Here is a 57365-nt window from a genome sequence, read left to right as displayed (position 1 = left end):
GACCTTGCAACGTAAGCCGCGGCCCTTGTTCGGTCCCGTCCTGGTCGGTAAAGAACGGACTGTGACTACCCCAATCTACGCGAATGCGCTGCCGCGCCGGAATACGAAAAGTTCTTGTCCCCCCCGTGCCCGGGCAGGAAATAGTATTTCCTGGCGCCTGATACCGGCATGTCGTTGATAAACCGACGGAGTGTGAAGGGCCCAGTACAACCTGGGAAGGCAACGAGCGGCCTTCTTCAAATCCGTACTCGTTTAATTCGTATTCAAACGTGGTGTATCCCATTGTCGGGTACACCATTCTCGTTAGGGCCCATTTCCGGCAGGCTGCCAGGTTTGGGGCACGGTCCCCCGGCATTAGCGTAAATGCGGGCGTTCCGATCACGGGAACATACCGCTCTGGCAGCAGTGAGGTGTTATTAGCCCCGTTGCAAAAGCCCCAATAGTCGATGGCATAAGGATTGAGATCTGCCGAAAACACCTCATTTTGGGGAGTAACTTCATATTGTGAAGTAAAAGAATCGTAATAGAACCGATACGGCGGCTTGCCTGGCTGGCCACCCACCGCCAATTCTTGCACTTGCGTCAATAAGAGCTGGTGAAATGAGTTAGAATTCTGCGCGTAGGCAAAGCGAAAGCGCTTGATGAGATGGCCCTGAAAGTCCTGCACGCGAACGGAATCCAGCTTCGTTCCATTAGCCAACCGCTCCGATGCGAAAAAGAGTGCCTGCCCTCCCGCCCACGTAATGCTCTGGACGGTCTTAGGCGCAATGCTGACGCTTGAGTTACTCGTTCCGTGGCTTACACTTATGGGCAAGATACCGGCGCACATTGTGCTTATTTCGGACAGCTCTTCTGTGCTCGAATTTTGGTTAATGCTAGGTCCGCTGCTATAGGTAAGCCTCACGCTTGCGCCATGTAATGGCACAATGCGCGTCAAGTGCCAACTGGAAACGTAGCTATCTGATTCGCCCGGAGTGGTTACTTCCGCTTCCTCGAAAAGATATTGGGTGCCGTCCTCGGTCGTCACTTTAAAAGGGGTGAGGGCCCCCCATGAAGTTACCTGACCTCCTTCGATGCGAAGCGCGCGATAAGGCATTAGCACTTTACGGCCTACGGTGTCGATGACAAAAGAACCGGAGTAGCCAGCAAAGTTGTAGGAGAACACGTCGGGCTCTAAGTCATAGGTACCAGCAGCACACTGTTCGAACAGCAGGTGCTTGCCCGGCCCCGGCTGGCAAGGTAAGGCCCCAATGCCTCTCGCTTGCCTTGCTATGTTCCAATAGCCTGTATGATCTTCGTCGGGGCGTCCATGCACCGTTCGGCTAATCGTGCCCCCAACGGCGAGGCTCCAGCCAATACCTGCCCACCCACCCGGGTCATGTCCGCGCAATCCCGAAGCGTGGTAACTGAGGGCAATCGGTAGACTTATGGAGCCAGACTGTATTTTATACAGCGGAACTGACACATCGGGCAACCCCGTGTAGTAGCTCACAGGCACACTGCCGGCTCGTTCCAGCGCGGCCACCGTCGGACTAGGGGGAGTGACGGATAGTTTTCCGGCCACGGGTGGGCTACCGCTCTGCTGAGCCAGGGCGGTCAATTGCCCACTAAGCAGTATCAGAATGAAAAAGAGCCCCCTTGCAACAAGGCTTTTTACATGGTGCTTCAGGTACAAGTTAGAATTCATAGCAGGCGAATTATATGTTTTCAGGAAGCAAAGGCAATGCAGCTGTCGATGGCTCAACTTGAGCTACTTACCTGATGCAGACGTGCAGCGCCCGCATTGCCTTCTGCGAATACTGCATTACGATGTGCCTTTAAGAGAAGAAGAGACAGGACTACTGCCTTGAAAGCGCAACAGAAATTAGGCTGGGCCAGAAACTGGCGCACCGCCATGCAAAAGCAGGTGTAATTCCAGCACCTTCCACCCGAGAAGTATCGGGAACCACCCGTCGCCTCAAGGCGGCAGGGAAACGCCACGGAAACAGCAAATAGCAACCCGATCAATAGCATGACTAGTCACGTATCTGAGCGGAGAAATACTGCCCCGAGCGGAAACCTGGATTAGTAATCGCAAGATAAGAGACAGTTAATATTGTATCAAAATAATTTAAATAATTAAAGCCAAAGTTTTATAAAGACAGACTTTATTAGACTGGGAATGAATGTTATAATTTCAGATAAAATTTATCTTACGCCTTTAGCCCGCACTCAACCAGCAAGATGTTTTTCATTACGACTCTTTTTCGCTTCAATTGCTTCGATGGTTCTCTCGCCACCACTCAGCAGGTACTGGAGAACTCATCCACCCACTCTGCCAAGTAGGCCGCGCATCAAGCTGAGGGCGAAGCCGGTGGCTTGCCCGTAGCAGTACCTGAATCAGGTAAGCAGGATGCTTCGCTCATTATGGTATTTCAATGGCAAACAAGAGGAGAAGGCTGAGATAGTTGGGAAACACTGATAGCCCCGGAGCGGAATTTACGCTTAAATTATCCCCAGAGCGTATTTTCTCGATGTTCTTGTGCCACAATTACAGAGGTATAAAACCAACAAACCGGCGGATAAACTGCTATAAGTCATTACCAAAATAATTTGAGGCGTCTGGCCCCGATCCGCGTAAAGGCTGAGGACGAATTAAGCGCCGACTGCACGAGGAAATACCCCGTAAATTGCTATCGCAGACTTGCTCGTTTGCTTTACCTTCGATTCCAGGCCGCTGTTACCTACCGTGCAACCCATTTCTTCGCCCCCTGACCAGGTTTCGCTTACTCCGCTGCCCCGCCGTTCGGGCACGCGCACGCGCCGGGTGCGGGGCATTATCTTTCTAAAAGATGTGGCGCTGCTGGCTCTCACGGCATTTGGTGGGCCACAAGCGCATCTGGCGCTGATGTTCCGGCTCCTGGTCGACAAGCGCCGCTACATTAGCACCGCCGAGCTGCTGGAGCTGCAAGCGCTGTGCGCCCTGCTGCCGGGGCCTACCTCTACCCAAACCATTACGGTTATTGGCTTTCGGTTGGGCGGGCCCAACCTGGCCTACCTCACCCTGCTGGTTTGGATAACACCGGCCGTAACGCTAATGACCCTGGCTGGCCTCACCCTTAGCCACCTCGACCCCGTCCGGGTAAGCGGGCTGGTGCAGTTTGTGCAACCCGTGGCGGTGGGGTTCGTGGCGTTTTCGGCCTACCGCATCGCTCAAAAAGTTATCCACACTAAAACCTCCGTGGCCCTGATGGTGGCCGCCGCCATGCTGGCGTATTTTTTTCAGCTGCCCTGGATGCTGCCGCTGCTACTGCTGGCCGGGGGCGCCGTTACGACGGTGCGCTACCGCCGGCACGCCATCATTCAGGAGAAAAAGCCGCTGCGCATCGAGTGGTCCAACTTCTTGCTGTGGCTGGGCATCCTGGTAGGAGCGGCCGCGCTAGGGCACTATACGCAGCTGTTGCCGGTGCGGCTGTTCGAGAATTTCTACCGGAACGGCTCGCTCGTATTCGGGGGTGGGCAGGTACTGGCCCCCCTACTCTACGCCGAGTTCGTGGAGTTCAAGCACTACGTCACCGGGCCGGAGTTCCTATCCGGGCTAGGGCTGGTGCAAGCCATGCCGGGGCCAAATTTTTCCGTTGCAGCCTACATTGGCGCGCTGGCCATGCGGCCGGCGGGCGGCACCAGCCTGCAGGTGGTGGGTGCCCTGGTCGGGGCGGCGGGCATCTTTCTACCGGGCACCTTCCTGATATTCTTCGCGATTCGGTTCTGGGACCGGCTGCGGCAGTATCGGGTGGTACAAGCTTCTTTGGAGGGCATCAACGCGGTGAGCGCCGGGCTGGTGTGCGCCGCCACCTTCCTGCTCTACCATCCACTGCCTTACCGCCTGCTCGATTTGCCCTTTCACCTGGGGCCTATCAATACCCTGCCCCTGAACCCGCTGCTGGTGGGCTCTACGTTTTTGTTGCTGCTCTGGGAAAAAGTGCCCTCGGTAGTCATCATCAGCATTGCGCTGGCGGCGGGAGCCTTGCTGGGGTGAGGCGGAGCGCAGTCGAGGCAGCGATTGTGAGGGCGGAAATAGGCCGTTCCCTCCCGGAGCCGAGGAGGTGGCTGGCTACTTGTAATAACTACCTCCGGGTCCGTTTTTTAGCAGCTGTTGGCATTAGCTGCTTCGACGGTTGCTGCGTTAGCACGGAGAAAGATAGAACTCAGAACCTAGAGCTCAGAACACGCTTTTTTAACTCCAAGCCGGCTCCGTGCTTCGGTCTAAGTTCTCCGCTCTAGGTTCTAAGTTCTAAAAGCGAACGAAAACGGCTGCCTAGCCTTGCGCGCTGTCGGCTTGCCGGGCCAGATAGGCCGTGCGGGCCTCGGATAGCTGCGCCACCAGGGCCGCCCGTTGCCGCAACAGCTCCTGGCCCAGGGCCGGATCCCGCCGAAACAGGCGCAGGGCGCGCAGCCGTTCGAGACGGGCGGCCAGGGTGTTCCAGTAGCTCAGGGCGTAAAACCCGGCAAAGGGCAGGCTGAGCACGTAGAGGGCGGTCAGGCGCCAGTCGTGGGTGAGCCAGTGTTGCACCACCGCGGCCTGTAGCGTGTAGGCCAGCGGGAAGGTTAGTATGCCCACTACCAGCATAATGGGCGCCACAAACTCTACGTCCTTGGTGGCCCGCTGGGCTACCAGCGAGGGCAGAATGTAGGGCAGATAGTTGTTGAGCACGCCGTAGACCCACAGGGGTACGCCCAGCACCAGGTTGAGCAGGCCCGCGATGCTGCCACGCCGCTGCCCGTCCAGGGCTTGGTCGGTGAGGTTATAGCGGCGCAACGCTTCCAGATAGGCTTGAAACTGCAGGCGCATGGCCACCAGCTGAGCGGGTAAATGTTGCTCGAACCACGCCAGGGCCTGAAGCAGCGTTTGGCTTAGCTGGAAGTTATCGTAAAGGGTTTCCGGGTCGTCGTCGGGGTTGAGGTGGTCGCCAAAGGTTCGCTCAACCTGCTGCACGAAGGCGTCTTCGGCCGCGTCGCGCGTGATGACGAGGCGGTGCTCCAGGGCTTCCCGAATGGCGTTGGTGAGCTGGTCAGCCGCGTCGTTGGGGTCGGCGGCGTAGCGCTCGGCGTAGTCGGCTACCACGATGGGTGGGGCCACGATCAGCAGCACATCCGAGCGAAAGCGTGAGGGGTCGAAGTAATTCGTGGCGACGGGCACCACTTTCAGCCCTAGCCGGAACTGGTGCCGGGCTTCGGCCCCCAGGGCAATGCGGGCCGCACCGGTCTTGAGGGGCCGCAGCCGGCGCTCGCTCACGCTGGTACCCTCCGGAAAAATCATGATGCTGCCGCCCCGGCCCAGGTAGTCGTAGCAACGGCCGAAAGAAGCTTCGTTTTGGGCCGCGAGTTGAGCCGGGTCGGCCGGGGCCGCGCCAATTTCAGCGTCCTGCCGCCGGTAGATGGGAATTGAATTGCCCGATTCCATAATGGCCCGGACCAGGGGGTTGGTAAAAAACGTGCTCTTGGCCAGAAACGCTACCGGCTGGTGGCGGTTGCTGGCCACCAGCAACGGGTCCATCAGCGTGTTGGGGTGGTTGCCGGCGAACAGCAGCGGGCCGGGCAACGACAAGCGCTCGCGGTGCCGAATTTCGATGCGCCGAAAAAACACCCGCAGAGCGACTTGCACCAAAGGCTTAACAACGATGTAAAAGAGCATGGGCCGAGAGGTATTAGGTCCGCTAAGGTAGGGACGCAGCCAGTGCGGCCGTATCAGCGGCCCGCCCTAAAAGTAATTGCCGCTAAACCCGGAGGTGGAGCGGCAATTAGCCGGGGCAACGGCGCTACTTATTTCGCCGGGCTTTCCGCTCGGCACCTGGGGGCTTAGCCCGTCTCGGTTGCCTGCCCCCGCAATTGAAGTAGCTGCTCGACGGGAAGGGCAAATTCCTGGGCAATCAGTAGGCAATCAGTAGGCAATCAGCGTAGGAGGGATGAAGCGACCGGTTTCGATGGTATTGATTGTCTTGCGGGATACGTCAATACGGTAAGCCAGGTCGGCCTGGGAAAGGTTGCGTTTGGCTCTTTCCACGTTGATACGTACCCCAGGCAGCCCTCTGCTGGTAGTGGTGATTCGGGTCGGCGATATGCGGCCTACCCGATTATTTCTTGCGCTTGGCTCTGGCTTTGGCCTTCTCCTCTTCGCGCTTGGCTTTAGCTTTGGCTTTTCGCTCAGCCTCTTCCGCCATCTTCTTGCGCTTGCCTGGGTATTTTAAGTCGAAGGTCTTGATTTTTAGCAGGCTGTCGGCTTCCGCGATGGCCGTGCGGGTGGTAACGCGGCCGGTAAGCGACGCCACGTCGCCTTCGTTCATTTGAGTAGTGGTACCATCGGGGGCCGTCACCAGCCCCGTTGGGGTGATGGTGGTACCATTAATCAGCTTTTTGTCGGCAGTGAGGGGGTTGGTGATGCCCATCTCGGTTAGCATGACCCGGCCTTTTTCCATGATCAAGCCGTCCTTGAGCCCTGTACCAGTGGCCGCTTGACGAGGCTTCGGAGCCACGCTGCCGGCCCGGCGCGCCGGAACCCGCGTCTGCGCTTGCGCCGTGACAGCGCCCAGCAGGGTCACGGTCAGAATACCGTTAAGAAGAATGCGGATTTTCATGGAATAGTCAAAAGTTAAATAGTTAAAATTAGCCCGAAAAGCTATCCCGGCATAAATTGCCAGCTCCGCGACATTGTTTAGTACCACAATGCCGGTGTGGTGGCAAATTCAGGGCCGAAAATACAAAAGCTCGGGAGACTAACTTTCCAATCGGGCTTGCGTTCAATAAAACACGCCAGTCTCCAGTGGCAGAACCCGGCTTTGGGGTGGCCCGTTCCGCGCGACCTACCTTTCAGGTTCCAGCCATCTCCAACGGCTTGGTCACCAATCAGCCGCTGGGGGAGCGGCATACCCAGCCGGGAGAGTTACGAACTCCGTTATCGTTACTCACCGGCCTATCCGCTGGCGAGCGTACTTGCTTTCTAGAACTTAAACTCAACATCTGCAAAGTGGACTACAAAGACTATTATAAGGCGTTGGGCGTAGATAAGACGGCTACCGCCGAGCAAATCAAAAAAGCGTACCGGAAGCTGGCCCGTCAGCACCACCCCGATGTTAACCCGAACGATAAGAGCGCGGAGCAGAAATTCAAGGAGATAAACGAAGCTCACGAGGTACTCAGCGACCCCGAGAAGCGTAAGAAGTACGACCAGTTCGGGGCCGACTGGCAGCGCTACCAGCAACAGCCCGGTGCCGCGGGCCGCGGCGGCCAGCCCGGCGGGGGCTTCGACTGGGACCAGTACCGGCCGAGCGGGGGCGGCTTTGCCGAAGGCAGTCCGTTCGGCCAGGGCGAGGACTTCTCCGATTTCTTCAGCTCGCTGTTTGGCAACATGGGCGGGGGGCGGCCGGGCAGCAGCCGGCCCGGGGCGGGGGCCGACTACCAGGCCGAGCTGGAGCTGAGTCTGGAAGAGGCCTACCACGGGGGCCCGCGCACGATCACCGTGAATGGCAAAAACCTGCGCCTGACCATTCAGCCCGGGGTGGCCGACGGGCAAACCATCCGCTTGCGCGACCAGGGCGGGCCGGGGCGCAACGGTGGGCCGAACGGCTCGCTGCTCATCACCTTCCGGATCCGGCCCGATGCCCGCTACGCCCGCACCGGCGACGACCTGACTCAGGACGTGCCCGTGAGCATCTACAAGGCGTTGCTGGGGGGCGAGCACACCGTGGAAACCCTTAGCGGACCCGTCAAAATCAAGCTCAAGCCCGAAACCCAGAACGGCACCCGGGTGCGGCTGCGGGGCAAAGGCTTTCCCGTGTACAAGCAGCCCGGCCAGTTCGGCGACCTGTACTTGCGCCTGAACCTAACGCTGCCCCAGCATCTTACCGAACAGGAAAAAGAATTAATTCGGCAGTTGGCCGCCCTCCGCCCGGGGCTTGAGTAGCCGCCCGCCGTCAGCCCGCAGCTATTCCGCAACCCGGGCGCAATAGTCGGGAAACTGACCACGCTTGTCAGAACCACGTTTTAATACCTTGACTACCATGGAAACGCACGTTCTTACTCTTACTTTCCAGGAATGTTCCGCTCGCTACGGCCTCGCCCCCACCGCCGTGCACGAGTTCCTGCAGGCCGGCTTGCTGCGCCCGGCCCCCGCGCCCGAAACCGTCATCGTGGACGAGCCCGACGACCTGCCCCGCCTGGCTCGCCTTCACCAGGAGCTGGACCTTCCCGCCGAAGCGCTCGAGGTCATTCTGACCATGCGCCGACGGCTGGTGCAGCTGCAAGCCACGCTGGCCTACGAAACGGCCCGCGCCCGCCAGTTGGAGGATTTTCTGCATGGTGGCGGCCCCTTGTTGGAATTTACCTCGTGAGGCTGGCTCAGCCAACTACAGCTTACGCTACCATCAAGGCCAGTAGCAGGCCCGCCAGGGTGGCGCCAAGCTTGGGCCAGTTTAGGCGGTGCTCAGGGCTGGTTTCGAACAGGATGGTGGTGGACACATGCAGGAAATTGCCGGCTACCAACCCCAGCAGGGCCGCGTAGAACCCGTCGCGCAGCAGCTCTGCCAGCACCACGTAGTTGCTAACGACAATACCCACCGGCGAAGCCAGCGCGAACACCAGCAGCCAGGGCCACACCCGGCTAAAGCGGCCGAGCCGTAGGCGGAGCAGCGTTGCCAGCGCAAAAGCGGCCGGCACGTGGTGCAGGGCTACTCCCACCACGATGGCGTAAAAATTCTGGCTCATCTGCCCCACGGCCGGGGTCCGGACCAGAATGCTGCCTTCCAGCAGGGAATGAACCACTAGCGCCGCCAGCAGCAGAAAGGGTACGCGGCCCACCGGAGCGTTGGGGCCGTGGGCGGCCTCGTGGTGCACGTGCCCGTGCTCCACACCCTGCGAAAGCACTTCGAGCAGGAGCTGCCCAAAAAAACCGGCCAACACCCAATACCCCACCCGCTCGGGGTGGTTGGGCAGCAGCTGCAGGGCTTCGGGCAGAATGTGCGTGATAGTGAGCGTAAACAGATACGCCCCGCTGAAAGCCAGCAGAGGCTTCAGCAACTGGCTGCCCCGGGCCACCGACACCCGGGCGGCCGCGGCCCCCGCCCCCAGTACCGTGAGCAGCAGTAGAAAAATAGCAAAACCCATGAGAAAAAATGAAGAACGAAGCAGGCGAAACGAAGCACCAAGCAATCAGCCGCCCGGCCAACTTCTTGGTGCTTCGTTTCGCCTGCTTCCTTCAATAAGCTGCCGCTTAAACCAGCCCGCGGCAGTACCACCGGCTTAGCGCTGAATCTGGTGGCCGTTCGCGGCCGTATCGGCCTGGGTTGATTTGCCGGCGTCGTTCAGTTGGCCACGCTTGCGCATGCCTTCCTCGGCGTTGGCCGTAATGGCCGACTCCGCCGAAGGGGCGGGCCGCTCGTCCAGGTCGGCCGCCGAGCTAACCGGCTTGGTGATGGCTCCGCCTTTGGCCTGGTTGGGGGCGTAAGCCGTGTTCTGGTCGAAATTGTCGCTGGGGCGGGTGCCGGGCGCAACCATGTCGAGCGACACTTTATCGTCGGGGCGCCAGTCGGAAGGCTCGCTGCTGCAGGAAGTTAGCGCCAGCGCGGCCGCGGCAACGGCCAGGAGCAAAGGGTGGGTCAATTTCATCAGAATGTGAGTTAGCGGGAAAATAAAATTCAACGAGCGGCGGCCTCAACGGCGCCCAGCCGGCGGGGCAATCTAACCCAACGACCGACTGCTTAATACCGACTACCGGGCTAAACCGTTGTCGCCCCGGCCTCGGCCGGCAACAGGCTTTTGCGGCGGAGCAGGGCCTCAAACAGCTTCAAGTCGTTGGGCGAATTGAAGATGCGCACGGGCAAATGTAAAAACACCGGCACGTCGAACGTGCGGGCCATCCACTGGCGCCACGAGGCCATGCCCTCGGGCGGCGTGCCGGGTTTTAGGTACAGCAAATAGGCGTCGGCATCGCGGCGGGCGCGGGCAATCATATCCCAGGTCAGCTGCATGGCCTTTTCGGGCCCCACGCGCAAGAGCAGCTGCTTATTGTCCATCTCAAAGCTCATACGCTCGAACAGGGGCTTGCTCTGCTCCATTTGCGTCACGCCCGTTACCTGGGCCGAGCGAAACAGGACGAACAGCACCGTGAGCACCACGGCCAGCACCAGCCACCACCACGAATGCACGAAGACGGCCGGCAGCAGCCCCAGGGCAAACGGAATCAGGGCGTACTTCCAATCCTTCTTCCACACTTCGGCCATGGCCAGCCGGGTGTAGGTATTGGTGTCGAACTGGGTTTTCTTGGTGCGAATGGCCAGCGGCGACGCCTGCTGTGCCTGGCGGAATCCGCCGCCGCCGCCACGTTGGTTGGGTTGGTTCACGGTAATAGTGTGAAAATGTGATGATGTGTTGAAATGTGAAAATGAGCCGGCTGGCTACCTGGATGTATAAAGCAGGCGCTTACGAAACACCACATCTTCACATCCCAGTACATTATCCACATTTTCACATTCTTTTCAATAGGCCTTTAAGCTCAAATCCAAGCTCTTTACTGAATGAGTGAGAGCACCCACGGAGATGTAGTCGACGCCGGTACGGGCTACCTCGCCAATGGTTTGCTCGGTAATTCCGCCACTGGCCTCGGTCGGGTAGCGCCCACCGATGAGGGCGACGGCCTCGCGGAGCTGGTCGGGGCTCATGTTGTCGAGCATGATGCGGTCGATTCCGCCCGCGTCGAGGGCCTGCTGCACCTCGGCCAATGAGCGGGTTTCGATTTCGATGGGCAGCTGCCGGCCGGTTTTCGCCAAGTAAGCGTGCGTCGCGGCAATGGCCTGGGCCACCCCCCCGGCGTAGTCGACGTGGTTGTCTTTCAGAATAATCATGTCGAACAGCCCGTAGCGATGGTTCACGCCGCCGCCGATGAGCACCGCCCACTTCTCGCAGATGCGGAAGTTGGGCGTGGTTTTGCGGGTGTCCAGCAGCTGAGCCTTGGTGCCGGCCAGGAGCGTGTTCAGGTGGGCGGTATAAGTAGCAATGCCGCTCATGCGCTGCATACAGTTGATTACCAGGCGCTCGGCCGTAAGAATGCTACGCGCGGGGCCCTCGACGGTGAAGGCTATGTCGCCGGGTTTCACGGCTGCGCCATCATGAAGCAGGGGGGTAAATTGCAGGGTTGGGTCGACTTCCTCGAAAACCAGCGGGGCCAGGGCCATGCCAGCCAGGATGCCCTCACCCTTTACCAGGAGGTGGGCCCGGTTGCGGGCCTCGGCCGGAATCGAAGAGAGTGCCGAATGGTCGCCGTCGCCCACATCCTCGGCCAGGGCCAGGCGGATGAAGGTAGTGAGGGCTTCGGGCGTGAGATAGGAAGCAGTAGGGAGTTGCACGGAGCAAAGGTACGGCCCTTGCCTTTGCCAATAAAGCCCGCCAGGGGCCTTGCCTATCATAAGCTGGCTAGCCCCTGGGTGAAAGAGCCCCTGGCCGCCTCTCAACCGCACAAAAAAGCCCCGCCGAAACTGGCGGGGCTTTGGGGTTGCGCTGGTAGAGCGAGAATTATTCTTTGGTGAAATCCAGGGTATCAATCAGCGGAGCCTCGCGCGAGGGTTTCAGCTTTACGAAAACCCGGTACGTGCCATTCGCGCTGGTGTAACGGCCAATGGCGTATTGGATGCCTTCCTTGCTTTCGCCCTGGTGAATAAAATCAAAGCTGCTCGGCGGGTTCTTGGCAAAGAAATTCTTGATGACGAGCTCCGCCTGGGTCGCGTTGTAGCTCTGCTTATCGCCATCGAAGCCTACTTCAACCGTTGGGGAAAAGTATTGCGATAATTCACGGGAAGAACCGTTTCGCATAGCCGAGCGAACCGCCCCCAGGTTATCGGATTGGGCGTGAGCCACGACCGTTCCGACCAAGACCAGCCAACTCAAGAATAAGGTTCTTAAAAAATAGCGTTTCATTTAGTAGAAAATAGTAAGTGCGTCATCCGCGGTAGAGGTAAAAGCTAAAATGGTGCCAGGAACTAGGGCGAGCTCGGCGTTAGCTGGCTAAATTTAGTAATAGTCCGCCTAAATTAGCGGAGCACTTAGGCTAGATAGTGCCAACCCATGAACCGGGCGGACGTATCTTTGCGCCATGAGTAAACAGGTTTTGTTGGTGATTCTGGATGGCTGGGGAATCCCTCAGAATACGGCGGTTTCGGCAGTGGATGCGGCTAAGACGCCGTTTTACCACGAGCTGCTACAGCGATACCCGCACAGCAGGCTGCAAGCTTCGGGCGAAGCCGTGGGGCTGCCCGAAGGTCAGATGGGCAACTCGGAAGTAGGCCACATGAACATTGGGGCCGGCCGCGTAGTCGACCAGGAGCTGGTGCGCATTGGCAAGGCCATCCGGGAGCGTAAGCTGGGGCAGATGCCAGCCTTGGCGAAGGCGTTCGACTATGCCATTACCAACGACAAGCCCCTGCACCTGATTGGCTTGCTGTCGGATGGCGGCGTGCACTCGCACATCGACCACGTGAAAGCCCTGTGCACCATTGCCCACGAAGCCGGCGTGCGACGCGTGTTCGTGCACGCCTTCACCGACGGCCGCGATACCGACCCCAAAAGCGGCGTGCGCTACGTGAATGAGCTGGAGCAGTACGTGGAGCGCAGCGGCGCCAAAATCGCCTCGGTAGTGGGCCGCTACTACGCCATGGACCGCGACCGCCGCTGGGAGCGGGTGAAGGTGGCGTACGACTTGCTCGTGCACGGCGTCGGCACATTCTCGCACAACCTCATCCAGACTATCCAGGAGCAGTACAAGGAAGGCGTCACGGACGAGTTTTTGAAGCCCATCGTGAAAGCCGGGGCCGACGGCCAGCCGCTGGCCACCATTCAGGAAGGCGACGTGGTGCTGTGCTTTAACTTCCGCACCGACCGCGGCCGTGAAATTACCGAAGTGCTAACCCAGCAGGACCTGCACGCCTTCCAGATGCAGCGCCTGAACCTGCACTACCTCACCCTCACCAATTACGACGATACCTTCGTGGGCGTGCAGCCCATCTTTGATAAGGATAACCTGAACAATACCCTGGGAGAGGTACTGGCGGCCAATCATAAAACCCAGATTCGCATCGCCGAAACGGAGAAGTACCCCCACGTGACGTTCTTCTTCTCGGGTGGCCGCGAAAATACGTTCGAAGGCGAAACGCGCATCCTGCGGGCGTCGCCCAAAGTCGCCACCTACGACCTGCAGCCCGAGATGAGCGCCGCCGAGTTGGTCGAAGCCATCGTGCCGGAGCTGCAAGCCAGATCGGCCGACTTCGTGGTGCTGAACTTCGCCAACCCCGACATGGTGGGCCACACCGGGGTGTTCGAGGCCGTGGTGAAGGCCGTGGAAACAACGGATGCCTGCGCCCGCGCCGTGGTGGAAACGGCCCGGGCGGCCGGCTACGCCAGCATCATCATTGCCGACCACGGCAACGCCGAGTTCATGCGCAATGCCGACGGCTCGCCCAACACTGCCCACACTACCAACCTGGTACCCTGCATTCTGGTTGATAACGACTACCGCGGTACGCTGGCCGACGGCAAGCTCGGCGACCTAGCGCCTACCATCCTCGAGCTGATGGGCTTGCCCAAGCCGGTGGAGATGACCGGCATCAGCCTACTACGCCCTTAACTTCGGCCCGCCGGCGCAACATGAAACAGCATCTGGGCGCGGTGGCGCTGCTGGTCCGCGACTACGACGAGGCCATTGCCTTCTACACGCAGCGGCTGCGGTTCCGGGTCGTGGCCGATACTGTGCTGAGCCCGACCAAGCGCTGGGTAGTACTCTGCCCGCCGGGCGCGACGGAAACCCACCTGCTGCTAGCGCAGGCCGATGGCCCGGAGCAAGCGCTGAGCATCGGCCGGCAAGCCGGGGGCCGGGTGTTTCTGTTTTTACACACCGATGACTTTTGGCGGGACTTCCACGCGATGCAAGCGCAAGGGGTGGTATTTGACGAGGAACCCCGCCAGGAGCCCTACGGGACGGTGGCGGTGTTCCAGGATTTGTACGGCAACAAGTGGGACCTTCTAGAGCCTGTACGCATTGAGTAATTGTTTGACTGATTACCGAAAGCAGCCCCGACTGATTAGCGGCGGCTCCAGACCCGGCTCCTTGGGCGCCGGCCGCCTTGCGTTGGGCCTGTTAGGCCTGTTGCTGGCCGGCTGCGGCGATACTAACCCCGGCGCCCGGCCCGCCCGGCGCCCCCTTTACTTTGATGTTAAAGGGCTACTGACTCAGCAAGTGGAACAGCTGGGCCGGCGTCACGCCGCCGTAACCAAGCGCGTAAGCCTGCGCGGCCAGGCGCCCGAAACCGTCCGCGTGCCCGCCGTGAAATGGGCCGACGAGCTGCAGGTTTTCTTCCAGGCCGACATCAACAAGGCCGCGCTGCGCGGGGCTTACGCCGTGGATTCGGCGGCGCTGCCGGGCGGGCTACTGCGCTACACGTACACCCGGCGGCTCGCGCAGCCTAATGCGCCCGTGGTCCGCCTCACGGTGGTGCAGCAGGGAGCTACTGCCCAGGAAGTAGCCGCCACCATCGTGCAAAATAATCCCTTGTTTTCGGCTCGAAAGCAGCTGCGCTTTAAGCTTCAAAATGGGCAGCTGCGGAGCTATGAGGTAGTAGGAACGCAGAAGCTGGTATTGTTTGACACCCTGCATTACGCGGCGGCTGGGCAAGTAGAATAACCACCCGTCGCGCCCGTAAAGAAGTTAGGAAATACGACTGGTCGCGGAAGCTCTTTATTGCCTCAACCGGCTACCCAACCGCTGAAAGACACCTTAGAGCAGCTCTCGCATAAGAGAAAGGAATTAAAAATTAAAAATGAAGAATTAAAAATGTGCTGGTCAATTTTTAATTCTTCATTTTTAATTCCTAAAAAACCGTACCCTGACTGGAGAACCGCTCTAATATGGGGTCGCGCCTGCGGCCGGCTCAACCGCTCAGGCCACTTCTACAGCGGGAACTCGTAAGCTCCCAGGCTGGGCTGGGCCTGGCGCACCAGGTTCAGCAAATCCCGGTTAGGATTACCCATTCCGGTGGGTGTGCTTCGGCGAGCCTCGGCCGGCGATGAAGCTTGGAGGATATAGCTGGGCTGGCTGCTGCTAAGAGAAGTGCGCTTAAACAGGGGGTCGACGTTAATTAAATTACGATTGCCTGGAGCATTCAGCCCCGGCTTGCCGGGGGTGCTGGTGGCTGCTTTGTACTCTTGCGTGCGCAGCAGGGTATTAGTGATGCTGAACGGATAGTCGGCATTGTTATCGAGGAATAATTCTTCTTCGAATGAGCCCCAGACGATGGAATTACGAACGGTGACGTTCATGGGCAGCTTCACCATGGGCTTGTAGTTATCGGCGTTGGTGAACGTGAGCGAAGACGTTTCGCGCCGAAACGAGGGGGTGTAGTTGGCGATGGTGCAGAAGTTGATGTCGTACACCCCGCCTATGCCCACCAGCGCATACTCGCCGCAGTTGCTGAACAGGCAGTTGGTGGCCTTCACGTCGCCGGAGTAGCTGATAATGCCGCCGCCGGTACTGGCCGAGGCATTGGCGAAGGAGAGTTTAGCGCCGGAGATGTTCTGGATAGTAGTGTTGTCCAGGCTTAAGTCGGGGTGCGTGGGTTCGGCCTCCCGGTTGTAGAGCAGGGCCCCGACGGTGGCGTTCTTGATTTCGGCGTAGCGAATGCGGTTGCCCCGGCTGGTACTGGTGAACACGATGCCACCCCACTGGCCGGGGGTGTTGGCGTAAAGCGGCTCCAACCGGTCGCCCTGAAAGCGCACGATGTTGGGATTGGTGGCCTTCACCGTATCCGTGGGGAGGCTCCCCGGGATGAAGTCCTGGTTTACCAGCAGCGTACCATTCACCTGCAGGTAGGCCCCGGCGTGGGAGTAGATGCGGGCCCCCTTGGGAATTCGTAGCGTGACGCCCTCCAGCACAATCACCCCGACGGGATATTTCCTGCCTTGAATCAGGTAATCGGCGTTGATGATGACGTGGGGCTTATCGGTGCGCCAGGTAGTGTTCTCGGTAATGATATCGGCCCGGTGGAAGTAGGCATTCTGGCCGTAGGCCACCAGCTTCACGTTCTGATCAGCGCCGTTGGTCCGGAAATGCAGCTCGTCGGTGACCAGAAATTGTTTGGGGGTGGTGGCTTGGCCATTATCACCCAGCACGGCCCGCACTAGCACCAGCAGGCTGTCCTTGCCTCGGATGGTTACTTGAGCGGCAGGCCCGGCGTCGCCGTTGATAATCAGTGAATAAGTATTCCCGGCCGTGCCAGTCAGGCTCACGTCGGTTTTTACCGCGCCGCTGTTGCGGTTGTACACCCACAGGCGTTTGGTGACGGTCTTGATCGTGGTGAAGACCGTGTCGAACAGGACCGTATCAGCGCTCAGTTCCAGGCTGCCGGAAGTTTGCAGCAAGTCTTCCTTCGGCTCACAGCTAGGCAGGAAGGTTAGCAAGCAGCTCAGGAGGAGGAACAGCGGGAAGATGTAGCGCATATAGGGAACGTCAGGCTCTCCCTCCTTAGCTGACCAAGGAGAGGATGCGACTGCTTCGCAGCCGCGGGAGTGGTTGGGGCAATGAACGCAGGAAGCCGGCGAAAAGTGTGAAGGCGAACGGTGGGATGTCGGGGGCCAGGCTACTCTTCGGAGCACGGCCGCGTTGCGGGCAAACAGTACGTTCTGCCGGAATGAAGTTGTTCAATGATTCTATCCGCCAGGCCATAACATTATTTGGTTACACCCTCCTGCAGGCGCTCCGCGCTTTCGGCCAGGCGAAGCTGCTCCACGAAGTCGTCCACGTTGCCTTCCATCACGCTGGCCAGGTTGTACACGGTGTAGCCGATGCGGTGGTCGGTAACGCGACCCTGCGGATAGTTGTAGGTGCGGATTTTATCGCTGCGGTCACCGCCGCCAATCATGCTTTTACGCACGAGGCCGTCGGCTTCGTTTTTCTTCGCCAGCTCCATTTCGTACACGCGGGAGCGCAGCACGGCCAGGGCCTTATCGAAATTTTTCAACTGCGACTTCTGGTCCTGGCACTGGGCCACTAGGCCGGTGGGCAGGTGGGTGAGGCGCACGGCCGAGTAAGTCGTGTTGACGGACTGCCCGCCGGGGCCGCTGGAGCAGAAGTAATCTTTGCGAATGTCGCTCATGTTCAGCTCAACGTCGAACTCTTCCGCTTCGGGGATTACCACCACCGAGGCGACACTGGTGTGGATGCGGCCCTGGGTTTCGGTGGCGGGCACGCGCTGCACGCGGTGCACCCCACTTTCGAACTTGAGCTTGCCATACACGTCTTCGCCGCGCACGGCCACGATGATTTCCTTGTAGCCGCCGGCCGTGCCTTCCATGGCATCGATGAGCTCCATCTTCCAGTGCTGCTTTTCGGCGAAACGCATGTACATGCGCTGCAAGTCGCCGGCAAAAATCGCGGCCTCGTCGCCCCCCGCCCCGGCCCGGATTTCCATGATGACGTCCTTCGAGTCGTTCGGGTCCTTGGGCAGCAACAGGTCTTTGATAGAATCTTCGAGGCGCTCCTGCTCGGGCAGCAGCTCGTCGAGCTCGTCCTTGGCCATCTGGCGGAAGTCTTCGTCTTTCTCGGTGGCAATTACCTGGCGGGCGTTTTCGATGTTGCTGAGCACGCGCTGGTACTTGCGGTATTCGGCCACAATCTTGCCCAGCTCCTTAAGCTCTTTGTTGAGTGACTTATAGCGTTTGAGGTCCGACATAACGTCGGGCTGCATCAGCTCTTCGTTAACGTTGTCGTAGCGCTGGCTGATAGCTTCTAATTTGTCAAGCATCGGGTGTTCGGTATTTATGTCAGTAGTTTGCAAAGGTACTGAATCTAAACACCGCTATACAGACCGGACGTTCATTCAGAACCACTCCTGAATATCTACCCGTAGCCTGAGTTTATGCAAGTGTTAAAATTTGGCGGCACGTCGGTGGCCTCCGCCGAGAATATCCGAAAATCTATTGCCATCGCGGCCGCCGCCAAACAGGGACCCGTAATAATGGTGGTGTCGGCCCTGGGCGGCACTACCGACGCACTAATCGGTATTGGCCGGGCCGCTGCCACGGCCGATGGGGCATATCGCGAAACGCTAAACCAGCTGGAGGAACGGCACTTGGGCGTGGCGCAGGAGTTGTCGGCCGACGGGCAAGGTCCGGAGTCGGCCTTGGTTCGCGCGCAGTTTGAGGAGCTCCGGCAGCTCTGCAACGGCATCTTCGCTCTGGGAGAGCTCTCCACCCGTACGCTGGATAAGCTCATGAGCTACGGCGAATTGCTGTCGTCGCGCCTAGTAGCATCAGTAGCGGCGGCCCAAGGACTGGACGCCGTGTGGGCCGATGCCCGGCAGCTCATCCGCACCAATTCCCGCTTCGGCATGGCCGAGGTGGATATGGCCGTCACCGAGCGCCTGGTAGCTGGTTTCAACGCACAACACCCCGCCGCAATGTGGGTGGTGCCCGGCTTCATTGGCGCCGACGCGCAGGGCGTAACCACCACGCTGGGCCGGGGCGGCTCCGACTATACGGCGGCGCTGCTGGCGGCAGCGCTCAAGGCCCATGTGCTGGAAATCTGGACCGACGTAAGCGGGATGATGACCGCCGACCCGCGCCTGGTGCGCAGCGCCCGGCCCATCGCGCGCATTTCGTACCAGGAAGCCATGGAGCTGTCGCACTTCGGCGCCAAGGTGCTCTACCCCCCTACCATTCAGCCGGTGATGCGGCGTGGTATCCCGCTCTGGATAAAAAACACTTTCGCGCCCGCCGACTACGGCACGCTGGTTGAGGTGGAGCCGCCCCGTACGGCCGCCGTGGTGCAGGGCATCTCCAGCATCGGCAACCTCGCGCTACTCAACCTGGAAGGCAGCGGCATGGTGGGCGTGCCGGGCTTCTCGATGCGGCTGTTCGCGGCCCTGGCCCGCGAGCGCATCAACGTGGTGCTCATTACCCAAAGCTCGTCCGAGCACTCTATTTGCGTGGGGGTAAATGAGCCGGACACCACGCCCGCTCAGGTGGCAGTGGACCAGGAGTTTGCCGTGGAGATTGCCGCCGGCCGCATCGAGCCCCTGCGGCCCGAGCGCGGGCTGGCTATTGTGGCGCTGGTGGGCGAGAACATGAAGGACCACCCCGGCATCAGCGGCAAGCTGTTCGGGGCCCTGGGGCAGAACGGCATCAACATCCGGGCCACTGCCCAGGGCGCTTCGGAGAAGAATATTTCGACGGTTATTCGGGCGGCTGATGTGCGCAAGGCCGTCAACGTGCTGCACGAGGCCTTTTTTGAGGCCACCGGGAAGCAGGTCAACCTCTTCCTGCTCGGGCCCGGCAACGTGGGCAGCAAGCTGCTGGAGCAGTTGGCCCAGCAGCAGCGCCACCTGCTGGAAAAGCTGGGCCTGCAGCTGCGGGTGGTGGCCATTGCTAACAGCCGCCACTGCCTAGTGAACGAAGCCGGCCTGGACCTGACCACCTGGCCGGCCGAGCTAGGCGAAGCCCCTCCCCTACCACTAGCCGACTTCACCCAACTCATCATCGACCGCAACCTGCGGAATTCCATCCTCGTGGACGTCACGGCTGACCCGGCCGCGGCGGGCTGCTACGCTCAGCTGCTGGAGAAAAGCGTAGCCGTGGTGGCCTGCAACAAGGTAGCGTGCTCCTCTGACTACGCCAGCTACGCCCGGCTGAAAAGCCTGTCGAAAGAATTCAACGCCAGCTTCTTGTTTGAAACCAACGTGGGGGCCGCCCTGCCCATCATCGGCACCCTCAACGACCTCACCCGCAGTGGCGACGTCGTGCGGCGCATGGAGGCCGTGCTTTCGGGCACCCTAAATTTCGTGTTTAACCACTACGACGGTACCCGGCCCTTCGCCGAGGTGGTGCGCCAGGCCCAAATCGAAGGCTACACCGAACCCGACCCGCGCCTCGACCTCAGTGGCAGCGACGTAGCCCGCAAAATTCTGATTCTGGCCCGCGAAGCCGGTCAGGCAATGGAAATGAGCGACATACAAATCGAGCCCTTCCTGCCGCCCGCTTGCCTGGCCGGCGACGTGGCCGCCTTCTACTCCCAGATGGCCGCGCATGAGGCCCACTTTCGGGCGCTCTACGACGCGGCTACGGCCGCCGGCAAGCGCCTGAAATTCGTGGCGCGCTACGCCGACGGCAAGGCCACGGTGGGCCTGCAGCAAGTAGCCCTCGGCCACGATTTGTACGACCTGCGCGGCAAAGACAACGTGGTGCTCTTCTACACCGACCGCTACATAGCCCAGCCGCTAGTGGTAAAGGGAGCCGGGGCCGGGGCCGAAGTCACTGCCTCCGGCGTATTCGCCGATATCATCCGCGCCGCCCGCCTGTAACGCGGACTCTGCGAGTCCGCGACGCGAGTAAGCACCAACTACTTGTGTGACGGCATCATCTTAATTCATTATTCACTCGCGGACTCACAGAGTCCGCGCTACTGTATGCCCCACTCGGTTCTTGTTCATTCACCCGCTACTCTTTCCAACCTTGGCTGCGGCTTCGATGTGCTGGGCCTGGCCCTCCAAGCCCCCTACGATGCCATCCGCGTCACGCAAACCGCGCAACCGGGCGTACGCATTCGCCACCTCGACCCCTACGATCTGCCCACCGACCCGGCCCGCAACGTGGCCGGAGTGGCTCTCCTGGCGCTGTTGCGCGCGGTACCGGAAGCAATTGGCTTTGAGGTAGAAATCACCAAAGGCATCAGGCCGGGCAGCGGCGTCGGCAGTAGCGCCGCCAGCGCCGTGGGGAGCGTAGTAGCCGCTAATGCCTTGCTGGGCAACCGCTTCACGAAGATGCAGCTCGTTGAATTCGCCATGGCGGGCGAGGCCGTGGCCTCCGGGGCGCGCCACGCCGACAACATCGCGCCGGCCATGTTTGGCGGCTTCACGCTGGTCCGCGCCTTAGAGCCCACGCTGGACATCGTGGCATTGGCGGCCCCGCCCTTATGGGTGGCCGTCGTGCACCCTCAAATTGAAGTAAAGACCATAGAGGCCCGGAAAGTGCTGCCGGCGACGGTGCCGCTGGGCCTGGCCGTGCAACAGTGGGCCAACGTAGCCGGACTGGTAGCGGGCTTTTTAACCGCCGACTACGATCTTATCGGCCGGTCGCTGGCCGACTACATTGTGGAGCCGGCGCGGCAAGCCCTCATTCCGGGGCTGGCGGAGGCGCGGGCGCGGGCCCTGGCGGCCGGGGCCATTGGCGGCGGCATATCAGGCTCGGGGCCCTCTATTTTTATGCTGAACAAAACGGAAGCAATTGCCCAGTCCGTGGGTGCCGCGCTCGGCAGCGTGTTTGCCGAGTTAGGCGTTGCTTATAATACCTACGTGGGGCCGGTCGCTACGGAGGGAGCGCGAGTTATTTCAGAATCGTAAGCAGCTGCCCAGCGTGGTAGGACGTTGATTCCACCCGAGGGCGTTAGGCTGAACACGGTAAAGCGTTTTTCATCGTTAAAATTTGCCCAGCCAAGTGGGGGTGAGCTGCCGCGCTTGGTCCAGCCTGATATTTCTTTTGATTCCCGCATTCTGATCTGCAGATAATTACATGAAGTACTACAGCCTCCGCCACCAGTCGCCGCCGGTTGATTTTCGCACGGCTACCGTTACCGGACAAGCGCCCGATGGGGGCCTGTACTTTCCCGAAGCCATTCCCAGGTTTCCGGGGGGCTTGTTGCGTGAACTGCGTAGCCTCAGTCGTAGCACCGTGGCCCTGAACGTAATGCGCCCTTACGTAGGCGCCGCCATCGCCGACAGTGACTTGCAGCGCATCTGCGCCGAGGCAGTAGACTTTGACTTTCCATTGGTGTCGGTAGGCCCGGAAGTGTCGGCGCTGGAGTTGTTTCACGGGCCCACGCTGGCCTTCAAGGACGTGGGAGCGCGGTTTATGAGCCGCTGCCTGGGCTACTTTGCCCAGCACGGCGACACCCCGCCCGTAACGGTGCTGGTGGCTACCTCCGGCGACACGGGCGGTGCGGTAGCCAGTGGCTTTCTGGGCGTGCCGGGCGTTGAAGTGGTTATCCTTTATCCCTCGGGCAAGGTGAGCCCCGTGCAGGAGCAGCAGCTTACCACGCTGGGCCAGAACATCACGGCGCTGGAAGTGAGCGGCACGTTTGACGACTGTCAGGCCCTGGTGAAGCGGGCGTTTCAGGACCCCGAGCTGGCCCGGCGGCGCTTCCTTACTTCGGCCAACTCCATCAACGTGGCCCGCTGGCTGCCGCAGCAGCTCTACTACTGCTTCGCCTGGCAGCAGTGGCCTGCCCAAGCGCCCGCGCCGGTGGTATCGGTGCCGAGCGGCAACTTCGGCAACCTCTGCGCCGGGCTCCTGGCCCAGGCGTCGGGCCTGCCGCTGGGCCATTTCATTGCCGCTTGCAATGCCAATGAGCCCGTGCCGGCGTACCTGCGCACCGGCACGTTTACGCCCCGGGCGGCCATCCCCACGTTTTCGAACGCCATGGACGTGGGCAACCCCAGCAACTTTGCGCGCATTATGGAGCTGTTCGACAACGACTTGGGTCGGCTGCGCACAGCGCTCAGCGCCGATACCGTGAGCGACGCGGATACCGTGGCGGCCATTCGCACGGCCTGGGAGGAGCATGGCTACCTGCTGGACCCGCACGGGGCCGTGGCCTACACGGCCCTGCGCCGCTACCAGGCCCAGCACCCGGCAGCGCCGGGGCTGATTCTGGCTACCGCGCACCCGGTTAAATTCCCCAACGTGATCGAGCTGGTTTTGGGGCGGACCATTCCCCTGCCCGCGGCCGTGCAGCACTTGCAAGACCGTCCGAAACGAAGTGTGCCGTTGGCGGTTGATTACGAACAGCTGAAAGCTTACCTGATGTAGGAACGCGCCACCGCGCCTTCCTGGTTGTACCGCCGTATGCCACGAACACCCTTGAAATCCTTGCCTAATCGGCCTGCCCGGCCGGAGTTCGCCGATGCCGGTACCACGGCACGTTTCTCCGTAGTGCTAATCTTAGTCCTGCTCGCCGCAGCCTGTCGCCCGGACCAGATTGAACACCTCAAAGACACCAAGCGCATCGGCATCGAGACGGCCAACTGGGAGGTGAAGCGCATTATGCCCAAAGACTTACTCCGGGCGGCCCGCTGGGCGGGGGACTCGCTCTCCGCCACGGCCGACACTCTACTGCGGCAAACGCTGGGCCGTGAGCTCGCGGCGGGTGGGGTAGCCCGCGCCGCTGCCTTCTGCCGGCCCGAAACGTACCCCTTGGTCGATTCCCTGGCCGGTGTACTGAAGGCCACGCCCCGGCGCGTGAGTGAGCGGCCCCGTCTTCCGGCCCACCAAGCTACACTGCCGACCGAGCAGATGCGCACCGACACCACCCGTACCATCAGCCGCGAGTCGCAGGAAGTGTTTTTCTACCAGCGGCCCATTGTGCTGAATAATGCGCTCTGCCTGCGCTGCCACGGCGAAGTGGGCAAAGACATTACCGCCGCGGATTACACCCTTATCAGGAAACAGTACCCGCAAGACCAAGCCACTGGCTACCACCTGGGCCAGCAGATGGGAGCGTGGCAAATAAGCCTGCGCCGCGACGGCGTAGCGGAGTTCTGGACGATGAAAACCCGCAAAAAATGGCGGGAGCACAAGCTGCCCAAGCTGTTTTGAGCTAGCCACCTTTAGAATTAAAAATTAAAAATGAAGAATTAAAAATTTGACGAGCACATTTTTAATTCTTCATTTTTAATTCCTTGCTCCGATGCGAGAACTGCTCCAAAGCAGCCCTGTTTAGTCTGAACAAGGCTTTAGCGCCACCATTCCACTCATGACTCTTTCCTCAAAACCCATTATCATCATTGGGGCCGGCATGGCGGGCCTGGGCTGCGCCACCTGGCTGCACCGGGCGGGCCGGCCGGTACTCGTGCTCGATGAGGCCGACACCGTGGGAGGGCGCGTGCGCACCGACCTTACCCCCGAGGGCTTTCGGCTCGACCGCGGCTTTCAGGTGCTGCTCACCAACTACCCCGAGGCCCGGCGCATATTCGATTACGGGGCGCTAAACCTGAAGGCCTTCCGGTCGGGTGCCGTTATCCGGCTGCCGGATGGCCGCGAAACGACTTTGCAAAGCCCGCTACAACGGCCCTTAGCGGCTTTTTCGGCCCTGGCCTCGCCCGTGGGCAACCTGAGTGACAAGCTGCGCATTCTCAGTTTAGTGCACCATGTGCTCAAGCACACCCCCGAGGAATTGCTGGCTCGTCCGGCCACCGATACCCTAACATTTTTGCGGCGCTACGGCTGGAGCGAGCAGATCATAAGCACATTTTTTGAGCCGTTTTTCGGCGGTGTTTTCTTAGACCGGAGCTTAACCACGGCCAGCAATTTCTTCGAGTTCGTGTTCCAACAATTCGTAACCGGCGAAGCGGTAGTGCCGGCCCTGGGCATGCAGCAGCTACCCGAGCAGTTGGCGGCACGCCTGCCGAGTGGCTCAGTGCGTCTGAACACGCTGGTAGCAGCTATCGTTGAGGGTAAGCAAGTGCGCCTGGCTTCGGGGAAGGCCCTGGACGGCGCGGCGGTGGTGCTGGCCACCGACGGCCCCGCGGCCCGACCCCTGCTGGCCAGCCACGCCGACCACGCCGCCACCACTGGGAATACTCCGGCCGCCAGCGCTCACCCGGCGGGCCGCATTACCACCTGCACCTACTTTGCGGCCGACGGCTACTCGCCGGGCCGGGGCGATAAATTGCTGCGCCTCAATGCTCAGCGCAGCGCACTAGCGCACAACGTCAGCTTTCCTGCCGACGTGAGCCCCGCTTACGCCCCGGCGGGCCGGGCGCTGGTGTCGGTAAGCACCCACGGCGAACACCACCTGACCGAAACCGAGCTGACTTCCAGCCTGCGCGAAGAGCTGACCGCCTGGTTCGGCCCCGCCGCGCGGCAATGGTCGCACCTGCGCAGCTATCGAATCGCGGCCGCTTTGCCCGTATATCTGGCCGACCAGCCCGTGCGGCATTCCTTAAAACTAGCTGAGGGCTTGTACCGTTGCGGCGACTGGTCGGCGTACCCCTCGCTGAACGCCGCGTTGGCTACGGGCCGCGAAGTTGCCGAGATGCTGATTGCCGAACGGTAGTCAGGAAAGCATAAGTCAGGTAAGTATAAATCTACTGCCGAACACCCCCTCAACATTAGCGCCGCTTCCGGGTCTGTATCGCACCATTAAGTTCCGCTCTGAGAATTAGAGCATTTCCCGCCTAGGGGAACATAATTAAAAATTAAAAATGAAGAATTAAAAATGGACCAGCTGATTTTTAATTCTTCATTTTTAATTCCTAAAAAACCATACCCTGACTGGAGAACCGCTCTAAAAGAGCCCTTCATTCCGCCACTGTTTGAGCGTTAGTCTCCTCTACTGTGGCTTCGTGCATGAAGCGAACGGGGGCCCGTCCCGTAGGGGGCACATGAGGTTCCCGCATCAGGCGTTACGCTTCGGCCCAGGTGTAGCTGCGCTGCTTCCATTCCACGGGGCTTGGCCAAAAGGTGTAGGCCAGTACCGACAGCGACATCACGCACAAATACGGTTCGTAAAGCAGTAGCACCCCCAGCCGCTCGCGGCGCCCTACCTGACGAAGAGTTAAATGCAAAAACAGGCTTTGTAGCAGAACTTTGCCGCTGTATATCGCTACGATGAGGTCCAGGGGCAGCAGCCCGGGCCAAAACAGCACCGCGTAAAAGGCTCCGTACATGCCAAACAGCCCCGTGAGGTACCACGGCAGGCCAGTGGCGCCTTTCATCCAGCGCTTGCGCTGCTCGAGCAGCGCGGCCACGGTGGGTTGCGGCTCCGAAATGCCCAGCACCTCCGGCGAGCAGAGGTTGCGAAAGCCCCAGCCCTTGGCCCTGACGTGCCGAAAAAGCTGCAGGTCCTCGTTGGTGCGGAAAGCCATGCCCTCGAAGCCGCCCACGTCGGTGTAGGCGGCGCGGGTTACGAGCATGTTGTTGCCGATGGTGGTGCTGGGCAGGCCCTGGTCGGCCAGCAGGCGGATGAGGTTGAGGCCAAAAAGCCAATCCAGCCCCTGCAAGCGTCCGAATAGGCTGCCCGCGGCCGTCGTAATGCCCGTGACGATGCCTACCCCCGGCGTGGCCGCCGCCAGCATGGTCGCGGTCCAATCGGGGGCCACGGCCATGTCGGCATCAGTGAACAAGAAGTAGTCGCCGCGGGCCGCCCGGCAGAGGTGGGCCAGGGCGTTGGTCTTGCCCTTGATGCCCCCCAGACGGTGTTGCACCGACAGCAATCGAAACTGAGGCTTGTCGGCGATAAAGGCCCGGACTACCGCCGCGGTATTGTCGGTCGAGCCATCATCGGCAATGAGGATTTCCAGGCGGCTGGCGGGGTAATTCTGGGCCGCCAGCGCACGCAGGCAGCGCTCAATGCAGGCTTCCTCGTTGCGGGCTGCCACCAGAATGCTCACCCGTGGCCGGCCCATCCGGACCGGCCCGCGCTGTTTGGCCCGGGGCCGTGGCCAGAGCAGTATTGCCAGGCAAATCCCAAAAAACAATCCAAAGAAAATAGCCACTAGCAGCATACGAAACCCGAAAGGTGAGCCTTCAGGATACGTGCGCAGGGCTAGTGGCCGTTACAAGAATAAGTGCGGGGATTCCGCAGAATGACCGTAGAAGTACGCAGGGATAAACACCCAATTATACGCTGGGGGCCGGGGTAGCTGGGCTTTCGTAGGCGGGAGCCAGCCCCTGCTCCCCTTCGATGGGCAGGCGGATTTTCTCATTGTCGGAAACGCGGAGCGTGAGCAGGGCGCCAATAATCATCAGTACTCCGCCTAGCACCACCACGTTGAGGGGGTCGACGGAGGGAAACTGCTTCATAATGGCGGGCAGCCCTAGCGAGGCGCAAACCTGGGGCAACACGATAAAGGCATTGAACACGCCCATGTAATGGCCCATCTTATTAGCCGGGATGGCCCCGGCCAGCATCGCGTAGGGTACACTCAGAATCGACGTCCAGGCCACGCCGACCCCCACCATTGAAATCAGAAACATCCAGGGCTCGGTGATGAAAGCTACCGAAATAAGGCCGATGCCGCCGGCCATCAGACAGAGCATGTGGGTGAGCTTGCGGCTCACTTTGCGGGCGATGATGGGCAGCAGCAGGCTGAATACGGCCGATACGCCGCTGTACATGGCAAAGGCTTCGCCCACAAAGTTAGCCCCCTCGTTAAACGCGGCTGACTTGGAGTCGGTAGTGTGGTATAAGTGCTTGGTGACGGCCAGAGTGGTGAAAATCCACATGCAGAATAAGCCAAACCACGTAAAGAACTGCACCGAAGCCAACTGCTTCATTACTTTGGGCATGTGCATCACCCCAGTAAAGGTTTCCTTGATGCCTTCGAACAGGGTTACGCGTTCTTTCTCGCGGAGGAATGCCTCCATGTCCTCCGGCGGATACTCCTTGCTGCGAATTACGGTGTAGATTACACAGACAAAAAACGCCGCGGCCCCGATATAATAGGCAAACTTCACGGAGTTGGGCACAATGCCCGCCGCCGCTTCATTGGCGACTCCCAAATTGGTGAGGATGGTAGGCAGCAGCGACGCGACCACGGCCCCCACGCCAATAAAAAACGACTGCATGGCAAAACCGCTGGTATGCTGCTCGGCGGGCAGCATATCGCCAACAAATGCCCGGAACGGCTCCATGCTGATGTTGATGCTGGCGTCCATAATCCACAGCATGCCCCCCGCTATCCACAGCGCCGACGAATTGGGCATGATCAGCATAGCGAGCGAGGCCAGGATGGCGCCAACTAAAAAAAATGGCCGCCGCCGGCCCCAGCGGGGGCTCCAGGTACGGTCGGAGAGGTAGCCAATGATGGGCTGCACGATGAGGCCGGTAAGCGGCGCGGCTACCCATAGAATGGGAATCTCGTCGGCATTGGCACCAAGGTTGGAAAAAATGCGGCTGGTGTTGGCATTCTGTAAGGCGAAGCCAAACTGTATGCCCATGAACCCGAAGCTCATGTTCCAAATTTGCCAGAAGCTCAAGCGGGGCTTCTTACGGGTACTCGAGGCCGAAGCCGCAGCGACAGATGCCATCGGGGGTAGTGGGAATTGCCGAAAAAGAAAGGAGACTGCGCCGCCCCGGGAATCCCGAAGCGTCGCAGTCTCCAAACATACTACTTTATGAGCGTAACTGTCGCCCTTTTACCGCGATTTTATTTCGAATACGTAGGCCGAAAGCGGCGCCAGCTCCAGGTTGAGGGTGCTGCGGGGCTCTTCGTCGGGCATGAGAAGGTTGTTATAGATGTAGAACTTCTTGTTATCCAGGCCGATGGCCGTCAATGCTTCGGCGGGGATATTGATGACGGGCCGGTACGTTTTGTCGGCGTGGAAGTTAACTACGATCAGCAAGCGCTGCTTGTCGGTATAGCGCAGGTAGGAGTACAGATAGCGTTGGTCGTACTCCTTGCCCAAATTGTTGGCGTCCTGCAGCTCGTAGAAACGGCCCTGGCGCAGGGCTTCGCTGCTATTGGTCAGGTTCAGCAGGCGCACGTAGAAATCGCGCAGACTCTTCTGTTCCTCACTGAGCTTGGCCCCGTCGAACTTGCCCTGATTCATCCATTTCTGGTGTTCGGGCACGCCCCAGTAGTCGAAAATGGTGGTGCGGCCGTCGCCGGTATTAAAGCCCGCCGCGCCACGGGCCGGCTCGCCAACCTCCTGGCCGGAATAAATCATCACCGGGCCGCTGGCTAGCGTGGCAGTCACGGTCATGGCCGGGATGGCGCGGCGGGGGTCGCCGGCAAACCCCTTGGACGCAATGCGCTGCTCGTCGTGGTTTTCGAGGAAGCGCAGCATGTGCGAGGAGAAGCCATTGCTTTCCTCCTTCCACACTTTGGTAATATTCTCAGTCGTGCCCTCCTGGCGCATCAGCTTGCGCAGGCCATCATACAAGCCGACCTTGTCGTAGAGAAAATCGAATTTGCCCTTGTCCAGGTAGGTTTTGTATTCCTTCGGGTTGTAGGCTTCGGCAATGAATACGATGTTGGGGTTCACCTTTTTTACCTCGGGAATTACGTAGGCCCAAAACTCCACGGGTACCATCTCGGCCACGTCGCAGCGAAAGCCATCCACGTTTTTGCCGGCCCAGTACAGCAGGATGTCCCGCATTTTTTTCCAGGTATTAGGCACGGGCTCGAAGTAGAGCTTGCGGTCGTTCAGGTAGTCGACGCCATAGTTCAGCTTAATGGTTTCAAACCAGTCGGTGACTTTGGGAGCTTCCGAAAAAACGTCATTGCCAGTGGCTTTGGCCGGATTTTCAGAATACTTATGGTCCTCTTTGAAGCCTTTCGCGGAACCCAGCGGATTATAGCCGGCGGGCACCACGAAGCTTTTTCCGGGCAAGTAATAGAAATTATTGTTGGGGGCAAACGCCTTGGTTTTATCGTCCGTGGCGCCCAGGTCCACCACGCCCTGCGGCTTGGCGTCGGACCGGTACGAGCGGGCCACGTGGTTCGGGATGAAGTCCATGATCACCTTCAGGCCGTGGTCGTGGGTACGCTTGATGAGGGCTTCGTATTCCACCATGCGGTTTTTGACTACCACCGCCAGATCCGGATCCACATCGTAGTAGTCCTTGATGGCATAGGGCGAGCCCGCGCGGCCTTTCACCACATCCGCATCGTCGGCCGGTATGCCCTGCGAGGTGTAGTCCGTCATGGTAGCATGCTCAATCACGCCGGTGTACCACACGTGCGACACGCCCATCGCCTTAATTTCGTCGAGGGCTTTGTTGTTAATGTCGTTGAACTTGCCGCAGCCGTTTTCCCTGATCGTGCCGTAGGGCTTGTTCAGGGCCACTTTGTTGCCAAAGAGGCGCGGCAGCAGCTGATAGATCACCAACTTATTGTCCTGCGGTACTTCCGCAGTGGTATTGGGGTCATTAATAGCACGTTTATCGTCCACGGGCGGGGCAGGCAAGGAGAAAGCAGCCAGAGTAAGGAGGCCACCAGCTAATAATAAGTTCTTCATGATGCGGCAAGATAACGCTTTGCGTCAGGAAGAATGTAAAATTTTCAATTTTCTGGTTGGTTGGGATCAGAAAGTACCGATACTGCGTGGTTCAAGCCAAAGGTAACCTTGTTTGTCACTGTTGATATCCATAGATAGGTTACTCCATCAATACGACCTCAGTCATGCCCTCGACCTGTGTGCCGGGAACCCATTGATCGAGCGAATTGATCCACCGTGCAACCATCTCAACTATGGGTCGATAGGCTGCTGGCGGAGCTACAGTGTCGAAGTATGCCCACTCAGAACCTCCGGGGGTTTCCATGTCCATCGAGACCGCAGTCGCTGGATCTGGATGAACGGGTAACTCCGGATCAGCAGGGTCTAGCGCTTCCACCGCAGCATTCCACGCGACAATGGCATTTGGCGATAGTCGTCCTTGGAGCGTGCGCTTGCTAGTTTCATACCGCCATCGATCAGACGAGTGGATAACGAACGTCCGCTCATCACCGCCCAAGTCGGTACTCCAAGTGACTAGCTTGCCAGCAGTGATGGGCGGGAACGTGGGGTCATCGATCAGCGACGCTGGGTCGGGCAACCCAGAGGGAGACAGCCGACATGGGTCATCAATCAAGCCAATGTCAACGCCATCTACCGTGGCCATCCATCTATCGTTGGCAACCAGCCACTGCACGAACTCTAACCCACGGGCGAGATCGTCAGCATCAGCTCGCGCCGCGATAAACACGTGATCGGGCGCAACCGCAACGCGGATGCCCGGTGGAAACTCGCTCGGATTTGCGATGCGCTCTTGCTTGTTCAGCGCCATTAGTCGCGGGGTCACGCTCAAGTGCCAACTGTCGCCTTCGATGGGGTCGCGGAAAGCGTATGGGAGGGCATCAAGCCATGCACTGACATGCTCGACATCAACATCGCCCGATTGTGGTCGGAGGATCAGGGTCTCGAATAACATAGGTTTGTCTCGATAGGGTCACGGTGATGTCGGTGGTGGGTTTGTGGATGGCGGATCAGGCTGTGTAGTTAGCTGGCCAGCTTTTATAAGCTCTTACTAAGGTATGCCTTATGTTGCTCAGCGTTGGTGCCACCGTTACAGGGGTTGTTGGCATCATTCAGACTTTTTGGTACCGCCGAGTAATCTTCAGCGGAATGAAATTTCTTACGGCCGCCTCTTCCTCAGTAAGCGTTAGTAGTCCTGCGTCAGCGGGTGCAGCATGAGCTCATCTATTACTACGTGGGGCGGGGCTTCGAGGACGTAGCGCACGGCCTGGGCCACGTCGCCGGGGCGCAGGTGCGTCTTCTCGGCCTCCGCGCTGCCGGGGGTGGTGTCGTTGAAATACGTGTCAACCAGGCCCGGGTAAATCGTGCTTACTTTAATGCCGTGGCGCCGTACCTCCTTGCGTAGGGTAGCCAGCAGCGCATCCTGGGCAAATTTGCTGGCCCCGTAGGCGGAGCCGTGGACGAAGGTGCGCTTGGCCACATCCGAGGCAATGCCCACGATGTGACCACTCTGCTGGGCTTTGAAGTGAGGCACGACGGCTTTGCAGAGCAGGAACGTGCCTTTCACGTTGGTGTTGAATATGCGGTCCCACTCGGCGGCGTTAACCTGTTCAAGCAAATTGAAGGAGCCCACGCCGGCGTTGCAAACCAGGATGTCGACGCGGCCGAAATGGCGCAGGGTTTCTTCGACCACGTACCGGGCATCGTCGTCGTCGGCCACGTCGGCGATTACACTCACGCCTTTGGTTTTGAGGGTGAGCTCGGCCAGCTCGTCCTGGCTGCGGGACACGGCTACTACTTTGGCTCCTTGTAGGGCGAGCAGCAGCGCTACGGCCCGGCCAATGCCGCGGCTGGCTCCGGTTACGATGGCAACTTGGTTGGTGAGGTCGGTCATGAGGGGGTGTTTTTACCGGGGGTGTTTTTACCGCAGAGGGCGCAGAGGTTTTCGCGGAGGGGGCGCAGAGGGTTCTAATCCGTTAGGCCGTTGACTTTACGGATTATTCCGTCTTTGATACGAGCTACGTTGAAATTAATCAGGAGGCCGAGCTTATTGCCCGAGAGCTTCAGGTAGGTTAGCAGCTGCATGTGGTGGACCTCCAGCAAGACGTCCACCGTTTTTAGCTCTACCACCACTTTATTCTCAATCCACAAATCCAGTCGGTAGCCGACGTCAAGCTGTATCTGCTTGTAGATCATCGGAAGAGGTACCTGGTTCTGCACCCGCAAGCCAGCCGCCCGCAGCTCATACGTCAACGCGGCCTCATAGGCAGATTCCAGCAGCCCCGGCCCCAGAGCCACATGAACATCGTAAGCAGCCTTCCGAATCAAATAAGAAATGTCGTTCTCATGCATACCCCCTCTGCGTTCCCTCCGCGAAAACCTCTGCGGTGAAAAAAAATCAGAACGAGTAAATATATAAATCTACCGCCGCAACTCCACCACCCAAGCCGTGCAGGCCGGCACCCGCAACATCTTCAGATCCGCAATAGCGGCGCCGCTCACCACCTCAACCCCCGACGAGAACCCCTTAGTCCGCTCGGCGAATCGCGTACCATCCACCTGCTTTTCCGCCTTAGTGTTATTGGCAATAATCATCACGCACTCGCCGCCCTCCTGGTAACGGAAGTAGGTATACACCCCATCCTGAGGAATAAACTGCATGAGCTTACCGCCCGACAGCACCGGGTGGGTTTTGCGGTAGTTAGCCAGCTTGCTCACGTAGTCGAACGCCGCCCCAGCCGGGCCCGGCCGCGCCACGAAGTAATTGGTTGGGTCGCCGGCCCACCCACCAGGGAAGTCCTCGCGCACCTTACCGTCGGGATTCGCGAAGTTCTTCATCAGCACCTCAGTGCCATAGTACAACTGCGGGGTGCCGCGCAAGGTGAGCAGCCAGGCCAGACCTATTTTGTACTTGTCAAAGTTTTCCCCAATCACCGAGTAAAAGCGGTTCAGGTCGTGGTTGTCGAGGAAGGGCACGTTGCGGGTGGCATCAAGGTAGAGCCAGTCGGCCTGCAGCGCACGGTAGAGCTTGTTGAGGTCGCCGCTGTCGTCCTTGAGCGCGTCGCCGATGGCGAAGGCAATCTGGAAGTCCAGTACGCCCGGGAGGTTCGACTTGAAGCCGTTGACGGGCGGCAGAATATTCTGGGCGAAGAAAGCCTGCTGGGCTTCGGTGGCCTCGAAGGCCTCCCCGAACAGAGTCAGCTTGGGGTATTCCCTGGCGATGGCCTGGCCCCAAGCCATCAGAAACTGTGGGTTGGAATACGGGTAAGTATCGATGCGGTAGCCGTCGAGCCCGGTCAGCTCCACCCACCACAAGAAATTTTGAATCAGATAGGTGGCCACCAGCGGGTTGCTCTGGTTCACATCGGGCATGGTGGTATCGAACCAGCCGTCGTTGTACAGCTTGCGGTCGAGGGTTGAGCCGTGCGGATCGTTGAGGGTGTAGGCGTTGTAGTTGCTGCGCGTGAAGGTGGGGAAAGCGTGAAACCAGTCGGCCGCGGGCTGGTCGAGAAACAGGTGATGGTAGCTGCCCCAGTGATTAAGCACGATGTCCTGCACCACCTTCAGGCCCTGGCTGTGCGCGGCTCGCACAAACTCCACGTATTCCTGGTTGGTACCATAACGCGGGTCAATCTTGTAGCAGTCCGTTACAGCATAGCCGTGGTAGCTGGCTTTGGGCATGTCGTTTTCGACCAGCGGCGTGGGCCAGATGGCGGTGGCTCCCAGCTGCTTGAAGTAGGCAAAGTGGTTCTGAATGCCTTTGAGGTCGCCGCCGTGGCGGGCATACATCGAGTCGCGGGCTACGTGGTTAACGCGGGTGCCCTTGACCACATCGTTTTTAGGGTCGCCGTTCGAAAAACGGTCGGGCATGAGCATGTAGATGAAATCGGCTTGCGTAAGCCCCTGCGTGCGGTCCGGGTCGGTGTTGCGGGCCCGCAGCTCGTAAGTGTAAGCCCATTTCTGGCGGCCGTTGAATGCCAGCCTGAGCTGCCCGGGCTGGGCTTCCGGTCCAATGTTGAGGTTGACGACCAAGTAGTTGGGGTTCTTCACTTTCTGCACGCTCTCCAACGTCACGCCCGGATAAGCGGCCAGCATCGCCTGCCCGGTTCCAATGCCCGGGCCGTGCACCAGCAGTTGCAGCTTGGGGTTTTTCATGCCCACCCACCAAAACGTGGGGTCAATGCGCAGAGTGAAGGGCGTTTTAGCCGGTGGGGCCTGATAGGTAGTGGCCGAGGTCGGAGTACTGCTGGCTAGTCGGGCTGTAGCTAGCAGCAAGGCCAGGGTGGGTAGCAAGGAAGAAAGATTCATGATGAACAGCTATCGAGACTTCGGGGAATCCGAAAGTAGCAGATTATCCCGCCGGGCAACTGTGTTGACCAGCAAAAAAGCCCGCCACCGAAACCGGTAGCGGGCTTTTAGAATCCTATTCAGCCAATCATCTGGGCTGGGTGGGGCCAAGCAAAAGCATCACGCCGAGCCTCCCGTTGTTTCTACTGCTGCTTAGCGAGCCAGAGCGAGGCGTTCAGGTGCAGCTTAGCGTGGCTGGCCACTTCGGTCCAGCCGGGATACACCGTGTTGCCAGGGCTGCCCGTGCCGTCATCGGCCGGTGAGGAGTCGGTCACTACCACCACCCGGCCGGTCCCGTAGGTGCTGCTGGCGCACATGATGTTGCTCAGGCCCTGCGTCGAGGTGTTGCGCCAAATCAGGGCCTGCGCCTGCGAGCCGCTGGTTTTATTGATCGTCGCGCCATTGCTGAACTTAAGCTGCGTCACGTCGCCCTGCGAGCCGTGCAGGATGGTGTTGGTGCTGCTGGCCAGTACGTTGCTGCTAGTCTCCGAGATGTTGGTGAGGGCAATGCTGTAGCCAAAGGGGTTGGCTTGCACCGAGTTATTAGCCATCAGGTCGTTCCAAATAGCCGGCGAATCGTAGCCGTCGTTGTTGCGGTCCGATACGTTGTGGTCGGAAATCATGAACAAGCCGCCGCCGTTTTTCACGAAGTTGACGATGGCGGCTTTCTCGGTGGCGTCGAACAGCGTGTTGGGCTCATCCACCACAAACACGTCGTAGTTCGCCAAATCCTGGGGGTTGGAGGGGTCGCCGTAGGTAATGCCCGTGCCCGAGGGCAGGGTTTCGACCTCGTGGCCGAGCTTCACCAGGGCCACGCCCCAGGCCGAAACGGCCCCCGTCCAGTAGGTTTCAGGAGTGCTGCTGGTGATGCCTGAAGCGGCGGGGGTGGGGTAGCGGGGCGTTAGGCCGGCATTCACATCCAGGACCCAGTCGGCATTGCCGGCCATCTCGGCGTGCGAGGCGTCGAACAGGAATTTCTTGGCGCTGCTGGTGGGCGGAGGCGTGGTGCCGCCGTCGTAGCTCTCCACTGTAATGTTGTCGAAGTTGATGCGGCTAGTGGTGCCGTCGACTTTGCGCACTTGCAGGCGCACGGTGCCGGCCAGGTTCACGTTGAAGCTGGCGGTTTGCAGGGTCGAGCCAGTGGTAACCGGGCTGCCTACCTTGGCGTAGCTGCCGCCGCTGTTGTTGGAAGCCCACAGCTCCCACGTGCCGTTCGCGTCGGTACCGTACCGGGCGTGGTCCACGGTCACGACGCCGGCGCCGTCGCTCAGGTCGAAGTTCATGCCCAGTGAGCCGCTGTTGCGCACCCGAACGGACTGGGCGCCGATTTTAGCGTCGGCAGTGGTGGTGCCCAGCAGCGCGTCGCTCAAGGTCCACGAGCCGGAGCCCAGCGTCACGCTACCGGTGGCGTAGGCGGTTTTAGTGCCCGTATCAAATCCTTCGGGAAAGCCGGGAGCCGAAACGTTGGTTTTTGTAACGACTGCGGCCGGCGTGCCCGGAGTGAGCTCCGACTTGGAGCAGCTTGCGAAGAGCATAGCGCCAAGGAGCGACGCGGCTAATCTGCCTGCGGAAAAGGGGATGCGCATGAGCGGAAAGGAGGGATATAAAGTTGGAAATGAAGCCCCAAAGCTAGAGAAATTAATTAGCTGCGTAGCTATTGATAGTATTATCAAATAGTTGCCTGAGGTAATGGATAGCGGCGCTGGATGGATGGCTACACCCGTTCATTCTAATTTCTTAATAAAAACGCCAGTTACTACACCATGTAAAGCGGAATTAGCGCGTGGTGCTGCTGCGCTCGTGCTACCAGGTCTCGGGTTAGGCCCGTATCGGAGATGCAACATTCATCGCCCACACGTCACCGCCCCCTACCCTACTATAACTGGACTTTCCCCAGGCACTCTAAGCTCCGGACCGACCAGCACCATTAGGCTGTCGTTGCGCAATTTGCAAGAGCAACCATTAGATATTTAGCTAGTTATGTCTCATTAATGCCGCTTGGATCTCAACGACAATATTGGGGTTTTGCTTTGTTAGCCAAATGCTTCGGACCTTGCGGCCGCAACGGGCTGCGGTCCAGGGTTGGCAGCCCATATTTTCAACGCATCATTTCCTTTCAGGCGGACGCCGTAGCGTGCGCATCATATTTTTTATGGCTTTTACCTTTAAATCTTACGCCCCGGCTGCTAAATACAAGACTGCCGCCGCGTATTTCTCGATGGAGTTTGCCGTCGACCAAGCATTGAAAACATACTCCGGCGGCCTGGGCTTCCTGGCCGGTTCGCACATGCGCTCGGCCTATGAGCTCAAGCAGAATCTGGTAGGCATCAGCATTCTGTGGAGCTTTGGCTACTACGACCAGGACCGTAACGAAGACCAGAGCATGCGGGCCGAGTTCCGCCAAAAGCACTACTCGTTCCTGGAAGACACCGGCCTCGTGTTTCCCATTACCATTCACGGCGCCGACGTGCACGTCAAGGCCCTGTACCTGGCACCGGAGGTATTCGGCACGGTGCCGATGTTCTTCCTGACCACCGACATCGCGGAGAATGACTACATCTCGCGGACCATTTCGCACCACCTCTACGACCCGGACGCGGCGGCGCGCGTGGCCCAGAGCATTCTGCTGGGCGTGGGTGGCGGCAAGCTGCTCGACCTGCTCGGGCGTAAAACCGACGTGTACCACCTCAACGAGGGCCACGGCCTGCCGCTGGCGTTTTATCTCTACGAAAAGTACGGCCGCAACCTGGCCGAGGTGCAAAAGCGCCTCGTCTTTACCACGCACACCCCCGAGCTGGCCGGCAACGAGGAGCGCCCGATGCAACTGCTCAACGACATGAGCTTCTTCGGGGCAGTGCCCGAGGAGGAAGTCCGCCGGGTAGCCCGCATCGAGAACGACGCCCTGAACTACACCCTCACGGCCCTGCGCTTCGCGCGTAAGGCCAACGCCGTGAGCAAGGTCCACGGCACCGTGGCCCTGGAGATGTGGGGCCACTACGAAGGCATCTGCCCCATCATCCCCATTACCAACAGCCAGAACGGCAACTACTGGCGCGACCCCCTACTCGCCACCGCCCACAAAAGCAAAGACGACACCGCCCTGCTGGCCCGCAAGCGCGAACTGAAAAAGCAGCTTTTCGACATCGTGGCGGACCAAACCGGCAACCTGTTCGACCCCGCCGTGCTGACTATCGTGTGGGCCCGGCGCTTCGCCGCCTACAAGCGCGCCGACCTGATCCTGCACCACTTCGACCGGTTCGTGCAGCTGGCCTCCGATGCCCGGCGTCCTATCCAGATGATTTGGTCCGGCAAGCCCTACCCGAAAGATCAGGGCGCCATCGATCTGTTCAATGAAATCATCAGGCGCACGGCTCCGCTGAAAAATTGTGCCGTGCTCACGGGCTACGAACTGGGCTTGTCGGCCGCGCTGAAGAAAGGCTCGGATGTGTGGCTGAACACGCCGCGCTTCCCCCGCGAGGCCAGCGGCACCAGCGGCATGACCGCCGCCATGAATGCCTGCGTGAACCTGAGCATTGCTGATGGCTGGATTCCCGAGTTCTGCCGCGACGGCGAAAACGGCTTCCTGATTCCCATTGCCGAGGTGAGCCTGCCCGAGAGCACCAAAGACGAGCAGGAAGCCGCGGCCCTGCTCGACGTGCTCGAAAATACCGTGGTGCCGATGTATTACGACCAGCCCAAGCAGTTTCTTAAGGTGGCCAAAACGGCCATGAAGGAAGTCGAGCCGGTATTTGAGTCGGGCCGGATGGCCCGGGAATACTACGAGCAGCTCTACAAGTAAGCATGAAGGAATGAGGTGATAACGAGGTGAAGTAACCGCTGCGGCGGAGCTTGCGTTGAGAGGCTGGGGAACGGGGCTTAGCCCGGCTCCCCAGCCTCTGACGCTTCATTACGCGGTACTTTATCATTTCAATTTCCTGACAATGTGCGGTCGCTACACCTTTATCGCCCCGGCCCCAACCGTTGAGCAGCGCTTCGACGCGGCCTTCACCGAGCCGGCTCCCACTACGTACAACGCCGCGCCCTCGCAGCGGCTGCCCATCGTTACCAACACCGCCCCCGGTCAGATTCAGCTGCTGAGCTGGGGCTTGGTGCCCAGCTGGAGCCGCGACCCCGCCAGTGGTCCCAAGCCCATCAACGCCCGCGCCGAGACGCTGGCCGAAAAGCCCTCGTTCCGGCAGCTGCTGGGCCGGCGGCGCTGCCTGGTGCTGGCCGACAGTTTCTTTGAGTGGCAGGCCACGCCAGCGGGCAAGGTGCCGCACCGTATTCTGCTGCGCAACGAGCAGCCCTTTGCCTTCGCCGGCCTCTGGGACGAGTGGCTCGACCGCAGCACCGGGGAGCTGCACCCCACGTTCACCATCATCACCACCGAGCCCAACGCGCTGATGGCCAACATCCACAACCGCATGCCGGTTATCCTGCCCAACCGCGCCGCCGAGCAGGCCTGGCTGGACGATAACCTAGGTCTGGCCGCCCACCAGCAGCTGCTACAGCCCTACGATGCCGCGGCCATGCAGGAATACGTCATTAGTAAGCGAGTAAACTCCCCCGCCAACAACGACCCCGAAGTGCTGGCCGCCGCATAGTGGGGCCCCTAATGCGAACCGCAGCATTACGGCAGTGCCGGGAGTCGGGGAAGGGACGCCTTTCGGTAGTCAATCAAGTAAAAGGACCCGTGAGCCCTAGTGGAGCAAGCTCTTTTTTCGGCGATGCTGAGGAGATGCCGGCTCGCCCCGCTGGAGCCTTAAAAATGAACGTAATTAGATTCGCCACCCCTGAGTGACCCCACCAGGGCTTGCGGCGGCGCAGCTAGCGTCATTTCCTATTCGGCTAATTCTGTGTTTTAAACTACGCCTTTCTTACTTTGCCCGTATGAACTTGCGCAACCCCTGGCTTCTGCTGCTGCTTATGCTTGTCCTGACCGTGCTGGTCCAGTTGGTGTTGCCCTGGTGGAGCATGGCGGTGGTGGCATTCGTCTTAGGCTTCGCCTTGGCCGCTACTGGCCAGACCGCTTTCTGGGTTGGTTTTGTGGGTGTTGCGCTAAGCTGGGTGGGCCCGGCCGCCTGGCTGTCGTATCAAAATAACAACCTGCTGGCCCAGCGCGTGGCACAGCTGCTGCCCTTGGGCGGCTCTGCGGTGGCGCTGATTATTGCCACGGGGGTGGTGGCGGGCTTAGTGGGAGGATTAGCCGCGTTGGCCGGAGTGTGGCTGCGGCAAGCCCTGAGCCCCGCCCGGCAGCCGGAATAAGGGAAAACCGCCGACTCGGAGGTTTTCCCTTATTCGTTTAGCAACACCCAGCTTAGTAAATGACGCGGACTTGGGCTTTGTCATAGAGCTTGAGCCAGTCCCGACGCAGAATGGCGTACAACAATTCGTCCTCGAATTCGCCGTGCTCGTTGACTCCTGACTCGCGCATGACGCCCTCGAACTGCAGGCCCGGGGTCTTGGCCAGCGAACGCTGCGAGGCAACGTTCGACACACGGTGCCCGGTCGCGACGCGGTTCAGGCCCAGCAGCTCAAAGGCTAGGTAAAACAGGTGTGGCTTGCTGCGTGGGGTCACCCCGCGCCCACGCATGTGCGCGAACACGTCGGCTCCGGTGGAGCCAGTATATTCCTCCCAGCTGTCGACTGTGAGTAAGGTCATGCCGGCCAACTGCTCGCCGAGGAAGGAGTAGAACCCGAAGTTGGTGCGCCGCCCCTGCTCGTAGCGCGGGAGGTAGTTGCGGAAGAGCTCGTCGAGCATCGCCGAAGAGTCGGGCTGGCCTTGGAACAGGGCAAACACCTGCGCGAGGTTGTCCTCATTGATCAGGTGCAGCGTGAGGGAGTCGGCATACAGGGCCTTAAATGGTTCCACGAGGCGTAAGCAGGCGGGTGAAAGCGCAAGTACGACAAAGTCTGGATGCAAGTAAAGGTGTTATTAAACAAATAGGGAAAACCGCCGACTCGGAAGTTTCCCCAGTTGTTTAATAACACCCGAATGACGGCGAAGTAGCCGCCCCGCCGTGGCAGGGCGCATGGATCGGCAACCGGGCCTCAGCTTCCCTGCTTCGCCGTGTACCAGGTCAGCACTTCCAAGCCAGCGGCATCATCTTCCGCTTCTACTACTTCGTCGAGCACCTGTTGGATTTCGGCTTCGTTCCAGCCCTGAGTTTCGGCGGCGCGAACCCACAGGTCGAGGGCGGCATAGCGGCCGGTACCAGGTGGCAGGGTCCAGCGCACTTTTTTGCGGATATTCATCAGAAAGAAGAATTTATGAATTGGCGGCCGAGGCCGCGGAACACGGCTCAAGGAGCGCTGGCCCGGATAACGGTCAGTTGCACGGGTACGGCGCCGGCGCCGATAATGTCAAGCTGAGTAGCGGCCCGGCGGGAGACATCCACGATGTAGCCCTTGGTGTGGGGGCCCCGGTCGGTTACGGTTACTTCTACCGAACGGCCATTGCGCGTATTGGTTACCCGGATGAGCGTGCCAAAAGGCAGGGTGTTGTGAGCCGCCGTCATTTGGCCGGGCCGGTAGATAGCGCCGCTGGCCGTGGGCCGGCCCGCGAACTTATCGGCGTAGTAAGAACCCAGCCCCTTTTGGGTGTAGGCGCGGGGGGAGTCCCTCGAGTTCCTCCTCACCTCGCGGGGGGTATGGCAGGAGGCTAACAGCACCGAAGCCAGCAGGAGGGAAAATAGGGGGTTGAATAAAATATTGACGTTGCCAATAATCTTCATCTAAACTTCAAAAACTGCCGCTACCTTTCGCCAGATTTTTCACACAACTAACCCTTTAACAGCTTTCCCATGAAAAATTTCCTGAAACTTGCTTCGGTCGTAGCGCTATCTGGCACCTTCCTCGCTGCTCATGCGCAACAGGGCGACGGCAAGATGACGAAAAAAGAGGAGAAGAGCACCGAAAGCAAAACCGTATCGAAAGATAAAATGCATGATGACAAGATGGGCAGCGGAAAAATGTCGCCAAAAGCCAAGTCGACGAAAACCGTAAAATCGACCACGAAGGAGAAAATGTAAGCTCCTCGTTTGGCATAGCCACTCTTTAGCTGCCCGGCCGGGCTTCCCTTTATGGAAGCCCAGCCGGGCAGCTTTTTTGCGCCTATCGGCGGCCGGAGCTGGCGGGCGGGGTCGGGGCGGGTATGCGCAGGGCCTGCAGGTCCTCGAAATTGCCCTGAAATACGTTGAAATCTACCACACCGCGGATGCCGGGTACGTAGGCTTCGTCGGAGTGCTGCCAGATAATCCACTTGTTGGCGGGCATGGTGGGGCGGGCTACCTCGTAATGAGCCAGCCACAGCGGGTAGCGGTCGAAATGCCCGGCCAGGTGCCGCTGGTAGAAGCTGTGGTTGGAGTAGAGAATAGGCCGCACGCCGTAGTGCGCTTCGATGAGGCGCAGCCAGCGGGCTACTTCGCGCCGCAGCACGGCTACGTCGTGGAAGTTAGCTGCCTCGACGTCGAGCACGGGCGGCAAGTCGCCGGGTGCCAAGGGCACCGTGCGGGCGAATAGGTTGGCCTGCACTCGGCCGTCGCGGTTGGGTTGGAAATAGTGGTAGGCACCGCAGAGCACGCCGGCGGCGCGGGCCTCGCGCCAGTTGCGGGCAAAGCGCGCATCGCGCAAGGTGGCTCCCTCACTAGCTTTGATAAAAGCAAAGCGCACCCGGTTGCGGGCCACTTCGGGCCAGTCGATGCGCCCCTGGTAGGCCGATACGTCGATGCCATGCACCGAGTAGCCCGCCAGCAACGGGGTTCTTTCGCGGCCCGTGAGCCCGCCCCTGGTCAGGGTCGCCCAAGTGCGCCGGGCGTAGCGGTTCACCTGAACCCGGTGGCGCACGTAGTACGTAGAGCCGGCCACGAGCCCCAGCAACAGGGCCGCCAACAGCCCCCACCGCCAGGAGCGGCGCGGAACCGACGGCGGGCCAGGGCGTTGGGGACGGGTGGTGGAAAGTGACGGCATAGGGTAGGGTTGGCCAAAAATAACGCCTGGCCGGGGCCCATCGTGTGCCGGTCCGGAGATTTCACCAACTTCACGTTTTCAATGACCTTCTGCTTATGTCTTTCCTCCGTGCGGCCGACGCCCGCGATGAATCCGGCCACCTCATTCGTGAGCTGCACGGTGTGACGCTCGCGGCCATTCTCGAATACCTGGTGGCCACCTACGGCTGGCCCGAGCTCGATGCCCGGCTGCGAATGAACTGCTTCGCCGAAAATCCTAGCATCAAATCCTGCCTCAGCTTCCTGCGCCGTACACCCTGGGCCCGGACTAAGGTAGAGGAGCTGTACATCAAGGCCCGCTCGGCAGAAGTGCAGGGGCGCTCTCGCCCTTAAGTCCAATGGGCGAGGTATCCGAAAAGTCCTCCGCTGGGGCCCTGCTCGTCGGCTTAGCGCTGTTTATTACCTTCGAAGCCGGAGCCTTTTACGGCCTGCAGTACCTCACCTCGGGCCTTGGGGAGGCCAATCAGTACCAAGCCGAGAACACTATTGTCAGCAACTGGGTGAAGACGATGGTGTTCCTCGTGGCGCATCTGGGCTTGGTTATCGCGGCCATGCTGGTACTCAGTAACCGGCTGCCGCGCCGCTACCGCGGCCAGGTAATGGGGTGGGTCTACCTGGCGCTGGTAATGAGCTTCGTGCTGCTTATTCCCTTATTTTGGTAAGCAACTCATTAGCAAGCAGCTAGCCCACACGGTTCGTCGTGCGGAACTATCCGCTCAGCCCGGCATGACGATAGCGAAGTCTATAAAAACAAAACCACCGCTGCGGGCGGTGGCTCAAGAATGAAATCCGAAGAACGTAATGAGCGGCCGGTCGGCCCCGGCGTTATGAGTGGACTGCAGTGCCGGTCGGTCCCGGCGTTATGAAAATAGTTGCTGGCGGCCGGTCAGGTCCGACGGCTGCACCAAAAACAAGCAACCTAGAATCAATTGGTTAATTGTGGCGAATGTTGATTTCGCGCTGCTGGTCGGTAGCATTCAGGAAGGGAATGCGGACCTGTAGCTCGTGGCCCTCGTGCACGGCGTCGATGCGAGCCAGGTCGAGGTTATTGGGCAGGTCGAGGGTTTGCATGAAGAGCGGCGCGGCCAGTTGGTCGGTGGGCTCGTGGCGGTACTCGCCGAACACTGTCAGGCGCTGCTGGTTGAGCACTACCCGGAAGCTTTCGGCCGGCACGGTAGGCATGGCCACGCGCAAAATCACGCCTTGAGGGCGCTGGTCAATTCGCACCTGGGGCTGAGCCACGCCACCGCCAATGGTATTGAGCAGGTCGAGCTGCGGGGCAATGGTACGGATGAATTGGGGGCTGATGAATTTCATGGCAAGGAGCCGGTTTTAGGAGCGGCTTCGCAGGGACTATGACAAATGATGTACCAATCTCAATTGAGAGCTACGGAGCCTGGATATCAGTTGAATTGGCGGATTTTTTGGCAGAATTTTAGTGATTCCGGTCACTGTGGCGGAAAGTCGTTCTCGCCGCCCAAAACAACCGACGAAATGGCGTAGAGCGCTGCCTGTACCGCGTCAGGGTGATGTTCCGCCAGAACAACTTCCGCCCGAACGATGCCCACCTCACCAATGAGGCTGCGACACACCCGAACACCCAGCTAACCGATGCGGCGGAGGCGAAATCTTTCTCTTCCCCTAACCTTAGAACCGACTGGTTAACCCAAAGTGGATTTTTGAAGACCGCAGCTCGAAAGCCTGCTGGGTGGTGCGGCCTAGCGAGTACACGAATTGAAACAGCCCCGCCGCCGTGCGAAAGCTGAGGCCCGCGCCCAGGCCCGTGGGCTGGTCGACCTGGCCGTCCTGGCCCGTGCCCAGGTCACGGCGCGTATACGCTTGGTCGGCGAAGAGAAACACGTAAGAGTCGGCACTGATAAACTGCCGGAACTCGGCCGTAGCCACGGCGTAGGAGCTGCTGTAAAACTGATTTTCGCTGAATCCCCGCAAGGAATTCAGCCCCCCGAGCCGGAACAAGTCGTTCGTGAACAGGCGCGGGCTAAGTAGGCCCTCGCCGCGCAAGCGTAGCAGTAGCACCCCGGCCCGCTTCACGGGGAAGTAGCGCTCGGCCCGCAGCCCAAACGAATATTGAGTTGAGCGCAGGAGCACCCCATCGTACAGTTCCGGTTTCACCGCCGGGTTTTTGCTGATGGTTTTCGTGCCCACCCCCCCTTGGCCGCTTATCAGGTAGCCGCGGTGCGGAAAGAACAAGTCGTCGAGGCTGTTCCAGGCGTAGCCCAGGCCGTAAGAGTTATATTGCGAGTCGATGTTTTCGGGCAGCTGGGTTCGCCTTTTGAGCAGGGTATCGAGCAGAAACGAGCCGCGCTGCTCCGCGAAGAAGCTGATGCGGCCGGCCCGGCTCGTGGGGTAAGTCACCTGCAGGCGGGGGCGCAACGTGAGAAAGGCGTCGGTCTGCTTGTACAGGTTGAAGGTGGCGGCCACTTCCAGCGGGGTACCGAAGAAGTTGGGGTGCACATACTGGGCGTCAAGCAGCTGCGAGAGGGCGTCGTTTTTGCGCCATTGCACCCCCAGCTGCTTGCCCCCGCCCTTGATGTTGCGGATGTTGATGGTGACGTCGCCGGTAAACTGCACGCCGCGCTGGTTGGCATCGGCGTTGGGCAGGATGCCCACGATGGCATCAAATTGGTTGGACGGCCGCTCGTCGAGCAGCAGGTACACCCGGGCCCGGCCCCGGGCAAAGCGAACTTCGGGCTCGGCCCGCAGCTTCACGTAGGGCAGCTGCCGCAGCAGCTGGGCGGCCGCGGCCACGCGCTGCTGGCTGAACGGCTGGTTGGGGAAAATCTGGAGGTATTTGATCAGGAAGCGCTTCTTGGTTTTGCTGGTGCCCACCACTTGGAGGGAGTCGAACACCACCGCCCGCCCCCGTTTTAGCACCACGCGGCCCGCGATGTCATGGTCACGGAGCTGAATGGAGTCCAGGCCCACCGTGGCGAATGGGAAGCCTTGGTTTTCGGCTTCTACCAGGATGCGTTCCTGGAGCCGGGCCCAGTCTTCGGGCAAGAAAGGGCGGTGGCGAAAGAGCTTCTCGCGGTAGCCGGCCCGCGTGAGTAAACCATCGCCCAGGTTGGCGTTGCGCAGGTAAGCCCAGCGAAATGGCTGGCCCACGTACAGCTGCACGCGCATAGTATCGCGGGTCCAGCGCATGGCATCGGCCGAGGCGGTGAGGTAGGCATCGCCCTGGAGCGCAAGCACCAGCTCCCGCACGGCGCGTAGCGCACTGAGCGAGTCGGGCACGATGGCTTTGAGCTTGTAGCGACGCAGCAGGGGCCGGTCAGCCGCTTCGGCATCGAGCAGCAGCACGCGAGGGTGAGATAGCCGTCTGCGCGGCGCAACGGGCGCAGGGGCAGCCGGGGGCACGGGCGGCGTAGCCAGAGTGGGCTGGTTGGGAGCATTAGGGTCCAGCGTGGGGGTTTGGGCCCACGCCGCGGGCCAGCCAAGGACGAGCCCAAGCACTCCTAACCAGTACCGTAGAAAGCGGGTATACATTCGGAGCGATAACGCGAAAGCCGGCATTTAATTTCCCGAAGATAAATCGGGCGCCAGCCCGCGGCTCTGCTGCCGCGCCCCGGCCTGATACTGCCTAACTCAGCTAAATTTAAAGGCTGGGCCGGCTGGCGACTCCGACAGCAAAGGTCTGTTGGTAGAGTTTTGCGCTCAGCCTGTCCTCGTGTGCGGGTACTAACCCCGAGGTCGCGGGGGCTTACGTGGCGGGATTCCAGCAGGGTGAGTTGTCGCGATCTCGTTAGGGAAAGAACCAGCAACGACCAGAGAGTTGCTGTACGACCTGCGGGCGCAATATCAGCTCAGTCAGGGTAATCATGCCGCTCCGCTGAGCGAGTGTTTATGCGGTTACTGGAAAATCAGTGAGACGAGGCTGTAATGAATGGGTGGGTCCGACGAATTAATAGCCGTCTTCACCCCTCATTCTTAATATTCTCATGAATCTTTCTCGGAAAATTGTCTTCGGGGCAGCATTGCTGTTAACCTCGCTTACCGTCCAGGCCCAAAAGAAAATTACTAAATCAGTTCCTAAGGCCCCGGCTGCTACCACCGATGCGTCAGCCAACTCCCTACTCTGGGAAGTATCGGGCAAGAGGCTGGGTACGCCTTCGTACGTGTTTGGAACCTTCCACATGATGTGCCCCACTGATATGAACATGGCGGAATCGGTGAAGCAAGCCGTGAGCAAAAGCAAGCAGGTGGTACTAGAGCTGGATATGGACGACCCCAGCATGGCCCAGCAAGCCCAAACGGGCATGATGATGCAGGGTGGCCAGAGCCTGCGGCAGCTTCTCTCGCCCGCCGAGTATACCCGCGTAGGAGCCTACCTGGAGGCCCAGGCCCACGTACCCATCGATCAGGTAAGCACCATGAAGCCGTTTCTGCTAGGTGCCCTGCTGATACCTGCCGCACTAGGCTGCCCGCCCGCCAGCTACGAGATGGCTTTCGTAGAAATGGCGAAATCCCAGAAAAAGGAAGTCCTGGGCCTCGAAACCATGCAGGATCAATTAGGCATCTTCGACAAGATTCCGTACGCGGAGCAAAGCAAGATGCTGACCGCTACGGTCGATAGAGAGGCGGAGACCAAGCAGGAAGTGCAGCAAATGGTAGCCCTTTACAAAGCGCAGCAAGTAGAAGCACTCCACGAAATGACCACTAAAAGTGTGTTTGGGCTTCCGAAGTACAGCGAATTGCTAATCGATGCCCGTAACCAGCGCTGGATAGCCGGCATAGAAAAGATGGCCGCGGCCCAGCCCACCTTTTTCGCGGTAGGCGCCGGCCACCTGGGCGGTCCTAAAGGCGTACTCGCCCTCCTGCGGGAGCAAGGCTATCAGGTCCGCCCCATCACCCAGTAGCCCGAAGCGCCAGCCTCTACGGCGGAACAGAGCAGGTGCTACGGGTAACTACTTAACACCCTAAAGGCGGCCGCTCTACTACATGAGTGAGAGTGAACATTCGTTTCGTTAAGATGTACTCCCGATAACCCATGTACTTAACGTAGAGCACCAGCAGACCCGATAAAGAAAGGTGTGGGCATCGACGCAACCGAACATCAGCGACTTTCCCTAAACCGTCCTCCCAAGAAACAAAAAGGCCTCTGGCGCAATGCTAGAGGCCTTTTTTGTGGCAACAGTTGGAATCGAACCAACGACACCAGCATTTTCAGTGCTGTGCTCTACCAACTGAGCTATGTTGCCGTTTCCCGCCGCAGCAGTATGCTTTGGGGACCGCAAAGGTACGAAACCAAAACCATGGCGCAAGATGTAGAGTAAAAAAAGTATCGGGTGGCGAGCTTCCTCCGGCAAAGTATTCGGCATGCCGAGTATATTGCACCCCAAACGTTCCCGCTTCCTTACCTTTACCCGCATGTTGGAGCACCTCATTTTTTTCTTGCTGCTGGTAGCAGCTTTTGGCCTTTTCGCGTGGCAGGTCCGGAAGATTCGGGCTAACATCCTCGTCGGGCGCGACCGGGACATGAGCGGCCACGCTGCTGAACGGTTCAAAAAGACCCTGCTGGTGGCTTTCGGCCAGCAGAAAATGTTTAAGCGGCTCACGCCGGCCTTCCTGCATCTGGTTGTGTACGTAGGCTTTTTGGTGATTAACGTAGAGGTTCTGGAGATTGTCATCGACGGTCTTTTTGGTACTCACCGCTTCCTGAGCCTGCTTGGGCCCGTGTATAACGCCCTGATGGCTACCAATGAGATCCTGGGCGCGTTGGTGATTATTGCCGTTGCTGCTTTCTGGTGGCGCCGCAACCGCCGTCAGCCCGTCCGCCGCCTCAGCGGTGTCGAGCTGCGCGCCTGGCCCAAGCTCGACGCCAACATCATTCTCTACATCGAGGTGATTCTGATGGCGGCCCTGTTCACGATGAATACCGCCGACCTGAAGCTGCACCAGCTACGGGGCCAGGACCTGCCCGGCGTCTTCCCCATCAGCAGCCTGCTCACTGGGATTTTCCCGGCCAACGAAAGCCTGCTGCACGTGCTGGAGCGCGTGGGCTGGTGGTCGCACATCGTGGGTATCTTCCTATTTCTGAATTATCTGCCCAGCTCCAAGCACTTCCATATCATCATCTCGTTTCCCAACGTGTGGTACTCGCGCCTGATTCCGCAGGGGCAGTTCAGCAACGTGGAAAGTATCACGCACGAGGTGAAGGCCATGATGGACCCCAGCTACGTGGTGCCGCCCCCCCCTACCGCGCCCGATGGCTCGGCCGTGGCACCTACCACCTTCGGCGCCAAGGACGTGGAGGATCTGCCCTGGACTAACCTGATGAACGCTTACTCCTGCACCGAGTGCGGGCGCTGCACCTCGGTGTGCCCGGCCAACCTCACTGGTAAGCTGCTCTCACCGCGCAAAATCATTATGGACACGCGCGACCGGCTGGAGGAGAAGTATAATTCGCCCCTCATCTTCCGGCCTAACGTGTACGGCCCCGAGGCCAAGCACGAGCCCGTTACGGACCTGGCCAATGCCACTCTGCTGCGCGGGAAAGTGACGCCCGAAGAGCTCTGGGCCTGCACCACCTGCAATGCCTGCGTCGAGAGCTGCCCGGTAAACATCAACCCCTTGGAGAGCATTATCGAGATGCGGCGCTTCCTGGTGCTGGAAGAGTCGGCCGCCCCCAACTCGCTCAACGTCATGTTCTCTAACATCGAAAACAACGGGGCCCCGTGGGCTTTCTCGCCTTCCGACCGCTTCAACTGGGCCGACGATTTGTTCGCGGCGGAGAAGTCCGCGGCCAGCAGCGCTGCGCCCGAGGTTTCGCCCCGTTAAGAATCAAGTTTGGCGAGGCCGGAACCGACTTCGCCGGATCTCCCTTCCCTCTCCGCCTCCGCGCGACTTTGCGCCACCTAGACCACCAGCATGACCCCTGAAGCAACCAAGCGCCAAATTACCGTTCCTGTTATGGCCGACCTGGCGGCCCGCAATGAGTCGCCCGAAATCTTGTTCTGGGTGGGCTGCGCCGGCGCCTTCGACGACCGCTACAAACGCGTGACCCGCGCCTTCGTGCGCATTCTCGACCACGTGGGCATCAATTACGCCGTACTTGGCCTGGAAGAATCCTGCACCGGCGACCCAGCCAAGCGCGCCGGCAACGAGTTTCTCTTCCAGATGCAGGCTATGCAGAACATCACGACGATGAATGGCTACGGCATCAAGAAAATCGTGACCGCCTGCCCGCACTGCTTTAATACCATCAAAAATGAATACCCCGCGCTGGGGGGCGAGTACGAGGTTATTCATCACAGCACTTTCCTGCAGCAGCTTATCAACGAAGGCAAGGTGGGAGTTAGTGGCGGCGAAAGCTTTAAAGGCCGCCGCATCACCTTCCACGATTCCTGCTACCTAGGCCGCGCCAACAACATCTACGAGGCCCCGCGCGACGTGCTCGCCGCCCTCGACGCCGACCTAGTAGAAATGAAGCGCAGCCGGGCCAATGGTCTCTGCTGCGGCGCCGGAGGGGCCCAGATGTGGAAGGAAGCCGAGCCGGGCCGCAAGGAAATCAACATCGAGCGCACCGAAGAAGCCCTCGCCACGCTGAGCGGCGCGGCCGAAGCCCTGGCTAACCTGGGCGGGGTGGAAACCGAAACCAACTCCCCCGGCCCGCACGATTTACAGGGCAGCATCATTGCCGTGAGCTGCCCCTTCTGCATGACCATGATGAGCGACGGCGTGAAGAACAAGGAACAGGAAAGCCGCGTGCAGGTGTTTGACCTCGCCGAGCTGGTGGCTTCCGCGGAAGGCATCAACGCCTAAGCGGCCGTTTGCCTTCACTGCTTCGACGGTTGCTGCGTTAGAATGGAGAACCTAGAGCTCAGAACCTAGAACGTAGAACATTGCCTTTTTTAGGCCTAAGCCGGCTCTTTATTTCAGTTTAAGTTCTAAAAGCGAAAGCGATTGGCTGTTTAGAATACAGGTTAGCACGAGTTTGGAGACGACACTTTCACCCCACTTGTGATTCTTGCTTGGATTGGAGGACCTTTACGGCTGCTTTTACGCTCCCCAACTTACCCTACCTAACGGGCTTTGCTCTTCACACCATTCCCAGAATCCGTGAGATCCGCTAAAATCCGTGCTAATCCGTGGTCCTATGTACGTCGCTTTTGATCAGTTGCCGCCCGAGTCGCGGGTCTGGATTTACCAAGCCAGTCGCCAGCTCACGGGGCCCGAAATAGTGGCCGTGCTGCCGAGCCTGGCGCGCTTTGCCGAAGAATGGACCAGCCACGGCCGAAGCCTGCAGGCTTCGGCCCAGTTCCTGCACCAGCAATTCCTGGTTATCGGCCTCGACGAAAGCGTGGCCGGGGCCAGTGGTTGCTCCATTGATGCTTCGGTGCGGTTCGTCGCGCAGTTGGAACAGCAGTTGGGCATCGAGTTGCTGGAGAAATCCAACCTCGCGTTTCTGCAAGCCGGGCAGGTGCAGCTACTAAAGCGCGGTGAGTTAAAGGAGGCCGTGACGGCAGGCACGATCGGACCCGAAACTTTTTATTTTGACAACACCTTACAAACTAAGGCTGAGTTGGATACCAGTTGGCCGCGCCCAGCCGGCGAAACCTGGCTGGCGCGGTACTTTGGGGAAGCCCAAAAAACCCGGCGGCTAGCGTGAATCCTACTCAAACCTAGTATTATTGCTCTCCCAAAAAGCGCTACCCCGGGAATGATCTTTCATTTTTCGCCTTCTTCCTTCCTTTCTCCCTCAGTTTCACTCCACCGATGAGTAAATTATTATCCACCTGTACTGCCGTTGGCGCAGTTGCGTTGCTTGGCAGCTGTGCTTCGACGGGCAACGTGAGCAAAGGCGACAAACAATTCACCCGTGGGCAGTACGAGCTGGCCATTCCTCTCTACCAGGCCGACGTGGCCAAGGGCAAAAATGCTCCCCTGGCTAACTACCGAATTGGCGAAGCCTACCGTCTTTCCAACCGGGTCGAGCAAAGCGAGCCATTCTACAAGGCCGCGCTCGATGGCAACGTAAAAAACGCCGACGCCGGCTACCACTACGCCGAAGCACTCCGGGCCAATGGAAAGTACGACGAAGCCGCGGCGCAGTTTACCAAGTACGCCAGTAGCGGTGGCAACAGCACCCTGGTCGCCCGCGCTCAAATCGAGGCCAAAAACACTCTGGCTAGCAAGGCAATAGCGGCCATCAAGAACCGGTACGAGGTTGCGCCCGTCGACGCGCTGAATTCGGCCGCGTCGGATTTTGGGGGGGCCCTGCTGGCCAGCACCGGGGACCTGGTGTTCACCTCGGGCCGGGAGGGCAAGAAGTACCTCGGCAACGGCGAGAACTTCAACGACCTCTACGCCATCAAGTTTGATAACCCGACCACCATGAGCGGCGGCACCGCCCGCAAGCTGGAAGGACCGTTTAACTCCATCAACAAGCACGAAGCCAGCGCCACCTACACGCCCGATGGGAAGACGATGGTGTTCGCCCGTTCTAACGATGGCAGCCGCAAAGGCTACCTGAGCGTCGACCTCTGGATTTCCTATTACAAAGACGGCGTATGGAGTGAGCCCGTGCTGGCCAACATCAACGACCGCACGGCCGACGACTTCTCGCCGGCTTTCGCTCCCGACGGCACCACCCTCTACTTCGCGTCGAGCCGCAAGGGCGGGCAGGGCGGCAACGACTTGTACAAGGCTACGCTGGGCCTCAACGGCCGGTTCTCGCCGGCCGAAAACCTGGGCGAAGCCATCAACACCGCGGGCAACGAGAACTTCCCCGGCGTGGCGCCCGATGGCACACTGTACTTTGCTTCTGACGGACACCCCGGCCTGGGTAAACTCGACATTTTTAAGGTGCGGGGGGGTAAAGCCGAAAACCTGGGCGCCGACGTCAACAGCATTGCCGACGACTTCGCCCCCGTTCCGACTGGTCCCGACATGGGCCTGTTCAGCTCGAACCGGGCCGGTGGCAAAGGCTCCGACGACGAGTACATGTTCAAGAAAAAGCCCCTCAAGCTCGTGGCTTTCTACGCCGACGGCACCGTGCTGGAGCACGACGACAAGGCCCAAACCACGGTCCCCCTGGCCGGGGCTCGGGTGTCCATCACGGGCCCGAACGGCCAAGTCCTGAACGCTACCAGTGGCCCCGATGGCAAATTCAGCCTGAAGCTGGATTCGGTAGCGAACTACTCGTTCGTTGCCGAGAGCCCCGGCGACTTTGCTGCCCGGGCGAGCTTGAGCACCGTGGGCCGCATGCCCAGCCAGGATGAGCTCCCGAATCCGATGAACGAAATCCGGCTGCCGGTAACCTTGACGCTGAACAAAATTATTCTTGCCAAGGCCATCGAGGTTAAAGACATTCTCTACGACTACGACAAGTTTAACATTCGGCCGGATGCCGCCATCCGCCTCGACACGCTGGTGCAAACGCTGGTCGACAACCCAAAGATTTACATTGAGCTGAGTTCGCACACCGACCAGCGCGGCAAAGACGCCTACAACCAGAAGCTGTCGCAACAGCGGGCCCAAGCCGCCGTCGACTACATCGTGAGCAAAGGCATCGATAAGGCTCGCATCACGGCTAAGGGCTACGGCGAAAGCCGCCCCATTGTCGCCGACCCCAAATCAGAAGCTGATTACCAGCGTAATCGCCGCACCGAGTTTAAGGTGACACGCGTGGCCCAGTAACAGGCCCTTCCTTCCAGTAAAAGCCCCCGCAACACAACTTGCGGGGGCTTTTTTGGTGGGATACTCCAACGGCCCGGCAGGATCAGGAGGGCCTGCTGCGAGCTGGTTCGGAACCTGGCATACCTTTTGAAAATAGTCCAATCATCAACTGACTGGATGGTTGATATTATTATCTCACTGTCATGAAAAAGGCTCTACTTCTGGCTCTGGTGGGTTTGTTCACCGCCGTGGCTCCCGCCCTCGCTTATCCGCCTCCGGCAGCCCTCAACTTCGCTTCGGAGCGCGGCGTGCCGTTTAGCCTCGCCCTCGATGGGCGGCCCCTAACCCGGGGCGTGGCCCGGCAGGTGCACGTGAACCGGTTGGCCCCCGGTGCCCACTGGGCCGACTTCACGGTTCCGACACCTTACGGCAGGGCGGTACGCTTTCGGAGCCGCGTCTGGCTGGAGCCGGGGCTCGAAACCTCCTTCGTGCTGGTTACCCGCCCGGGCCGCCCGCTCTACTTACGGCAAGTCGGCGCAGTGGCCCTCTACGGCCAGGGGCGCGGCTACGGAAATGGCTCCGGCCGCTACAACAACCGCCCCGTCCCTTACAACCAAGGAGGCTACGGCGACCACCGCTCGCCCTACGACAGCAACCCTTCTAACAACGACTATAACGACTACAACAGCCGCCCCAACGACCCGGATAGCTATGACGAGGCCCTCGGTGATAGAGGCTCCTACTCGGATTCAGCCCTCGACGACCGCATCATGGAGCCCCAAGACGTAGACGCCCTGGTGCAAGCCGTCCAACAGCGGCCATTCGAAGCCAGCAAGCTGAGCATGGCCAAAGAGGCCCTGAGCCAAAGCAGCATTCAGGCTGATGACTTGAAACGCCTGCTGCGTAGCCTGAACTTTGAGGCCTCGCGGGTGGAGCTGGCTAAATTTGCTTATCCCCACGTAGTTGACCAGCAGAATTTTTACCGGGTCTACGAGGCATTTAGCTCGGCTTCCAGTCAGCAGGAAGTGCAGCAGGCCATCGGCGCACCTGCGCAGAAGTGATTCCGCTGCATAGACGCCACCCACAAACAAGGGCCGCTGTAGTACTACAGCGGCCCTTGTTTGTGGGTGGCGTCCGGGAACCGACTACACAGCCTTAGTGGCCAGGCAACTACCGCAGGCGGTCGGCGCTCCGTACCAGCTGCTCATCGCGGCGGATGAAGCGGTTAGCCAGCAAGTTGAGGAGCAGTGCCAAGGTGGGCAGGTAGAAGCCGGCCTGGGCTTTACCTTCCAGCTTCATGTTGAGCAGTTGCTCGCCTTTGCTGGAAAAGTAAAATGCGGCTCCTAGCGTGGCGGTGATGAGCAGCAGGTTTACCGAGCCCAGCAGCAATTGCTTCATGCGGCTGCGGAACTGAAAAATTTCGTAAACCGCCACGGCCGCCGACGTCAACGCCAGGGCGCCAATAATCCAAACGGGGCCGGTAGTGCCCGGAAGCTGCAACCCTTTGGCCTGGAAGCCAAAGGCGGTGAGGGTAAGCTCTTGGTTGGTGAGCGCGTCGATTTTATACCACAGGGGCAAAATTAACGCACTGAGCATCGCCAGCGCCAGCAACAGTAAAAACACGCTTTGGATTCTTTGTATCATCTTTGTTGTTAATAAAAAAGCCCCGCACTTGTGCCGGGGCCACAAATTTAGTTCATCCGGCGCTTGCGTCGCTATTGATATCCCCAATGCCAACTGCTTATATCGTGGACGCGGTGCGTACCCCGATTGGAAAATTTGCCGGCGCTCTGAGCAGCGTCCGGCCCGATGATTTGGCCGCCCACGTCCTCCGGGAGCTCCTGCGCCGCAATCCCTCCCTCGATAAAGGTGCCGTGGAGGACGTCATCATAGGTGCTGCTAACCAGGCCGGCGAAGACAACCGCAACGTGGCCCGCATGGCCGCGCTGCTGGCAGGGCTGCCCACCACAGTGCCCGGCAACACCGTTAACCGCCTTTGCGCCTCGGGCCTGCAAAGCATTATGGACGCGGCCCGGGCCATTAAGTGCGGCGAAGGCGATGTGTACCTGGCCGGCGGGGCCGAAAGTATGACTCGCGCCCCCTTCGTGATGGCCAAGTCGGAGTCGGCCTTCGGCCGGGAGCTAACCGCGCACGATACCACGCTGGGCTGGCGCTTCGTGAACCCCCGCTTGAGCAAGCTGCACTACCCCTTTGCCATGGGCCAAACGGCCGAGAACGTGGCCCGGCAGTACGGCGTTAGCCGCGAAGAGCAGGACGCCTTTGCCTTTGAAAGCCAGCGTAAATACGCCCGGGCGCTGGAGAAAGGACGGTTTCGCAAGGAGATTGTCCCCGTGTTCATTCCCCAGCCCAAAGGCGACACGGCCTTGTTCGACGCCGACGAGCAGCCCCGTTTTTCTTCTCTCGAAAAGCTAGCCACCCTCAAGCCCGCCTTCCAACCCGAGGGCGGCACCGTGACGGCCGGTAACTCGGCGGGCATCAACGACGGCGCCGCGGCCGTGCTCCTGGTAAATGAGGAGGCGCTGGCCCGCTACCAACTGAAGCCACTAGCGCGGGTAGTGGCCTCGGCGGTAGCTGGCGTCGACCCTTCGGTGATGGGCCTCGGGCCTATTCCAGCCACTCGCAAGGTGCTCGAACGCGCCGGGCTGAGCATAGCCGACATCGACCTGATTGAGCTAAATGAGGCCTTCGCGGCGCAGAGCATTGCCTGCATCCGCGAGTTGCAGCTCGACCCCGCCAAGGTGAACGTGAACGGGGGCTCCATTGCGATGGGCCATCCGCTGGGGAGCTCGGGGGCGCGCATCACGGCCACTCTGCTGCACGAGATGCAGCGCCGCGAGGGTGCCCGTTACGGTTTGGCCACCATGTGCGTCGGCGTCGGCCAGGGCGCGGCCGTGATTTACGAAAAGCTATAGCCTCAACCCCGTTGGCCCATGCCGGTGCTGCCGCTGCCCGATGTAGACGCCTTGCTTCGACCCTTTGCGCCGGCCGATGCGGCCGCGCTGGCGCACCATGCCAACGACCGTGGCATCTGGCAGAACCTGCGCGACCGGTTTCCGCACCCCTATTCCCTGGCTGATGCCGAAGGCTACATCGCGTTCGTGAACAGTGAGGCGGGCCGACAAGACCTGCACTTATGCGTGGAGGCCGGCGGCGAAGCCATCGGCAGCATCAGCCTGCTGTTTAAGCAGGACGTCAGCCGCCGCTCGGCCGAAATCGGCTATTGGCTGGGGCGGGCGCACTGGGGCCGGGGAATTGCCTCGGCCGCGGTGCGCGTCCTGGCTGCCTACGGCTTCACTCAGCACGACTTGGCCCGGATTTACGCCCTGGTATTTGACCATAACGCTGTTTCGGGACGCGTACTCAAGAAAGCCGGGTTTGCCTTTGAAGCGCGCCTGCGGCAAGCCATTACCAAAGATGGCCAGACCATTGATGGGCTGCTTTACGCGCTGGTGCGTTGACTTTTCCTCTTTCGATGCGCTACTTCCTCCACTGCGCCTACGACGGCACGCGCTACCACGGCTGGCAGGTGCAGCCCAATACCCTCACCGTGCAGGCGGAGCTGGACCGCTGCCTGTCGCAGGTGCTGCGCCAGCCCATTCACTCGCTGGGCAGCGGGCGCACCGACACGGGTGTGCACGCCAGCCACCAGGTAGCCCATTTCGATGCCGAGCTACCGGCGGGGATGACGCTGAACGTGCTACTCTACCGCCTGCGCCGGGCGCTCCCCCCCGATGTGGCCGCCCTGCGCATCCATCCCGTAGCCGACAGCGTGCACGCCCGTTTCTCAGCTGAAGAGCGAACGTACGATTACGTGGTAGCAACCCAGCCCGACCCGTTTCGGCGCGACCACGCCCTGTACCTCGACCGGCCGCTCGACGTGGAGCAGATGAATGAGGCCGCCAGCTACCTGATTGGGCAGTTCGACTTCACCTCTTTCTCCAAGGTGAAGGGCGGCGAAAACCATTACGTGTGCTACTGCTACGAAGCGGGCTGGCATCAGGCCGGGCCGGGCGGGGTGGTGTTCCGCATCCGGGCCAACCGCTTCGTGCGGGGCATGGTCCGGCTGGTGGTTGGCACGCTGCTCGACGTGGGCTGGGGCAAGCTGTCGCCCCGGGCCTTTCAGGAGTTGCTCTGGGCGCAGCGGCGCGTTGATGCGAGCGGAGCGGCCCCGGCGCGGGGCCTGTTCTTGAGCAAGGTGGAATACGGCCCCGGCATAGTGCCGGAGTAAGCGGGCGGCCTAACCCGGGCCTCGTGGCTAAGTAGGTCGGAAGCCGGGGATTTATTAGAGCAGTTTTCGCATAGGAATTAAAAATGAAGAATTAAGAAATTGACCAA

The 57365-nt window shown here is 59.9% G+C and carries 52 protein-coding genes and 1 tRNA gene (1 of these 53 only partly in view); 26 read left to right on the top strand and 27 right to left on the bottom strand.

Annotated elements, in window-relative coordinates; all coding sequences use genetic code 11:
- A protein-coding gene (locus tag IC235_RS15750; protein WP_223847340.1) for an RHS repeat domain-containing protein crosses the window boundary here: on the bottom strand, positions 1-1687 show its start. Its footprint begins 1988 nt before the window's first position; 1687 of the gene's 3675 nt are visible here — the first part of the coding sequence; its start codon is at positions 1685-1687; its stop codon lies off the left edge, out of view.
- Between the two features lie 1086 nt (positions 1688-2773).
- Between IC235_RS15750 and chrA the strand changes: the two genes are divergently transcribed.
- Positions 2774-4018, top strand: a complete 1245-nt coding sequence (gene chrA / locus IC235_RS15745) for a chromate efflux transporter (protein ID WP_191006152.1) — start codon at positions 2774-2776, stop codon at positions 4016-4018.
- A gap of 279 nt (positions 4019-4297) precedes the next feature.
- On the opposite strand, the gene IC235_RS15740 is transcribed toward chrA, so the two are convergent.
- The 3 genes from IC235_RS15740 to IC235_RS15730 all read right to left on the bottom strand — a co-directional run bounded on the left by IC235_RS15740 (position 4298) and on the right by IC235_RS15730 (position 6614).
- On the bottom strand, positions 4298-5674 hold the full coding sequence (locus IC235_RS15740; RefSeq protein ID WP_191006148.1) for a lysophospholipid acyltransferase family protein: 1377 nt from the start codon (positions 5672-5674) through the stop codon (positions 4298-4300).
- A gap of 246 nt (positions 5675-5920) precedes the next feature.
- Complete coding sequence (locus IC235_RS22510) at positions 5921-6043, bottom strand: helix-turn-helix transcriptional regulator (RefSeq protein WP_317173593.1); 123 nt, start codon at positions 6041-6043, stop codon at positions 5921-5923.
- A 70-nt stretch (positions 6044-6113) separates the two neighbouring features.
- Positions 6114-6614: a DUF6799 domain-containing protein gene (locus IC235_RS15730; protein WP_191006147.1), complete on the bottom strand. Its 501-nt coding sequence runs from the start codon at positions 6612-6614 to the stop codon at positions 6114-6116.
- Positions 6615-7003: 389 nt separating this feature from the next.
- Here IC235_RS15730 and IC235_RS15725 point away from each other — a divergent pair, with 389 nt between their 5' ends.
- Together IC235_RS15725 and IC235_RS15720 are read left to right on the top strand one after the other, a co-directional pair.
- Complete coding sequence (locus tag IC235_RS15725; protein WP_191006146.1) at positions 7004-7939, top strand: DnaJ C-terminal domain-containing protein; 936 nt, start codon at positions 7004-7006, stop codon at positions 7937-7939.
- Positions 7940-8036: 97 nt separating this feature from the next.
- Positions 8037-8366: a chaperone modulator CbpM gene (locus IC235_RS15720; protein WP_191006145.1), complete on the top strand. Its 330-nt coding sequence runs from the start codon at positions 8037-8039 to the stop codon at positions 8364-8366.
- A 22-nt stretch (positions 8367-8388) separates the two neighbouring features.
- Here IC235_RS15720 and IC235_RS15715 read toward each other — a convergent pair whose 3' ends face one another.
- From IC235_RS15715 to IC235_RS15695, 5 genes are all read right to left on the bottom strand, one after another.
- Positions 8389-9138 (bottom strand): ZIP family metal transporter, encoded by a 750-nt coding sequence (locus tag IC235_RS15715; protein WP_191006144.1) that lies wholly within the window; start codon positions 9136-9138, stop codon positions 8389-8391.
- A gap of 135 nt (positions 9139-9273) precedes the next feature.
- Entirely contained in the window at positions 9274-9639 is a 366-nt protein-coding gene (locus IC235_RS15710) for a hypothetical protein (protein WP_191006143.1), read from the bottom strand.
- 110 nt (positions 9640-9749) lie between these two features.
- Positions 9750-10373, bottom strand: a complete 624-nt coding sequence (locus IC235_RS15705) for a YcxB family protein (RefSeq protein WP_191006142.1) — start codon at positions 10371-10373, stop codon at positions 9750-9752.
- Positions 10374-10508: 135 nt separating this feature from the next.
- Positions 10509-11375, bottom strand: a complete 867-nt coding sequence (gene nadC, locus IC235_RS15700; protein ID WP_317173592.1) for a carboxylating nicotinate-nucleotide diphosphorylase — start codon at positions 11373-11375, stop codon at positions 10509-10511.
- 166 nt (positions 11376-11541) lie between these two features.
- Positions 11542-11913 carry a DUF4783 domain-containing protein gene (locus IC235_RS15695; protein ID WP_191006140.1) on the bottom strand — a complete coding sequence of 124 codons (372 nt, stop codon included), beginning with the start codon at positions 11911-11913 and terminating at the stop codon, positions 11542-11544.
- Positions 11914-12118: 205 nt separating this feature from the next.
- On the opposite strand from IC235_RS15695, the gene gpmI reads away from it, so the two are divergent.
- From gpmI to IC235_RS15680, 3 genes are read left to right on the top strand one after another with little or no spacing between them, the layout of a single operon-like run.
- Positions 12119-13645, top strand: a complete 1527-nt coding sequence (gene gpmI, locus IC235_RS15690; protein WP_191006139.1) for a 2,3-bisphosphoglycerate-independent phosphoglycerate mutase — start codon at positions 12119-12121, stop codon at positions 13643-13645.
- Positions 13646-13665: 20 nt separating this feature from the next.
- The gene (locus IC235_RS15685) at positions 13666-14064 is read left to right on the top strand and encodes a VOC family protein (protein ID WP_191006138.1); all 399 of its coding nucleotides are present in this window, start codon (positions 13666-13668) and stop codon (positions 14062-14064) included.
- A gap of 4 nt (positions 14065-14068) precedes the next feature.
- Positions 14069-14698, top strand: coding sequence for a hypothetical protein (locus IC235_RS15680; protein WP_191006137.1), 630 nt, complete (start codon positions 14069-14071; stop codon positions 14696-14698).
- Positions 14699-14964: 266 nt separating this feature from the next.
- Here the strand turns inward: IC235_RS15680 and IC235_RS15675 are convergent, their stop codons facing one another.
- Both IC235_RS15675 and prfA read right to left on the bottom strand, forming a co-directional pair.
- The gene (locus IC235_RS15675) at positions 14965-16509 is read right to left on the bottom strand and encodes a hypothetical protein (RefSeq protein ID WP_191006136.1); all 1545 of its coding nucleotides are present in this window, start codon (positions 16507-16509) and stop codon (positions 14965-14967) included.
- Positions 16510-16739: 230 nt separating this feature from the next.
- Complete coding sequence (gene prfA / locus IC235_RS15670) at positions 16740-17813, bottom strand: peptide chain release factor 1 (RefSeq protein WP_191006135.1); 1074 nt, start codon at positions 17811-17813, stop codon at positions 16740-16742.
- Positions 17814-17927: 114 nt separating this feature from the next.
- On the opposite strand from prfA, the gene thrA reads away from it, so the two are divergent.
- From thrA to IC235_RS15645, 5 genes are all read left to right on the top strand, one after another.
- The gene (gene thrA, locus IC235_RS15665) at positions 17928-20366 is read left to right on the top strand and encodes a bifunctional aspartate kinase/homoserine dehydrogenase I (protein WP_191006134.1); all 2439 of its coding nucleotides are present in this window, start codon (positions 17928-17930) and stop codon (positions 20364-20366) included.
- Between the two features lie 105 nt (positions 20367-20471).
- Complete coding sequence (locus tag IC235_RS15660; RefSeq protein WP_191006133.1) at positions 20472-21404, top strand: homoserine kinase; 933 nt, start codon at positions 20472-20474, stop codon at positions 21402-21404.
- Positions 21405-21573: 169 nt separating this feature from the next.
- Positions 21574-22869: a threonine synthase gene (gene thrC, locus IC235_RS15655; protein WP_191006132.1), complete on the top strand. Its 1296-nt coding sequence runs from the start codon at positions 21574-21576 to the stop codon at positions 22867-22869.
- A 60-nt stretch (positions 22870-22929) separates the two neighbouring features.
- Positions 22930-23655 carry a c-type heme family protein gene (locus IC235_RS15650; protein ID WP_191006131.1) on the top strand — a complete coding sequence of 242 codons (726 nt, stop codon included), beginning with the start codon at positions 22930-22932 and terminating at the stop codon, positions 23653-23655.
- A 157-nt stretch (positions 23656-23812) separates the two neighbouring features.
- Positions 23813-25114 (top strand): protoporphyrinogen/coproporphyrinogen oxidase, encoded by a 1302-nt coding sequence (locus IC235_RS15645; protein ID WP_191006130.1) that lies wholly within the window; start codon positions 23813-23815, stop codon positions 25112-25114.
- Between the two features lie 349 nt (positions 25115-25463).
- Here the strand turns inward: IC235_RS15645 and IC235_RS15640 are convergent, their stop codons facing one another.
- The 8 genes from IC235_RS15640 to IC235_RS15605 all read right to left on the bottom strand — a co-directional run bounded on the left by IC235_RS15640 (position 25464) and on the right by IC235_RS15605 (position 35900).
- Entirely contained in the window at positions 25464-26564 is a 1101-nt protein-coding gene (locus IC235_RS15640; RefSeq protein ID WP_191006129.1) for a glycosyltransferase, read from the bottom strand.
- A 115-nt stretch (positions 26565-26679) separates the two neighbouring features.
- The gene (locus IC235_RS15635) at positions 26680-28089 is read right to left on the bottom strand and encodes an MFS transporter (protein WP_223847339.1); all 1410 of its coding nucleotides are present in this window, start codon (positions 28087-28089) and stop codon (positions 26680-26682) included.
- Positions 28090-28197: 108 nt separating this feature from the next.
- Positions 28198-30021, bottom strand: coding sequence for an alpha-amylase family protein (locus IC235_RS15630; RefSeq protein ID WP_191006128.1), 1824 nt, complete (start codon positions 30019-30021; stop codon positions 28198-28200).
- A gap of 139 nt (positions 30022-30160) precedes the next feature.
- Positions 30161-30973: a hypothetical protein gene (locus IC235_RS15625; RefSeq protein ID WP_191006127.1), complete on the bottom strand. Its 813-nt coding sequence runs from the start codon at positions 30971-30973 to the stop codon at positions 30161-30163.
- Between the two features lie 231 nt (positions 30974-31204).
- Positions 31205-31912, bottom strand: a complete 708-nt coding sequence (locus IC235_RS15620; protein WP_191006126.1) for an SDR family oxidoreductase — start codon at positions 31910-31912, stop codon at positions 31205-31207.
- A gap of 74 nt (positions 31913-31986) precedes the next feature.
- Positions 31987-32370 carry a GxxExxY protein gene (locus tag IC235_RS15615; RefSeq protein WP_191006125.1) on the bottom strand — a complete coding sequence of 128 codons (384 nt, stop codon included), beginning with the start codon at positions 32368-32370 and terminating at the stop codon, positions 31987-31989.
- A gap of 69 nt (positions 32371-32439) precedes the next feature.
- Positions 32440-34326, bottom strand: a complete 1887-nt coding sequence (locus tag IC235_RS15610) for an alpha-amylase family glycosyl hydrolase (RefSeq protein ID WP_191006124.1) — start codon at positions 34324-34326, stop codon at positions 32440-32442.
- A gap of 182 nt (positions 34327-34508) precedes the next feature.
- Positions 34509-35900, bottom strand: coding sequence for a hydrolase (locus IC235_RS15605; protein WP_223847338.1), 1392 nt, complete (start codon positions 35898-35900; stop codon positions 34509-34511).
- A gap of 617 nt (positions 35901-36517) precedes the next feature.
- On the opposite strand from IC235_RS15605, the gene glgP reads away from it, so the two are divergent.
- The 3 genes from glgP (at position 36518) to IC235_RS15590 (ending at position 39630) form a co-directional block, all read left to right on the top strand.
- The gene (glgP, locus tag IC235_RS15600) at positions 36518-38164 is read left to right on the top strand and encodes an alpha-glucan family phosphorylase (RefSeq protein WP_191006122.1); all 1647 of its coding nucleotides are present in this window, start codon (positions 36518-36520) and stop codon (positions 38162-38164) included.
- A 142-nt stretch (positions 38165-38306) separates the two neighbouring features.
- Positions 38307-38969 carry an SOS response-associated peptidase gene (locus tag IC235_RS15595; protein WP_191006121.1) on the top strand — a complete coding sequence of 221 codons (663 nt, stop codon included), beginning with the start codon at positions 38307-38309 and terminating at the stop codon, positions 38967-38969.
- A 286-nt stretch (positions 38970-39255) separates the two neighbouring features.
- Entirely contained in the window at positions 39256-39630 is a 375-nt protein-coding gene (locus IC235_RS15590) for a hypothetical protein (protein WP_191006120.1), read from the top strand.
- Between the two features lie 52 nt (positions 39631-39682).
- Here the strand turns inward: IC235_RS15590 and IC235_RS15585 are convergent, their stop codons facing one another.
- From IC235_RS15585 to IC235_RS15575, 3 genes are all read right to left on the bottom strand, one after another.
- The gene (locus tag IC235_RS15585; protein WP_191006119.1) at positions 39683-40237 is read right to left on the bottom strand and encodes a GNAT family N-acetyltransferase; all 555 of its coding nucleotides are present in this window, start codon (positions 40235-40237) and stop codon (positions 39683-39685) included.
- A gap of 179 nt (positions 40238-40416) precedes the next feature.
- On the bottom strand, positions 40417-40620 hold the full coding sequence (locus IC235_RS15580) for a hypothetical protein (RefSeq protein ID WP_191006118.1): 204 nt from the start codon (positions 40618-40620) through the stop codon (positions 40417-40419).
- A gap of 47 nt (positions 40621-40667) precedes the next feature.
- The gene (locus IC235_RS15575; protein WP_191006117.1) at positions 40668-41099 is read right to left on the bottom strand and encodes a septal ring lytic transglycosylase RlpA family protein; all 432 of its coding nucleotides are present in this window, start codon (positions 41097-41099) and stop codon (positions 40668-40670) included.
- 69 nt (positions 41100-41168) lie between these two features.
- On the opposite strand from IC235_RS15575, the gene IC235_RS15570 reads away from it, so the two are divergent.
- The gene (locus tag IC235_RS15570; RefSeq protein WP_191006116.1) at positions 41169-41396 is read left to right on the top strand and encodes a hypothetical protein; all 228 of its coding nucleotides are present in this window, start codon (positions 41169-41171) and stop codon (positions 41394-41396) included.
- Positions 41397-41478: 82 nt separating this feature from the next.
- On the opposite strand, the gene IC235_RS15565 is transcribed toward IC235_RS15570, so the two are convergent.
- Positions 41479-42333 (bottom strand): glycoside hydrolase family 25 protein, encoded by an 855-nt coding sequence (locus IC235_RS15565; protein ID WP_191006115.1) that lies wholly within the window; start codon positions 42331-42333, stop codon positions 41479-41481.
- Positions 42334-42428: 95 nt separating this feature from the next.
- Between IC235_RS15565 and IC235_RS15560 the strand changes: the two genes are divergently transcribed.
- Together IC235_RS15560 and IC235_RS15555 are read left to right on the top strand one after the other, a co-directional pair.
- Complete coding sequence (locus IC235_RS15560; protein WP_191006114.1) at positions 42429-42704, top strand: VF530 family protein; 276 nt, start codon at positions 42429-42431, stop codon at positions 42702-42704.
- Positions 42705-42709: 5 nt separating this feature from the next.
- Complete coding sequence (locus IC235_RS15555; protein ID WP_191006113.1) at positions 42710-43033, top strand: hypothetical protein; 324 nt, start codon at positions 42710-42712, stop codon at positions 43031-43033.
- A gap of 271 nt (positions 43034-43304) precedes the next feature.
- Here IC235_RS15555 and IC235_RS15550 read toward each other — a convergent pair whose 3' ends face one another.
- Positions 43305-43688, bottom strand: a complete 384-nt coding sequence (locus IC235_RS15550; RefSeq protein ID WP_191006112.1) for an Hsp20/alpha crystallin family protein — start codon at positions 43686-43688, stop codon at positions 43305-43307.
- 330 nt (positions 43689-44018) lie between these two features.
- Positions 44019-45878: a BamA/TamA family outer membrane protein gene (locus tag IC235_RS15545; protein WP_191006111.1), complete on the bottom strand. Its 1860-nt coding sequence runs from the start codon at positions 45876-45878 to the stop codon at positions 44019-44021.
- Between the two features lie 452 nt (positions 45879-46330).
- Between IC235_RS15545 and IC235_RS15540 the strand changes: the two genes are divergently transcribed.
- A complete protein-coding gene (locus IC235_RS15540; RefSeq protein ID WP_191006110.1) occupies positions 46331-47248 on the top strand; it encodes a TraB/GumN family protein in 918 nt (305 codons plus the stop codon).
- A 269-nt stretch (positions 47249-47517) separates the two neighbouring features.
- Here IC235_RS15540 and IC235_RS15535 read toward each other — a convergent pair.
- Positions 47518-47590 (bottom strand) — tRNA-Phe (locus IC235_RS15535).
- Positions 47591-47759: 169 nt separating this feature from the next.
- Here IC235_RS15535 and IC235_RS15530 point away from each other — a divergent pair.
- The 5 genes from IC235_RS15530 (at position 47760) to IC235_RS15510 (ending at position 54070) form a co-directional block, all read left to right on the top strand.
- A complete protein-coding gene (locus tag IC235_RS15530; protein ID WP_191006109.1) occupies positions 47760-49169 on the top strand; it encodes a (Fe-S)-binding protein in 1410 nt (469 codons plus the stop codon).
- Between the two features lie 132 nt (positions 49170-49301).
- Positions 49302-50153, top strand: a complete 852-nt coding sequence (locus tag IC235_RS15525) for a (Fe-S)-binding protein (protein ID WP_191006150.1) — start codon at positions 49302-49304, stop codon at positions 50151-50153.
- Between the two features lie 334 nt (positions 50154-50487).
- Complete coding sequence (locus IC235_RS15520) at positions 50488-51000, top strand: hypothetical protein (protein WP_191006108.1); 513 nt, start codon at positions 50488-50490, stop codon at positions 50998-51000.
- A 107-nt stretch (positions 51001-51107) separates the two neighbouring features.
- On the top strand, positions 51108-53030 hold the full coding sequence (locus tag IC235_RS22675; protein WP_191006107.1) for an OmpA family protein: 1923 nt from the start codon (positions 51108-51110) through the stop codon (positions 53028-53030).
- A 182-nt stretch (positions 53031-53212) separates the two neighbouring features.
- Positions 53213-54070 (top strand): DUF4476 domain-containing protein, encoded by an 858-nt coding sequence (locus IC235_RS15510; protein WP_191006106.1) that lies wholly within the window; start codon positions 53213-53215, stop codon positions 54068-54070.
- A 109-nt stretch (positions 54071-54179) separates the two neighbouring features.
- Here IC235_RS15510 and IC235_RS15505 read toward each other — a convergent pair whose 3' ends face one another.
- The gene (locus IC235_RS15505) at positions 54180-54653 is read right to left on the bottom strand and encodes a DUF4293 domain-containing protein (RefSeq protein WP_191006105.1); all 474 of its coding nucleotides are present in this window, start codon (positions 54651-54653) and stop codon (positions 54180-54182) included.
- A gap of 86 nt (positions 54654-54739) precedes the next feature.
- Here IC235_RS15505 and IC235_RS15500 point away from each other — a divergent pair, with 86 nt between their 5' ends.
- Genes IC235_RS15500 through truA form a run of 3 tightly spaced genes read left to right on the top strand, consistent with a single transcriptional unit; the run spans position 54740 to position 57258 of the window.
- The gene (locus IC235_RS15500; RefSeq protein ID WP_191006104.1) at positions 54740-55942 is read left to right on the top strand and encodes a thiolase family protein; all 1203 of its coding nucleotides are present in this window, start codon (positions 54740-54742) and stop codon (positions 55940-55942) included.
- Between the two features lie 18 nt (positions 55943-55960).
- Entirely contained in the window at positions 55961-56488 is a 528-nt protein-coding gene (locus IC235_RS15495; RefSeq protein ID WP_191006103.1) for a GNAT family N-acetyltransferase, read from the top strand.
- Between the two features lie 14 nt (positions 56489-56502).
- Complete coding sequence (truA, locus tag IC235_RS15490) at positions 56503-57258, top strand: tRNA pseudouridine(38-40) synthase TruA (protein ID WP_191006102.1); 756 nt, start codon at positions 56503-56505, stop codon at positions 57256-57258.
- Positions 57259-57365: the final 107 nt, after the last annotated feature.

Source organism: Hymenobacter montanus (genome assembly GCF_014699115.1).
Lineage (GTDB): Bacteria > Bacteroidota > Bacteroidia > Cytophagales > Hymenobacteraceae > Hymenobacter > Hymenobacter montanus.
Note: the sequence above shows the minus strand (reverse complement) of the source record. Positions and strands in the feature narration are given on the sequence as shown.

Bases quoted from the DNA above. Each gene is read 5' to 3' on its own strand.
- truA (WP_191006102.1), top strand. From the start codon at position 56,503: ATGCGCTACTTCCTCCACTGCGCCTACGACGGCACGCGCTACCACGGC.
- IC235_RS15560 (WP_191006114.1), top strand. From the start codon at position 42,429: ATGTCTTTCCTCCGTGCGGCCGACGCCCGCGATGAATCCGGCCACCTC.
- IC235_RS15555 (WP_191006113.1), top strand. From the start codon at position 42,710: ATGGGCGAGGTATCCGAAAAGTCCTCCGCTGGGGCCCTGCTCGTCGGC.
- IC235_RS15625 (WP_191006127.1), bottom strand. From the start codon at position 30,973: ATGTTATTCGAGACCCTGATCCTCCGACCACAATCGGGCGATGTTGAT.
- IC235_RS15510 (WP_191006106.1), top strand. From the start codon at position 53,213: ATGAAAAAGGCTCTACTTCTGGCTCTGGTGGGTTTGTTCACCGCCGTG.
- IC235_RS15520 (WP_191006108.1), top strand. From the start codon at position 50,488: ATGTACGTCGCTTTTGATCAGTTGCCGCCCGAGTCGCGGGTCTGGATT.
- IC235_RS15660 (WP_191006133.1), top strand. From the start codon at position 20,472: ATGCCCCACTCGGTTCTTGTTCATTCACCCGCTACTCTTTCCAACCTT.
- IC235_RS15540 (WP_191006110.1), top strand. From the start codon at position 46,331: ATGAATCTTTCTCGGAAAATTGTCTTCGGGGCAGCATTGCTGTTAACC.
- IC235_RS15615 (WP_191006125.1), bottom strand. From the start codon at position 32,370: ATGCATGAGAACGACATTTCTTATTTGATTCGGAAGGCTGCTTACGAT.
- IC235_RS15580 (WP_191006118.1), bottom strand. From the start codon at position 40,620: ATGAATATCCGCAAAAAAGTGCGCTGGACCCTGCCACCTGGTACCGGC.
- IC235_RS15620 (WP_191006126.1), bottom strand. From the start codon at position 31,912: ATGACCGACCTCACCAACCAAGTTGCCATCGTAACCGGAGCCAGCCGC.
- IC235_RS15565 (WP_191006115.1), bottom strand. From the start codon at position 42,333: ATGCCGTCACTTTCCACCACCCGTCCCCAACGCCCTGGCCCGCCGTCG.
- IC235_RS15590 (WP_191006120.1), top strand. From the start codon at position 39,256: ATGAACTTGCGCAACCCCTGGCTTCTGCTGCTGCTTATGCTTGTCCTG.
- IC235_RS15500 (WP_191006104.1), top strand. From the start codon at position 54,740: ATGCCAACTGCTTATATCGTGGACGCGGTGCGTACCCCGATTGGAAAA.
- IC235_RS15545 (WP_191006111.1), bottom strand. From the start codon at position 45,878: ATGTATACCCGCTTTCTACGGTACTGGTTAGGAGTGCTTGGGCTCGTC.
- IC235_RS15640 (WP_191006129.1), bottom strand. From the start codon at position 26,564: ATGCTGCTAGTGGCTATTTTCTTTGGATTGTTTTTTGGGATTTGCCTG.
- IC235_RS15550 (WP_191006112.1), bottom strand. From the start codon at position 43,688: ATGAAATTCATCAGCCCCCAATTCATCCGTACCATTGCCCCGCAGCTC.
- IC235_RS15635 (WP_223847339.1), bottom strand. From the start codon at position 28,089: ATGGCATCTGTCGCTGCGGCTTCGGCCTCGAGTACCCGTAAGAAGCCC.
- prfA (WP_191006135.1), bottom strand. From the start codon at position 17,813: ATGCTTGACAAATTAGAAGCTATCAGCCAGCGCTACGACAACGTTAAC.
- IC235_RS15715 (WP_191006144.1), bottom strand. From the start codon at position 9,138: ATGGGTTTTGCTATTTTTCTACTGCTGCTCACGGTACTGGGGGCGGGG.
- IC235_RS15630 (WP_191006128.1), bottom strand. From the start codon at position 30,021: ATGAAGAACTTATTATTAGCTGGTGGCCTCCTTACTCTGGCTGCTTTC.
- glgP (WP_191006122.1), top strand. From the start codon at position 36,518: ATGGCTTTTACCTTTAAATCTTACGCCCCGGCTGCTAAATACAAGACT.
- IC235_RS15530 (WP_191006109.1), top strand. From the start codon at position 47,760: ATGTTGGAGCACCTCATTTTTTTCTTGCTGCTGGTAGCAGCTTTTGGC.
- IC235_RS15575 (WP_191006117.1), bottom strand. From the start codon at position 41,099: ATGAAGATTATTGGCAACGTCAATATTTTATTCAACCCCCTATTTTCC.
- IC235_RS15610 (WP_191006124.1), bottom strand. From the start codon at position 34,326: ATGAATCTTTCTTCCTTGCTACCCACCCTGGCCTTGCTGCTAGCTACA.
- IC235_RS15505 (WP_191006105.1), bottom strand. From the start codon at position 54,653: ATGATACAAAGAATCCAAAGCGTGTTTTTACTGTTGCTGGCGCTGGCG.
- IC235_RS15710 (WP_191006143.1), bottom strand. From the start codon at position 9,639: ATGAAATTGACCCACCCTTTGCTCCTGGCCGTTGCCGCGGCCGCGCTG.
- IC235_RS15605 (WP_223847338.1), bottom strand. From the start codon at position 35,900: ATGCTCTTCGCAAGCTGCTCCAAGTCGGAGCTCACTCCGGGCACGCCG.
- IC235_RS15570 (WP_191006116.1), top strand. From the start codon at position 41,169: ATGAAAAATTTCCTGAAACTTGCTTCGGTCGTAGCGCTATCTGGCACC.
- thrA (WP_191006134.1), top strand. From the start codon at position 17,928: ATGCAAGTGTTAAAATTTGGCGGCACGTCGGTGGCCTCCGCCGAGAAT.
- IC235_RS15720 (WP_191006145.1), top strand. From the start codon at position 8,037: ATGGAAACGCACGTTCTTACTCTTACTTTCCAGGAATGTTCCGCTCGC.
- gpmI (WP_191006139.1), top strand. From the start codon at position 12,119: ATGAGTAAACAGGTTTTGTTGGTGATTCTGGATGGCTGGGGAATCCCT.
- IC235_RS15495 (WP_191006103.1), top strand. From the start codon at position 55,961: ATGCCGGTGCTGCCGCTGCCCGATGTAGACGCCTTGCTTCGACCCTTT.
- IC235_RS15685 (WP_191006138.1), top strand. From the start codon at position 13,666: ATGAAACAGCATCTGGGCGCGGTGGCGCTGCTGGTCCGCGACTACGAC.
- IC235_RS15645 (WP_191006130.1), top strand. From the start codon at position 23,813: ATGACTCTTTCCTCAAAACCCATTATCATCATTGGGGCCGGCATGGCG.
- IC235_RS22675 (WP_191006107.1), top strand. From the start codon at position 51,108: ATGAGTAAATTATTATCCACCTGTACTGCCGTTGGCGCAGTTGCGTTG.
- IC235_RS15730 (WP_191006147.1), bottom strand. From the start codon at position 6,614: ATGAAAATCCGCATTCTTCTTAACGGTATTCTGACCGTGACCCTGCTG.
- IC235_RS15525 (WP_191006150.1), top strand. From the start codon at position 49,302: ATGGCCGACCTGGCGGCCCGCAATGAGTCGCCCGAAATCTTGTTCTGG.
- IC235_RS15595 (WP_191006121.1), top strand. From the start codon at position 38,307: ATGTGCGGTCGCTACACCTTTATCGCCCCGGCCCCAACCGTTGAGCAG.
- thrC (WP_191006132.1), top strand. From the start codon at position 21,574: ATGAAGTACTACAGCCTCCGCCACCAGTCGCCGCCGGTTGATTTTCGC.
- IC235_RS15675 (WP_191006136.1), bottom strand. From the start codon at position 16,509: ATGCGCTACATCTTCCCGCTGTTCCTCCTCCTGAGCTGCTTGCTAACC.
- IC235_RS15740 (WP_191006148.1), bottom strand. From the start codon at position 5,674: ATGCTCTTTTACATCGTTGTTAAGCCTTTGGTGCAAGTCGCTCTGCGG.